The 57,671-nt window shown below is 69.7% G+C and carries 49 protein-coding genes (1 of these 49 running past the window's edge); 19 read left to right on the top strand and 30 right to left on the bottom strand.

All coding sequences use genetic code 11. The features are described 5' to 3' along the window. Nucleotide 1 precedes the first annotated feature (1 nt). Both katG and ASG69_RS10125 read right to left on the bottom strand, forming a co-directional pair. Entirely contained in the window at nt 2–2,182 is a 2,181-nt protein-coding gene (katG, locus tag ASG69_RS10120) for a catalase/peroxidase HPI (protein WP_027505407.1), read from the bottom strand. 92 nt (nt 2,183–2,274) lie between these two features. Next, the gene (locus ASG69_RS10125; protein ID WP_037185410.1) at nt 2,275–2,679 is read right to left on the bottom strand and encodes a Fur family transcriptional regulator; all 405 of its coding nucleotides are present in this window, start codon (nt 2,677–2,679) and stop codon (nt 2,275–2,277) included. 159 nt (nt 2,680–2,838) lie between these two features. Here ASG69_RS10125 and ASG69_RS10130 point away from each other — a divergent pair, with 159 nt between their 5' ends. After that, nucleotides 2,839–3,180: a nitroreductase/quinone reductase family protein gene (locus ASG69_RS10130; protein ID WP_056444488.1), complete on the top strand. Its 342-nt coding sequence runs from the start codon at nt 2,839–2,841 to the stop codon at nt 3,178–3,180. Here ASG69_RS10130 and ASG69_RS10135 read toward each other — a convergent pair whose 3' ends face one another. The 5 genes from ASG69_RS10135 to ASG69_RS10155 form a co-directional block, all read right to left on the bottom strand. Beyond that, nucleotides 3,181–3,516: a hypothetical protein gene (locus ASG69_RS10135; RefSeq protein WP_027505404.1), complete on the bottom strand. Its 336-nt coding sequence runs from the start codon at nt 3,514–3,516 to the stop codon at nt 3,181–3,183. A 346-nt stretch (nt 3,517–3,862) separates the two neighbouring features. Beyond that, entirely contained in the window at nt 3,863–4,063 is a 201-nt protein-coding gene (locus tag ASG69_RS10140; protein WP_027505403.1) for a hypothetical protein, read from the bottom strand. Nucleotides 4,064–4,068: 5 nt separating this feature from the next. Continuing rightward, nucleotides 4,069–4,692 (bottom strand): FKBP-type peptidyl-prolyl cis-trans isomerase, encoded by a 624-nt coding sequence (locus ASG69_RS10145; protein WP_155956988.1) that lies wholly within the window; start codon nt 4,690–4,692, stop codon nt 4,069–4,071. 15 nt (nt 4,693–4,707) lie between these two features. Further along, nucleotides 4,708–5,184, bottom strand: a complete 477-nt coding sequence (locus ASG69_RS10150) for an SRPBCC domain-containing protein (RefSeq protein ID WP_056444490.1) — start codon at nt 5,182–5,184, stop codon at nt 4,708–4,710. After that, nucleotides 5,181–5,525 carry an ArsR/SmtB family transcription factor gene (locus ASG69_RS10155; protein WP_056444493.1) on the bottom strand — a complete coding sequence of 115 codons (345 nt, stop codon included), beginning with the start codon at nt 5,523–5,525 and terminating at the stop codon, nt 5,181–5,183. The genes ASG69_RS10150 and ASG69_RS10155 overlap by 4 nt, the downstream gene beginning before the upstream one ends. Nucleotides 5,526–5,639: 114 nt before the next feature. Between ASG69_RS10155 and ASG69_RS10160 the strand changes: the two genes are divergently transcribed. Genes ASG69_RS10160 through ASG69_RS10170 form a run of 3 tightly spaced genes read left to right on the top strand, consistent with a single transcriptional unit; the run spans nt 5,640 to nt 7,867 of the window. Continuing rightward, complete coding sequence (locus ASG69_RS10160; protein WP_027505399.1) at nt 5,640–6,203, top strand: dihydrofolate reductase family protein; 564 nt, start codon at nt 5,640–5,642, stop codon at nt 6,201–6,203. A gap of 12 nt (nt 6,204–6,215) precedes the next feature. Continuing rightward, on the top strand, nt 6,216–6,680 hold the full coding sequence (locus ASG69_RS10165; RefSeq protein WP_082544462.1) for a dihydrofolate reductase family protein: 465 nt from the start codon (nt 6,216–6,218) through the stop codon (nt 6,678–6,680). Then, nucleotides 6,677–7,867, top strand: a complete 1,191-nt coding sequence (locus ASG69_RS10170; RefSeq protein ID WP_056444496.1) for an FAD-dependent monooxygenase — start codon at nt 6,677–6,679, stop codon at nt 7,865–7,867. Before ASG69_RS10165 ends, ASG69_RS10170 begins: the two co-directional genes overlap by 4 nt. Here ASG69_RS10170 and ASG69_RS10175 read toward each other — a convergent pair. From ASG69_RS10175 to ASG69_RS10185, 3 genes are read right to left on the bottom strand one after another with little or no spacing between them, the layout of a single operon-like run. After that, nucleotides 7,858–8,271 carry a VOC family protein gene (locus ASG69_RS10175; RefSeq protein ID WP_027505395.1) on the bottom strand — a complete coding sequence of 138 codons (414 nt, stop codon included), beginning with the start codon at nt 8,269–8,271 and terminating at the stop codon, nt 7,858–7,860. The genes ASG69_RS10170 and ASG69_RS10175 overlap by 10 nt on opposite strands. Nucleotides 8,272–8,281: 10 nt before the next feature. After that, nucleotides 8,282–8,725: a helix-turn-helix transcriptional regulator gene (locus tag ASG69_RS10180; RefSeq protein WP_056444499.1), complete on the bottom strand. Its 444-nt coding sequence runs from the start codon at nt 8,723–8,725 to the stop codon at nt 8,282–8,284. Between the two features lie 11 nt (nt 8,726–8,736). After that, nucleotides 8,737–9,315, bottom strand: a complete 579-nt coding sequence (locus ASG69_RS10185) for a TetR/AcrR family transcriptional regulator (protein ID WP_056445136.1) — start codon at nt 9,313–9,315, stop codon at nt 8,737–8,739. A 116-nt stretch (nt 9,316–9,431) separates the two neighbouring features. On the opposite strand from ASG69_RS10185, the gene ASG69_RS10190 reads away from it, so the two are divergent. The 5 genes from ASG69_RS10190 (at nt 9,432) to ASG69_RS10210 (ending at nt 15,191) form a co-directional block, all read left to right on the top strand. Further along, nucleotides 9,432–10,817 (top strand): cytochrome P450, encoded by a 1,386-nt coding sequence (locus tag ASG69_RS10190; RefSeq protein ID WP_056444502.1) that lies wholly within the window; start codon nt 9,432–9,434, stop codon nt 10,815–10,817. A gap of 25 nt (nt 10,818–10,842) precedes the next feature. Then, nucleotides 10,843–11,397: a TetR/AcrR family transcriptional regulator gene (locus tag ASG69_RS10195; RefSeq protein ID WP_027505391.1), complete on the top strand. Its 555-nt coding sequence runs from the start codon at nt 10,843–10,845 to the stop codon at nt 11,395–11,397. Nucleotides 11,398–11,488: 91 nt separating this feature from the next. Then, on the top strand, nt 11,489–12,769 hold the full coding sequence (locus ASG69_RS10200) for a lipase family protein (protein ID WP_056444505.1): 1,281 nt from the start codon (nt 11,489–11,491) through the stop codon (nt 12,767–12,769). Nucleotides 12,770–12,879: 110 nt separating this feature from the next. After that, the gene (locus ASG69_RS10205; protein WP_056444508.1) at nt 12,880–14,328 is read left to right on the top strand and encodes an aldehyde dehydrogenase family protein; all 1,449 of its coding nucleotides are present in this window, start codon (nt 12,880–12,882) and stop codon (nt 14,326–14,328) included. Beyond that, entirely contained in the window at nt 14,325–15,191 is an 867-nt protein-coding gene (locus tag ASG69_RS10210; RefSeq protein WP_051613236.1) for an oxygenase MpaB family protein, read from the top strand. Before ASG69_RS10205 ends, ASG69_RS10210 begins: the two co-directional genes overlap by 4 nt. A gap of 6 nt (nt 15,192–15,197) precedes the next feature. On the opposite strand, the gene ASG69_RS10215 is transcribed toward ASG69_RS10210, so the two are convergent. Next, nucleotides 15,198–15,566 (bottom strand): hypothetical protein, encoded by a 369-nt coding sequence (locus tag ASG69_RS10215; protein WP_056445139.1) that lies wholly within the window; start codon nt 15,564–15,566, stop codon nt 15,198–15,200. 142 nt (nt 15,567–15,708) lie between these two features. Between ASG69_RS10215 and ASG69_RS10220 the strand changes: the two genes are divergently transcribed. Continuing rightward, nucleotides 15,709–16,053: an RNA polymerase-binding protein RbpA gene (locus ASG69_RS10220; RefSeq protein WP_027505388.1), complete on the top strand. Its 345-nt coding sequence runs from the start codon at nt 15,709–15,711 to the stop codon at nt 16,051–16,053. 78 nt (nt 16,054–16,131) lie between these two features. Here ASG69_RS10220 and ASG69_RS10225 read toward each other — a convergent pair whose 3' ends face one another. From ASG69_RS10225 to ASG69_RS10250, 6 genes are all read right to left on the bottom strand, one after another. Beyond that, on the bottom strand, nt 16,132–29,658 hold the full coding sequence (locus tag ASG69_RS10225) for a non-ribosomal peptide synthetase (RefSeq protein ID WP_056444510.1): 13,527 nt from the start codon (nt 29,656–29,658) through the stop codon (nt 16,132–16,134). A 338-nt stretch (nt 29,659–29,996) separates the two neighbouring features. Further along, nucleotides 29,997–31,577 carry an apolipoprotein N-acyltransferase gene (lnt, locus tag ASG69_RS10230; RefSeq protein WP_056444513.1) on the bottom strand — a complete coding sequence of 527 codons (1,581 nt, stop codon included), beginning with the start codon at nt 31,575–31,577 and terminating at the stop codon, nt 29,997–29,999. Then, on the bottom strand, nt 31,574–33,163 hold the full coding sequence (locus ASG69_RS10235; protein ID WP_056444516.1) for an amidohydrolase: 1,590 nt from the start codon (nt 33,161–33,163) through the stop codon (nt 31,574–31,576). Before ASG69_RS10235 ends, lnt begins: the two co-directional genes overlap by 4 nt. A gap of 43 nt (nt 33,164–33,206) precedes the next feature. Continuing rightward, the gene (locus tag ASG69_RS10240; protein WP_056444519.1) at nt 33,207–33,743 is read right to left on the bottom strand and encodes an FxsA family protein; all 537 of its coding nucleotides are present in this window, start codon (nt 33,741–33,743) and stop codon (nt 33,207–33,209) included. A 77-nt stretch (nt 33,744–33,820) separates the two neighbouring features. Continuing rightward, nucleotides 33,821–34,483, bottom strand: a complete 663-nt coding sequence (locus tag ASG69_RS10245) for a response regulator (protein ID WP_056444522.1) — start codon at nt 34,481–34,483, stop codon at nt 33,821–33,823. Nucleotides 34,484–34,493: 10 nt separating this feature from the next. After that, nucleotides 34,494–35,699 (bottom strand): sensor histidine kinase, encoded by a 1,206-nt coding sequence (locus ASG69_RS10250; protein WP_056445142.1) that lies wholly within the window; start codon nt 35,697–35,699, stop codon nt 34,494–34,496. A 43-nt stretch (nt 35,700–35,742) separates the two neighbouring features. On the opposite strand from ASG69_RS10250, the gene ASG69_RS10255 reads away from it, so the two are divergent. Genes ASG69_RS10255 through ASG69_RS10265 form a run of 3 tightly spaced genes read left to right on the top strand, consistent with a single transcriptional unit; the run spans nt 35,743 to nt 39,438 of the window. Beyond that, on the top strand, nt 35,743–36,510 hold the full coding sequence (locus tag ASG69_RS10255; protein WP_056445145.1) for a TSUP family transporter: 768 nt from the start codon (nt 35,743–35,745) through the stop codon (nt 36,508–36,510). A 10-nt stretch (nt 36,511–36,520) separates the two neighbouring features. Then, nucleotides 36,521–38,047: a TldD/PmbA family protein gene (locus tag ASG69_RS10260; protein ID WP_056444525.1), complete on the top strand. Its 1,527-nt coding sequence runs from the start codon at nt 36,521–36,523 to the stop codon at nt 38,045–38,047. Then, nucleotides 38,044–39,438, top strand: coding sequence for a metallopeptidase TldD-related protein (locus ASG69_RS10265; RefSeq protein WP_056444528.1), 1,395 nt, complete (start codon nt 38,044–38,046; stop codon nt 39,436–39,438). Before ASG69_RS10260 ends, ASG69_RS10265 begins: the two co-directional genes overlap by 4 nt. An 8-nt stretch (nt 39,439–39,446) precedes the next feature. Here the strand turns inward: ASG69_RS10265 and ASG69_RS23315 are convergent, their stop codons facing one another. The 4 genes from ASG69_RS23315 to cobN all read right to left on the bottom strand — a co-directional run bounded on the left by ASG69_RS23315 (nt 39,447) and on the right by cobN (nt 45,084). Then, nucleotides 39,447–39,665: an HNH endonuclease signature motif containing protein gene (locus ASG69_RS23315; RefSeq protein WP_056444531.1), complete on the bottom strand. Its 219-nt coding sequence runs from the start codon at nt 39,663–39,665 to the stop codon at nt 39,447–39,449. Between the two features lie 195 nt (nt 39,666–39,860). Continuing rightward, complete coding sequence (locus ASG69_RS10275; protein WP_156380491.1) at nt 39,861–40,628, bottom strand: DUF222 domain-containing protein; 768 nt, start codon at nt 40,626–40,628, stop codon at nt 39,861–39,863. Nucleotides 40,629–41,048: 420 nt separating this feature from the next. Beyond that, nucleotides 41,049–41,429: a PPOX class F420-dependent oxidoreductase gene (locus ASG69_RS10285; protein WP_056444540.1), complete on the bottom strand. Its 381-nt coding sequence runs from the start codon at nt 41,427–41,429 to the stop codon at nt 41,049–41,051. 19 nt (nt 41,430–41,448) lie between these two features. Beyond that, on the bottom strand, nt 41,449–45,084 hold the full coding sequence (gene cobN, locus ASG69_RS10290; RefSeq protein WP_056444543.1) for a cobaltochelatase subunit CobN: 3,636 nt from the start codon (nt 45,082–45,084) through the stop codon (nt 41,449–41,451). Between the two features lie 162 nt (nt 45,085–45,246). Between cobN and cobG the strand changes: the two genes are divergently transcribed. Beyond that, entirely contained in the window at nt 45,247–46,380 is a 1,134-nt protein-coding gene (gene cobG, locus ASG69_RS10295) for a precorrin-3B synthase (RefSeq protein ID WP_056444546.1), read from the top strand. 15 nt (nt 46,381–46,395) lie between these two features. Here the strand turns inward: cobG and ASG69_RS23250 are convergent, their stop codons facing one another. After that, on the bottom strand, nt 46,396–46,524 hold the full coding sequence (locus ASG69_RS23250; RefSeq protein WP_261775611.1) for a hypothetical protein: 129 nt from the start codon (nt 46,522–46,524) through the stop codon (nt 46,396–46,398). A gap of 183 nt (nt 46,525–46,707) precedes the next feature. On the opposite strand from ASG69_RS23250, the gene ASG69_RS10300 reads away from it, so the two are divergent. Continuing rightward, complete coding sequence (locus tag ASG69_RS10300) at nt 46,708–47,334, top strand: precorrin-8X methylmutase (RefSeq protein WP_056444549.1); 627 nt, start codon at nt 46,708–46,710, stop codon at nt 47,332–47,334. Further along, entirely contained in the window at nt 47,331–48,857 is a 1,527-nt protein-coding gene (gene cobJ / locus ASG69_RS10305) for a precorrin-3B C(17)-methyltransferase (protein WP_056444552.1), read from the top strand. Before ASG69_RS10300 ends, cobJ begins: the two co-directional genes overlap by 4 nt. Here the strand turns inward: cobJ and ASG69_RS10310 are convergent. Genes ASG69_RS10310 through ASG69_RS10325 form a run of 4 tightly spaced genes read right to left on the bottom strand, consistent with a single transcriptional unit; the run spans nt 48,786 to nt 52,332 of the window. Then, the gene (locus ASG69_RS10310; RefSeq protein WP_056444555.1) at nt 48,786–49,583 is read right to left on the bottom strand and encodes a cobalt-precorrin-6A reductase; all 798 of its coding nucleotides are present in this window, start codon (nt 49,581–49,583) and stop codon (nt 48,786–48,788) included. The genes cobJ and ASG69_RS10310 overlap by 72 nt on opposite strands. 27 nt (nt 49,584–49,610) lie before the next feature. Further along, nucleotides 49,611–50,360, bottom strand: coding sequence for a precorrin-4 C(11)-methyltransferase (cobM, locus tag ASG69_RS10315; protein WP_027505376.1), 750 nt, complete (start codon nt 50,358–50,360; stop codon nt 49,611–49,613). Next, a complete protein-coding gene (locus tag ASG69_RS10320; RefSeq protein WP_056444558.1) occupies nt 50,357–51,553 on the bottom strand; it encodes a bifunctional cobalt-precorrin-7 (C(5))-methyltransferase/cobalt-precorrin-6B (C(15))-methyltransferase in 1,197 nt (398 codons plus the stop codon). The genes cobM and ASG69_RS10320 overlap by 4 nt, the downstream gene beginning before the upstream one ends. Further along, nucleotides 51,550–52,332, bottom strand: a complete 783-nt coding sequence (locus ASG69_RS10325; protein WP_235578915.1) for an SDR family NAD(P)-dependent oxidoreductase — start codon at nt 52,330–52,332, stop codon at nt 51,550–51,552. Before ASG69_RS10325 ends, ASG69_RS10320 begins: the two co-directional genes overlap by 4 nt. Before the next feature lie 32 nt (nt 52,333–52,364). Between ASG69_RS10325 and ASG69_RS10330 the strand changes: the two genes are divergently transcribed. Further along, the gene (locus ASG69_RS10330) at nt 52,365–52,766 is read left to right on the top strand and encodes a PPOX class F420-dependent oxidoreductase (protein ID WP_056444561.1); all 402 of its coding nucleotides are present in this window, start codon (nt 52,365–52,367) and stop codon (nt 52,764–52,766) included. Here ASG69_RS10330 and ASG69_RS10335 read toward each other — a convergent pair. Continuing rightward, nucleotides 52,729–53,301: a TetR/AcrR family transcriptional regulator gene (locus tag ASG69_RS10335; protein ID WP_321163706.1), complete on the bottom strand. Its 573-nt coding sequence runs from the start codon at nt 53,299–53,301 to the stop codon at nt 52,729–52,731. The genes ASG69_RS10330 and ASG69_RS10335 overlap by 38 nt on opposite strands. A 118-nt stretch (nt 53,302–53,419) precedes the next feature. On the opposite strand from ASG69_RS10335, the gene ASG69_RS10340 reads away from it, so the two are divergent. Beyond that, on the top strand, nt 53,420–54,259 hold the full coding sequence (locus ASG69_RS10340; protein WP_056444562.1) for an alpha/beta fold hydrolase: 840 nt from the start codon (nt 53,420–53,422) through the stop codon (nt 54,257–54,259). Between the two features lie 2 nt (nt 54,260–54,261). On the opposite strand, the gene ASG69_RS10345 is transcribed toward ASG69_RS10340, so the two are convergent. After that, nucleotides 54,262–55,020 carry a maleylpyruvate isomerase family mycothiol-dependent enzyme gene (locus ASG69_RS10345; RefSeq protein WP_056444564.1) on the bottom strand — a complete coding sequence of 253 codons (759 nt, stop codon included), beginning with the start codon at nt 55,018–55,020 and terminating at the stop codon, nt 54,262–54,264. After that, nucleotides 55,017–56,141, bottom strand: coding sequence for a M24 family metallopeptidase (locus tag ASG69_RS10350; RefSeq protein WP_056444568.1), 1,125 nt, complete (start codon nt 56,139–56,141; stop codon nt 55,017–55,019). The genes ASG69_RS10345 and ASG69_RS10350 overlap by 4 nt, the downstream gene beginning before the upstream one ends. 42 nt (nt 56,142–56,183) lie before the next feature. On the opposite strand from ASG69_RS10350, the gene ASG69_RS10355 reads away from it, so the two are divergent. Beyond that, nucleotides 56,184–57,146, top strand: a complete 963-nt coding sequence (locus ASG69_RS10355) for a 5'-3' exonuclease (RefSeq protein ID WP_027505368.1) — start codon at nt 56,184–56,186, stop codon at nt 57,144–57,146. 1 nt (nt 57,147) lies between these two features. Here the strand turns inward: ASG69_RS10355 and ASG69_RS10360 are convergent, their stop codons facing one another. Continuing rightward, nucleotides 57,148–57,671, bottom strand: partial view of a DUF4333 domain-containing protein gene (locus ASG69_RS10360; RefSeq protein ID WP_056445151.1) — the 3' portion only. Its footprint extends 172 nt past the window's final position; the window shows 524 of its 696 coding nt (coding positions 173–696); the start codon falls outside the window, past its right edge; it ends in the stop codon at nt 57,148–57,150.

Below are 57,671 nucleotides of genomic sequence, written 5' to 3' on the forward strand. Positions count from 1 at the left end.
ATCAGGCCAGTTCGAAGCGATCCAGCATCATGACCTTGTCCCACGCGGCGACGAAGTCCTGGACGAACTTGTCCTTCGCGTCGTCGCAGGCGTACACCTCGGCGATGGCACGGAGTTCGGAGTTCGAGCCGAACACCAGGTCGTTACGGGTGCCGGTCCACTTCGTCGCACCGGTGGCAGCATCCTTGGCCTCGTAGATGCCGTCCTCGGACGTGGGAACCCACTCGGTGCCCATGTCGAGGAGGTTCACGAAGAAGTCGTTGGACAGTGTGCCGACCTTGTCGGTCAGAACGCCGTGCGACGAGTTCTGGTAGTTGGCGCCGAGAACACGCAGACCACCGACGAGGACGGTCAGCTCGGGTGCGCTGAGCGACAACAGGTTCGCCCGGTCGACGAGGGAGTACTCCGCCGGCAGCTTCTGGCCCTTGCCGAGGAAGTTACGGAAGCCGTCGGCCTTCAGCTCGAGGTCCGAGAACGAATCGACGTCCGTCTGCTCCTGCGTGGTGTCCATGCGGCCCGGGGTGAACGGAACGCTGACGCCCGATGCCTTCTCGAGTGCCGCGACGCCGCCGAGGACGACGAGGTCGGCAAACGACACCGTTCCGGAGAACGACTCCTGGATGCCCTCGAGCACGCGGATGACCTGTGCCAACTCGTCAGGCTCGTTGACCTCCCAGCCCGCCTGCGGCTGCAGGCGCAGGCGACCGCCGTTGGCGCCGCCGCGCTTGTCGCTGACGCGGAAGGACGATGCTGCGGCCCACGCGGTCGAGATGAGCTGCTCGGTGCTCAGTCCGGAATCGAGGATGGTGGACTTGAGCTCGGCGATCTGTGCATCGTCGATCAGTTCGTGGTCGACGGCCGGGATCGGGTCCTGCCACAGCAGGGTCTCCGACGGCACCTCGGGTCCGAGGTACCGGCTGACCGGTCCCATGTCGCGGTGGGTCAGCTTGAACCACGCCTTCTGGAACTCTTCTGCGAGCTCCTCGGGGTGGTCGAGCCAGCGACGGGTGATCTGTTCGTAGATCGGGTCGACGCGCATCGCGATGTCCGAGGTCAGCATCGACGGGTGGCGACGCTTGGTCGGGTCCGCGGGATCCGGAACCAGGTCCGCGCCCTCACCGTTCTTCGGACGCCACTGATGTGCGCCGCCGGGGCTCTTGTAGAGCTCCCACTCGAAGCCGTAGAGCGTCTCGAGGAAGGTGTTGTCCCACTGCGTCGGGGTCGGGGTCCAGATGACCTCGAGGCCACTCGTGATCGCGTCCGCGCCGACACCACTCTGGAAGCTGTTCTTCCAGCCGAGACCCATCTGCTCGATCGGGGCGCCCTCGGGCTCGGCTCCGATGTGCGCATCGGGGTCGGCCGCACCGTGGGTCTTGCCGAAGGTGTGTCCGCCGACGGCCAGTGCTGCGGTCTCGACGTCGTTCATGGCCATGCGGCCGAAGGTCTCGCGGATGTCCAGTGCGGACTGCACGGGATCCGGGTTGCCGTTCGGGCCTTCGGGATTGACGTAGATCAGGCCCATCTGCACGGCTGCCAGCGGGTTCTCGAGGCTCGTTCGATCACCGTCGTAGCGCTCGTCGCCCAGCCAGGTCTGCTCGGGGCCCCAGTAGACGTCCTCGTCCGGCTCCCAGGCGTCGACGCGACCGCCGGCGTAGCCGTAGGTGGGCAGTCCCATGGACTCGATGGCGACGTTGCCTGTCAGGACGATGAGGTCGGCCCAGGAGAGCTTGCGGCCGTACTTCTGCTTCACGGGCCAGATCAGGCGACGGGCCTTGTCCAGGCTCGCGTTGTCCGGCCAGCTGTTCAGCGGTGCGAAGCGCTGCATGCCGGCTCCGGCTCCGCCGCGTCCGTCCTGCTTGCGGTACGTGCCGGCTGCGTGCCACGCCATACGGATGAAGAAGGGGCCGTAGTGGCCGAAGTCCGCGGGCCACCACGGCTGCGAGTTCGTCATGACCGCTTCGATGTCGCGCTTGACCTCGGCGAGATCGAGCGAGTTGAACTCGGCCGCATAGTCGTAGTCGGCGCCCATCGGATCGCCGACGGCGGGGTTCTTCTTCAGGATCTTGAGGTTCAGTGCCTTGGGCCACCACTCGTGGTTGGTGCCACCCTCGACCGGCATCGGCATCTTGTCGTGCATGACAGGGCAGCCGCCGGACGCGTCCTGCGGCTGGTCCTGGTTCATCTCTTTTTCGCGTGTTGTGTGGTCCTCGGACACGAGTTTCCCTCCAAGAGAAGATGAATGAACTGATTTCGCGGCGCCTTCGCGCCTCGAGATCAGGGGCTGACGCTGGTGGAGCAGTTCTCGCACAGGCCCCAGTAGATGACCTCTGCCTCGTCGACGACGAAACCATGGGCCTCCGACGGAGTGAGGCACGGAGCCTCGCCGACGGCGCATTCCACGTCGGCGATGGTGCCGCACGCGCGGCACACGACATGGTGGTGATTGTCGCCGATTCTGCTCTCGTACCGCGAGACCGAGCCGGACGGCTGGATGCGCCGTACCAGTCCCGCGGTGGTGAGAGCGTGGAGCACGTCGTACACGGCCTGGCGGGAGACATCGGGCAGGGTGGCCCGAACGGCTCCGTAGACGGTGTCGGTGTCGGCGTGCGGATGTTCGTGCACCGCGTCGAGCACCGCCAGACGGGGGCGGGTGACTCGGAGCGCGGCACCACGCAGCATCTCCGGGTAGTTCGACGATGGGCTCACGTCGAACAGTATGCACGACTTTTCTGGAATGAGTCAGGAAACGGGGCGCGAACACCGGTCGAACGGCGTGTCGTCCGGCCCCCGCGGGGGCATGATGCGAGGCGACATCCAACGCTCGCAGGGGGTACGAAGATGACCGCGTTCCAGACCGTCGCCAACGCCGCGAACCAGGTCGTTCGACCGCTGATGCGACTGCCTGTGCTGTCCGCCGTTCTCGGGCGTGGCCTGGCCACCATCACCTACACCGGCCGACGGTCGGGCCGGACCATCTCGCTGCCCGTCTCCTACCGGCGATCGGGCGACAGGGTCACCGTGATGGTCGCGGCACCGAGCCAGAAAGCCTGGTGGCGCAACTTCCATCCCGACCCCGCCCCGGTGACCGTCGACATCGCGGGGGACCAGCATCGGGGGAGCGCACAGGCGGTGGTCTCCGACAAGGGGGGCGTGCGTGTCGTGATCACCCTCGACAGCTGATCAACGGAGTACGACGAGCTGCTGGGTCGCGCGGGTCATCGCCACGTAGCGATCGACGGCGCTGTCCGCACTCGACCGGTCGACGAGATCGAACCCGAGGCCCTTCGCCGATCGTGCGCTCGACGATCGGATCCTCGCGGTGTCCGGTAGAGACGGCATCCCGATGACGCAGGCCACACCCTCACTCGTCGCGGCCCGCTCGTCCAGCACCGCCGCCAGGTCGTCGACGTCGGCGTGCCGGACGCCCACGCCGGTGGTGCGCACCGAGCGTGGCACGAGCGCGGCGCGCGCGCATCGCCGTCGCCCGTGGATCGCCGAGGCGGCGACGAGCGACATCGAGGACCGGGAGATCTGCTGTGGTCCAGGGGGACCCGACGTTCCTGCGGACCGCCGCCCTGTCATCGTCGTCGAGCCAGGGTGCGCAGTGGCGTAGGTACGCCGGCACAGTCCAGAGGTCGGCGACGAGATCGGGAGCATCGATCACCGTCCACGACGACTCCACTCGGTCGCAGAGCTCGTCGATTTCACGCAGCGACGACGCCAGCTCGCCGGCCGACACGTTCGCGACGAGGCGGTCGACGAGGATCTCGCCCAGAACCGCCCAGATCTCCTCTCGCGCATCGTTGTGCGGAGTCTCCGCCTGCGGTGCCGCAGTGCCGCGTCGATTCTGGCGAGGTTCCCCTCATCGCCGATCGTCGCGTGCCTCGGCCAACCGCCTGATCGCGGACGGCCCCACTCCGTGTAGCGCGGACAAAGTCGCGAGGTTCGCCGGGAGGTCGTGCACCGTGCGATACCCCGCGTCGATCAACGCACCGGTCGCCGGCCGGCCGATGCGGACACCGTCGAACAGCGGTCCGCGGTCGACCGGCACGTCCCTCGTCATGCTGCTCAGCTGACGCCGAGAACCTTGATCGCGAAGATCAGAGAATCGCCCTGCTGGATGCCCGCGCGCGGCTGACCGTTGGGGTAACCGTCCGCGGAGGTCACCGCGACGCCGATCGTCGATCCCACGGTCTGGCCGGCGATGGCCTTCTGGAAACCGGCCACGACACCGTCGAGGGGGAATTCGACCGGGGCGCCGCGCTCGTAGCTGCTGTCGAAGGTGGATCCGTCGCGTCCGTTGACGCCCATGTAGCAGACGGAGACGGTGGCGTCCGCCGCGACGACGGGGCCGTCGCCGGCCTGCAATGTCTGCACCTGCGTCTCCGCGACGCTGAAGGGTGCCTCGACGGTGACCAGGGGAGCGGCATCGTCGGTGGACCCGGTCACCGCGATGCTGCCCGTGTCACCGTCGAGGTCCCACTCGGCCGCGGCACCGGACTCGGGCGCCGCGGTGGGGCACGACTCGGCAGCTGCGGTCGACGACGACCCCGCGGACGAGGATGCGGCGCTGGAGGAGGTGGCGGCAGATGGCGTGTCGTTGTCGGAGCTGCATCCGGACAGCACCAGGACGAGCGACGCGGACGAGGCCAGCAGGACACCGAGGGTACGAGAGGAGTTCACGCCCGACACGCTACAGCCGCCCGACTACTCGACCAGCCGGGCGAGTGCTGCGGTGACCGAGCCCCACCCTTCCGCGAACCCGAGGCTCGCGTGACGATCGCGTGTCGTCGGATCTCCGTGGCGGACGACGGCTCGGTAAGCAGTGCCGCGCGGGTGGTCGGTCAGCGTGATCTCCGCTGACATCGCGACCGGCTGCGGCGACGCGGGGCGCCACCCGCTGTCGAGAGTGTTGGTGAACACCAGCCGGGTGTCGGGCTCGACGACGAGGAACACGGCGTCGGTGTGGGGCACGAATGTCGTTCCGTCGTCGCTCATCTCGGTGACGAACGCCCCGCCCGGTCGCACCTCCAGGTGGTCCACCCGAGTGACGGTGGGTGCCGGTGTCCACCACTGTGACAGCAACGACGAGTTCGTCCATGCCTCCCAGATGCGGTGACGAGGAGCCGCGATGACGCGATCGAGTACGAGGTCGAGGGCAGGATCGATCGGGAGCGCGGTCATGAGTCTTCTTCCGTCGGAGTCGGGGAGGTGACGAGTTGTTCGAGCCGATCCGTGCGGCTCTCCCAGAGGTGTCGTTGATCGTCGAGCCAGTCCTGGACGAGGTCGAGTCGTTCCCTGTGCAGAGTGCACGTCCGGACGCGTCCTACTTTGGCCGTGCGAATGAGCCCGCTCGACTCGAGACTGCGGACGTGTTTGAGGAAGGTGGGAAGCGCGATCGGGAACGGCGCCGCCAGTTCACCGACGCTTGCCGGACCGGCACCGAGACGCCGGACGACTGCTCGCCGCGTCGGATCTCCGAGGGCGGTGAGCACGGCGTCGAGTTCTGCCGTATGGTTAGCCATAAGGGTAAGTATTACAGGCGATCCGGGGTGTGGCGCAACCGATGACTTTCGACGTGTGCGTCGGTCAGAGTGTTCGTGGGCCGACCAGCGCCCACGGGGAACGAAGGAGTGCACATGCGCACGTTGATCGTCACCGCGTTCGTCTCGCTCGACGGCGTGATGGAGGCGCCTGGTGGAGAGGCCGGATACCGCAATGCGGGCTGGACCTTCACGGACGTCGAATTCGACGAGGCCGCGTACGAGATCAAGGGGCGGGAGCAGGGGGAGGCCGCCGCACTGCTGCTCGGTCGCCGATCCTACGAGGCGTTCGCGCCCGTGTGGCCCACGATGGAGGACTTCGCCGGATACAACGCCATGCCGCGGTACGTGGTCTCGACGACGCTCGACGATGATGATTCGCGTTGGCCTGCAACGGTTCTTCGATCACTCGACGACGTCGCCGCGCTGAAGGAGACCGAGGGCGGACCGATCCTCGTGCACGGGAGCGCGACGCTGGGACGTGCGTTGGCCGACGCCGGGCTGGTCGACAGATACCACCTGCTGGTGTTCCCGTTGCTGCTCGGCGCCGGACTGCGCCTGTTCAGCGACACGGACAAGGACACCACGGTGCTGACGCTCGTCGAGCACGAGGTCTACGGCAACGGTGTCCAGAAGCAGGTGTTCGATGTGCGCCGCTGACGGGGAAACGTCATGCGGACACTGAGATTCGCAATGAACGCGAGTGTGGACGGTTACGTCGCGGCGCCCGACGGCGACCTCGGCTGGAGCGTGCCGAGCGACGAGGCGTTCCAGTGGTGGTCCGACCGCGTCGACTCGACGGGCCTCACGCTCTACGGGCGGAGGCTGTGGGAGGCGATGAACGCGCACTGGCCGACGGCCGATCGGCGGCCAGGGGCGACGCCCGCGCACGTCGCGTACGCCCGTCGGTGGCGCGACATACCCAAGGTGGTGTTCTCGTCCACCCTGGACGCGGTGGAGGGCAACGCGCGGCTCGGGGGCGGGAGATTCGCAATAGTTGACATAATGTCGATTATCGGCACAATTTGGCATCACCTGGAACCCTGCCTGAGCGTCGCACGTCGACCGACGTACCGTCGGTCGACGAAGTCCTTCCTGTACCTCACAGGTAGTGAGCACGGAAGGCGAGGATCGTGACTGCAGAACGACGCGTACTGATCACCGGGGCCAGCATCGCCGGCCCGACCCTCGCGTACTGGCTCGCGAGGTCGGGTCGTGCCGTGACGGTCGTCGAGCGCGCTCCGTCGCCTCGGCTCGGCGGGCAGAACATCGACATTCGTGGTCCCGGCCGCGAGGTCGTACGCCGCATGGGTCTGGAGGACGCTCTCTTCGCCGCGACCACGACGGAACAGGGCACCCGGTTCGTCGATCGACGGGGCGCGACGATCGCGGCGTTCCCGGCCGGTACGGCGGACAGCGGAGGCGCGACGGCCGAGCTGGAGATCCTCCGCGGCGAACTCGCGCGCATCCTCGTCGACGCGTCGGGACCGGACGTCGAATACCGCTACGGCGACCGGGTCGTGGGCTGCGATCAGGACGCCCACGGTGTCGACGTGACGTTCGAGCACGGCGCTCCCGAGCGCTACGACCTCGTGGTGTTCGCCGACGGAGTGCGGTCCGGGAGCCGGGAGATCGTCTTTCCCGGCGAGGCCGTCACGCGAGATCTCGGGCTGTTCACCGCCTACGGGGTGCTCCCCCGCACCTCGGACGACGATGCATGGTGGCGCTGGTACAACGCGACCGGCGGACGTGTGGCCGGCTTGCGCCCGGACAACCAGGGCACCACGCGCTTCAGCCTGTCCTGGTTGTCGGGGCCGACCGGCCTCGAGCGGGCAGGGCAGTCGGAGGTCGTCGCCGCCCTTCGGACGACGTTCGCCGGCGCCGGCTGGGAGACTCCCCGCATCCTGGAGTCGCTCGATTCCGCCTCGGAGCTGTACGTCGACCGTCTCGCTCAGGTGCGCGCCCCACGGTGGTCGTCGGGCCGGGTCGCGATGGTGGGCGACGCGGCCTGGTGCGCGACTCCCGTGAGCGGGATGGGCACGACACTGGCCATCACCGGTGCCTACGTACTGGCCGCCGAACTCGCCCGCACCGATGATCACCGGGCCGCGTTCACGGCGTGGGACGCGCGGATGCGGCCCTTCGTCGACACGGTGCAGTCGCTGCCGCCGGGAACGCCGAGGCTGGCGCACCCGAAGACGGCAGTGGGGCTCGCGGTCTTCAACTCTGCTGTGCGACTGGCCGGTTCGGCGCCGGTGCGAGCGCTGGCCGGCAGGTTCGGCGGCTCGGACGACGCGAACCTCGATCTGAGCGACTACCGCTGACGCTGCTGGATGCGGATCAGGTTGCCCGCGGGATCACGCACCGCGCAGTCCCGGATCCCGTAGGGCTGGTCGGTCGGTTCCTGCACGATGTCGGCATCCGCGGCCTGGAGTGCATCGAAGGTCGCCTCGAGGTCGTCGCTCGCGAGCAGGATGCCGCCGTACGTGCCCTTGGCCATCATCTCGGTGATGGTGCGGCGCTCGTCCTCGGTGATGGCGGGGTCCACCGCGGGCGGTGTCAGAACGATGGCGGTGTCCGGCTGCCCGGGCGGGCCGACGGTGAGCCACCGCAGGTTCTCGTACCCGACGTCGAGGCGGACCTCGAAGCCGAGAAGGTCGCGGTAGAAGGCCAGTGCGGCCTCCGGATCGTCCTGCGGGAGGAAGCTGGAGGCGATGGTGAGTGTCATGGCGACGACACTAGGTTCGCCTTACGCGGTCCGCTTCTCGATTCCTGATCGGTCGGGTGACCACCTTCTCGACACACGACGGCGCGCCGACCTCCGTGGACTGGTTCTGCTGCCGATACGCGGACGGGGACAGTCCGGTCAGTTCGGAGAAACGGGTACTGAAGGTGCCCAGTGAGGAGCACCCCACCGTGAAGCAGATCTCCGTCACCGACCTCTCCGACCCCCGGAGCAGCGCCATGGCTCGTTCGATGCGCCGCGTCATCAGGTACGCGTAGGGCGACTCTCCGTACGCGGCGCGGAACTGCCGGCTCAGGTGCCCCGCGGACATGTGCGCGTCGCGCGCCAGGGTCTCGAGGTTCAGTGGCGTGGCGTACTCGCGGTCCATTCGATCCCGTACTCGACGGAGACGACGCAGATCGTCGAGGTGTCGCGAGTCCGCACCGGTGTCGGTCACGCGTCCTCCTCTCAGGAACGGCGCAGCAGTCCGTGCAGTGCGCGCATGCAGAGATCATGCACCTCGTCGGCCGAGATCGACTGCCGATCCACCCAGTCCACGCACACGGCGCGAACGAACGACACCCACCCGGCCACGGCCACCCGCGTCACCTCGTCCGCGCCGTCGTCGGGTCCCAGAGCCGCCAGGATCCGTTGCTGCTGCGTCTCGAACTCGGCCGTGAGGATCGCCTGGATACCGACGTCGCCCGACATCGTTCCTCGATTGATGGCCCGTAGTCCGTGAGCGTGATCGGTGGAGTATCGGATGTAGGCGCGCAGTCCGGCAGACACCTGGTGCTCGACGGGCAGCGTGGTGTCGGGAGCCGTGATCTCGACCATCCGAGCGGATTCGAGCCGGATGATGTCGGCGAAGAAATCCCTCTTGGACGAGAAGTAGTGATACATCAGCCCACGCGAGACGCCGGCCAGGTCGGCGACCTCCTCGATCCACACCTCGTCGTAGGGCCGTTCCGCGAACAGTCGTGACCCGATCTCGAGCAACTGGTGCCGACGCTGATCGGGTGACAGGCGTTTGCGGGGAGAGGTCATGACCTGCGCCATGTTACGGGACTGCTCGTGATACTTGACACGCGTTCAGTAGGGGGTACCGTCCGCTGTTGTATCCCGGTTCAGTACGCCGGCCACCCACGCGAAAGGGTCCGACCGTGGTCACCACGATCTCGTCCACTTCTCCGCTTCCCCATCCCCCTCGACGACTCCCGGTGCTGGGCGACGTGCTGGGCGTACACGCGAGCACCCCGGTGCAGGACTCGGTGGCGCTGGCCGCGCAGCTGGGCCCCATCTTCGAGCGGGTGGTCCTGGGGCGCCGGTTCGTGATCGTGTCGGGCGCCGATCTCGTGGAGGAACTCAGCGACGAGTCGCGGTTCGTCAAGCACGTGGCACCCGCGGTCGCCGGACTTCGCTCGATCGGCGGGGACGGACTGTTCACGGCGTACTCGCACGAACCGAACTGGCGCAAGGCCCACGATCTCCTCCGGCCGGCGTTCACGCAGTCGGCCATGCGGAGCTACCACGACATCATGGTGGACGTCGCCGGACAGCTGGTGTCGCACTGGTCGTCCCGTGATCGGGTCGACGTCTCCTCGGACATGACCAAGTTGACGCTTGAGACCATCGGCCGCACCGGGTTCAGCTACAGCTTCGACTCGTTCACCCGCGCCGAGACGCACCCGTTCGTCCGGGCCATGGTGCGGACCCTGCAGCACAACCAGCGCCGCGCACTGCTGCCGCTCCCCGTCGTCGGCGACCTGGTGTTCCGGCGTCGCGAACGGCGGAACAATGCCGACAAGGCCTTCATGGCCGAGCTGCTCGACGACATCGTGCGGGCCCGCCGGGACGGTGAGACGAGCGGCGACGGCGATCTGCTGGACATCATGCTCCAGGCGGCACGCGACGGTGATCCCAACGCGCTGGACGAGGTGAACATCCGGCATCAGATCGTCACCTTCCTCATCGCCGGACACGAGACGACCTCCGGCTCACTGTCGTTCGCCCTGTACTACCTGTCGAGGCATCCCGAGATGTGGGCTCGGGCGCGTGCGGAGGTGGACGAGGTGTGGGGTGCGGACACGCCGTCCTTCGAGCAGGTGGCGAAGTTGCGCTTCGTCCGACGGGTTCTCGACGAGGGACTGCGCCTGTGGCCGACGGCCCCCGGTTACGCGCGGGAGGCACGCCACGACACGACGGTCGGCGGGCGTCCCATGGCAGCGGGCGACTGGGCCCTGGTGCTCATCCCCGGTCTGCATCGCGATCCCGTCTGGGGGCCGGATCCCGAGGTGTTCGACCCGGACCGCTTCCTGTCGGCGAACGTGCGGGCCAGGCCGCCGCACGCCTACAAGCCGTTCGGCACGGGCGAGCGTGCCTGCATCGGGCGCCAGTTCGCTCTCCACGAGTCGCTGCTGGTGCTGGGCACGATCCTCCAGACCTTCGACGTCGCTCCCGATCCGGGCTACGAGCTCGCCATCGAGGAACGCCTCACCCTCATGCCGGCCGGGTTCGAGCTCGAGGTGGCTCGGCGCGACCGCAGCTGACGTGAGGATCCCGCACACTGGTCCCATGCGATCGAGCGGCAAGATCATGGAGGCCACCCTCGAGGTGATCGCGGAGCACGGTTTCGACGGCGTCACCATCGCGGGTGTGTCCGCCGCTGCCGGGGTCTCCCGACAGACCGTGTACTCCATCTTCGGCACGCGCGAGGTGTTGGTGACCCGCACGATGGAGCATTTGGCGGTCGAGGTCATGACCGAGATCCGGTCGCGCCTCGACGGCCCGGAGACCGTGCGCGACTACGTCGTGGAGATGGTGATCGGTGGTCGGCGGGCGGTGCGCGACATTCCCGCGATGGGAGCGCTGCTGCGGTTGAACGGCATCAACCCGGTGCTGCATCCCGATGTCGTCCAGCACGCCATTCCCGTCGTGCGAGATCTACTGTCCCCGCTGACCGCACTCGACCCTCGGGTCGCGGAGGTGTTGGACGACATCGTCCTCATCACCACTCGTCTCGGACTGTCCGTCGTGCTCTTCGACGATCCGTCCATCGCGGACGACGACGACCTCCGCGCCTTCCTCCTGCGGTGGCTCCCGGCGTCGATGACCGTGCCGCCGGAGTGACGAGCTTCACCTCGCGACCTTGACACCTGGTGCCGCAACTGTCTAACTTCAGGGCGCCTGCCGGGGGGTCCGCGCAGCGGGAAGGAAGTCGATGACACTGTCACGCAGTCTGATCGTCGGAGCGGTGCTCGTGGCGTTGGTCGGTGTCGCACCCGCACTCGCCGACGCAGCCCCCGGTGACGACTTCTACTCCCCACCGACGGACGTCGCGGGTGCGCCGGGCACGGTGCTCCGCACCGAGCCGATGTCGCTCTTTCTCGCTGCGCCGGGAGTGGACGGTCGCTACCCCGCCACCGCGCAGCGCGTCATGTACACCTCGCGGACCGAGAACGACGAGCCCGTCGCGGTGACCGGAACGTTCATCGACTCGGCCGTTCCCTGGCGCGGCGCCGGCCCCAGACCCACCGTCGTGGTCGCTCCGGGAACGGTGGGGCAGGGCGACCAGTGCGCGCCGTCGCGGGCGTTCCCGCTCGGGCTGAATCTGACGACGGACCCGCTGTCCCTCTCGGCGAACCAGGAACTCGTGTCGTCGACGCTCTGGGGGTCGATGGGCGCGCGCGTCTTCGTGACCGACTACATCGGTCTCGGCACGCCGGGGTTGCACACCTACGTCAACCGGCCGGAGGAGGCGCACGCGGTGCTCGACGGCGCGCGAGCGGCGAACGCGCTGACAGGCGACCCCGACTCCCCCATCGGTCTCTGGGGCTATTCGCAGGGCGGCGGCGCCACCGCCGCCGCGGCCGAGTCGGCGGCGAGTTACGCACCGGAACTGAACATCAAGGGCACCTGGGCGGGCGCACCGACGGCCGACCTGCTCGACGTGCTGAACACGGTGGACGGCACTCTCATCGGCGGCGTCATCGGGTACGCACTGAACGGAGTCCTCGAGCGGAACCCGTCGTTGCGGGCCCGCGTCGAGGAGCGCGTCTCCGATCACGGCAAGACGGTGCTGAACGACCTGTCGACCCAGTGCATCGCCGACACGATCCTGACGTATCCGTTCCTGCGCACCGAGACGCTGACGAAGGACGGTCGCTCGATGTCGGAGAACCTGAGATCTGTGCCCGAGGCCGGTCCCATCTTCGAGAAGCTGCGTACCGGCACCCTGCGGCCGTCGGCCCCGGTGTTGATCACCAGCGGCATCAACGACGACACGGTGCCGTACGGGCAGGCGCGGGAGTTGGCGGAGGAGTGGTGCGGCCAGGGTGCGTCGGTGACGTTCCGGTCGAACCCGCTGCCGCCGATCCTGCCGGGTGCGGTGCTGCCCAACCACTTCGGTCCGCAGATCATCGACGGCTACGGCGGTGCGGCCGCGGCGTACCTGATGGACAGGTTCGCCGACGTACCCACCGACGGGTGCGACATCGCCTGACGGTCGGTTCGGGTCACCGACCACGGTCGGCTCGGTCATTGTCGCGGACGGCGATCAGCCATAGTGTCACCGATCACAGTGGATCATTCGGCTGACTGAGGGGTACACACATGACGGTCCAGCACTCTCCGGAACGCACCGCGGCACCGACGCCGTCCGACGGAGAGGTGCACGCGGCCGTCGCCCGCGCGCGTGACGCGGCACTGTGGTGGGGCGCTCTCGATTTCACGGATCGCAAGGGGTGGCTGCTCGAGTTCCGATCCAGGATCGCCCGGACGTCGGGATCGCTCGTCGACACCGTGCGCGAGGAGACGGGCAAGCCGAAGGACGACGCTCTGCTCGAGGTCATGCTGGCGGTGGAGCATCTCACGTGGGCCGCGAAGAACGCGCGACGTGTCCTGCGGGAGCGGTCCGTCTTCCCGGGTCTGGTGAGCATCAATCACGCTGCCTCCGTGCGGTATCAACCGATGGGCGTCGTCGGCGTGATCGGCCCGTGGAACTATCCGGTCTACACACCGATGGGGTCGCTCGCGTACTCGATGGCCGCCGGCAACGCCGTCGTCTTCAAGCCCAGCGAGCTCACTCCCCGCACCGGCACCTGGCTGGCCGACGCCTGGGCGTCGCTGGCGGCGCCGCACCAGGTGCTCCAGACCGTCACCGGCGACGGTCGGGTCGGTGAGGCGCTGTGCCGCTCGGGAGTGGACAAGCTCGCCTTCACCGGGTCCACCGCGACGGCGAAGAAGGTCATGGCGGTGTGCGCGGAGACGCTCACGCCGATCGTGGTCGAGGGCGGCGGCAAGGACGCGCTCATCGTCGACGCCACCGCCGACCTCGAGGCCGCGGCGACCTTCGCCGCGTTCGGCGCCATGGGCAACGCGGGCCAGACCTGCGCGGGTGTGGAGCGCATCTACGTGGTCGAGGAGGTCGCCGATCGTTTCGTGGACATCCTGACCTCCCGTGTACGCGACCTCCGGGTCGGCGACGCGGACGATGCGCAGTACGGACGCATGACGTTGCCGAAGCAGGTCGACATCGTGCGGGACCAGGTCGAGGACGCCCTGGCGCGCGGTGGTCGCGCCGTCGTCGGCGGACTCGAATCCGTCCGGGCGCCGTACGTCGATCCCATCGTGCTGCTCGACGTGCCGGAGGACAGCTCGGCCGTCGCCGAGGAGACGTTCGGTCCGACCGTGGTGGTCAACCGCGTCCGTGATCTCGACGAGGGCATCGAGCGGGCCAACGCCTCGAAGTACGGGCTGGGCGCGTCGGTCTTCACCGCGTCGAAGGCCGCGGCCGAGCGGGCGGCGGACCGGCTCCGCGTCGGAGTGGTGACGGTCAACTCCGTGCTGGGCTTCGCAGCGGTGGGCGCGCTGCCGTTCGGCGGAGTCGGCGACTCGGGCTTCGGACGGATCCACGGCGCCGACGGGTTGCGGGAGTTCTCCCGGGTGAAGTCGGTGACGAAGCAACGCTTCGCCGCCCCGCTGGGCCTGGTGACGATGACGCGCAAGCGGCGCGACGTCGCGGTCGCGCGCCTGTTGCTGACCAAGGTCTACGGGCGATGACCACCCTCCCCCGGCCGCGCTTCGGGCGGTTCGGGTGGGTGCGGGTGATCGACGAGCTGGATCCGGTGGCGGACGCGGCCACCGTCCTCAAGATCACGGCGGGCTGCGAGTTTCCCTGGGACTATCAGCGCGCGTTGGAGTTCGCGCTGTTCCGCACCTACTGCGTGCCCACCATCTCGGCGTTGCTCCGCAGGACGGGAGAGTTCGAGCACCGCCCCCAGAAGCGGTACGACGACACCGCGCTGCTGATGTCGGAACTCGTGGAACACGGGTACGACTCCGAGCGCGGGCGCGCGTCGCTCCGCGCGGTCAACCGCATGCACGCGCGCTACGACATCTCGAACGACGACATGCTGTACGTGCTCTCCACCTTCGCGTTCGATCCGCTGGACTGGATCGACCGCTACGGGTGGCGGCGCCTGCATCCGCACGAACGGATCGCGAGCGTCGCGTTCTACCGCGAGGTCGGGATCCGGATGGGCATCCGGGACATTCCCGCGTCGACAGCCGACTTCCACGCCTTCAAGGTGCGGTACGAGCGCGAGCGGTTCGTCTACTCCGACGACAACAAGGCCATCGGCGAGTACACCCGCGACCTGCTGGCGTCGTGGTACCCGCGCCCGGTCCGCTCCGCGGTGCGCGGCGCCGTGCTGTCGATGATCGATCAGGACATGACCCGCGCCTTCGGGTTCGGCGACCCGGTCCCCGCCGTGCGCCCGGCGCTCGAGTCGGCGCTGCAGGCCCGAGGCCGCGTGGAGCGTCTGCTGCCCAAGCGGACGGCATCGCGGTCGGCGCAGGATCCGCGCAACCGGACGTACCCCGGGTATCCGCAGGGCTACCACCCGAGCGACCTGGGTGTCTGATCAGGATCAGCGCAGTCGTTCCGCGTCCTTTGCCAGGGTGACCAACCGGTCGCAGAGCTCGGCGAGTTCGGCCGCGTCGGCGCCCTCCGCGACGGCCGTGGCCACGTCCTCGGCGGCGCACCGGACTCCGAACGCGCGATCGGCGGCGGCACCGGCCTCGGCCTCCGTGAGCACCACGGCGTCGTCCGCGACGACGGTGTCCTTCAGCGACGTCCGCTGTTCGTAGGCGCGCTGACGGCAGGACTGACGGCAGTACCGTCGGCGCCGGCCCGCAGCGCCCTCGACCACCGGCCGACCGCACCACAGACACGTGCTCGGGCGCCGTGCGCGGGACCGACCGATCCCACCGTCCACAGTCCCGGATTCACCCCGCATCGACCCGACGATACCGACGTGCGCGGACCCTGCCGCATCACCGGTTAGAATGGGGTGTTCGCGTGCGGGAACGTTCCGCGCACCACGCGCGTTGAATTCGACGGACGCGACATGCGTACCACGATCGAGAGAGGACTCCACCATGGCAGATCGCGTTCTACGAGGTAGTCGACTCGGAGCGGTGAGCTACGAGACCGATCGCGACCACGACCTCGCGCCCCGGCGCATGGCTCGATACCGGACGGACAACGGCGAGGAGTTCGACGTTCCCTTCGCCGACGACGCCGAGCTGCCCGGCACCTGGCTCTGCCGCAACGGTCTCGAGGGCAGTCTGATCGAGGGCACCGCGCCCGAGGCCAAGAAGGTCAAGCCCCCGCGCACCCACTGGGACATGCTGCTCGAGCGGCGTTCGGTGGAGGAGCTCGAGGAACTGCTCAAGGAGCGGATGGATCTGCTCAAGGCGAAGCGTCGCGGCGCCGGAGTCTGACCGCCTCTCCCCTGTCGTCACAGAGGGCCCCGGAGCATCTGCTCCGGGGCCCTCGGTGTGTCTCGGGTCCGTCCGAGATCAGCGCAGGTGCTGCGCGACGATCGGTCCGATGATCGCGAGTGCCTGCGGATCGGTCATCGCGGAGTGTGCGACCGGCACCGCGTGATCGTGGATGGCACCGCGGACGTGTCGACGCCAGGCCGAGGCGGTCCGCCGTACGTCGTTCCGATTCACCTCGTCCTCGGTCGCCGTGAAGAACAGCACGTCGCAGTCCACGACGCCCGGTGAGTACCCGTGCGCCAGCGAGGTCCCGTTCACGTAGCCCGCGTACAGCCGCTCGAGGGTGCCGACGGTCATCGCCGCCATCGGACCACCCTCGGACCGCAGCGCGGCCGCAGCCTCCGCGACCGTCGGTTCCACGCCTGCCGGCAACTCGTGGCCGGTGAACTCCTCGATGAGATCCCGCACCGACGGTGTCGACTCGAGGTACTCGTCGGCGAGCACGTAGCTGTCGAGCATGGTCAGCGTCGCGACGCTCTCCCCCACCCGCTGCAGCTCGACGGTCATCGCGTGGGCGATGAGGCCGCCGAGCGACCAGCCCAGCAGGTGGTACGGACCGTGCGGCTGGATCGACCGGATCTCGCGAACGTAGTACCGGGCCAGCTCTTCGACCGTGTCGAACTCCTCGGTGCGTCCCGAGACGACGGGTGACTGCAGGCCGTACACCGGCTGATTCGAGTCGAGGTGGGCGAGCAGACCGCTGTAACTCCAGGACAGTCCGAACGCCGGATGGATGCAGAACACCGGTGACGCGGAACCCTGCGGGCGCAGCGGCAGCAGCATGTCCAGTGACGCCGTGGCCGTCGCCGCGACCTCGTCCGCCGACAGATGCGCGGTGTCGTCGATGCGCGCGGCGAGAGCTGCCGGCGTGGAGTCGGTGAACAACCATTGCATCGGAACCGTCGTGCCGAGGGTCTCCTCGAGTCGAGCGACCACGCGCGTCCCCACCAGCGATGTGCCGCCGAGTTCGAAGAAGCTGTCGTCGAGTCCGACTCCGGCCACCCCCAGGATCTCCTCGTAGACAGCGCAGACGGCGCGCTCGGTCGCGGTGCCCGGATCGCGATGCTCGCCGGTGACGGCGAACTCCGGAGCGGGCAGCGCTCGCCGATCGAGCTTGCCGACGGAGGTCAGCGGCAGCTCGTCCAGCAGCATGATCGACTGCGGCACCATGTAGCCGGGCAGTCGCTCCTGCAGATGGCGACGCAGCGACGCCGTGTCGACCGACGACTCCCGGTGCGGCAGGACGTAGGACACCAGCACGGTGTCCCCCGAGGGCAGGACGTGGCCCATCGTGGTCGCGAAGTCCACGCCGTCGTGCACGTCGAACGCGGCGTCGATCTCACCCAGCTCGATGCGGAACCCGCGGATCTTGACCTGATGATCGGTCCGGCCCACGTAGGACAGGGTCGGGTCGCCGTCGGCGGACTCGCGCCAGCGCACCAGGTCACCGGTGCGGTAGAGGCGCTCACCCGGCTTGCCGTGCGGATCGGCGACGAACCGCGACGACGTCAACGCCGTGCGCCCGAGATAGCCGCGAGCGAGTTCCGGTCCGGCAAGGTACAGCTCGCCGACGACGCCGAACGGCACCGGTTGCAGCTGGCGGTCGAGCACCTGCGCCGCGACACCGCGGATCGGTCCACCGATCGTGACCGGACCCTTGGGCACCATCGGCGCACTCATCGTCGTGACGATGGTCGTCTCCGTCGGCCCGTACACGTTGTACAGCGAGCGTCCCGGAGCCCAGCGCTCCACCAGTTCCGGTGGGCACGCCTCGCCGCCGACGAGAATGTGTCGCAACGACGTCGCGCTCGCCGGGTCCGCGGTCGACAACGCCGCGGTCGTGATGAAGGCGTGCGTGATGCGTTCCGATCCCAACAGGTCGCCCAGTTCGCGGCCGCCGTAGACCCCGGGCGGTGACACGACGAGTGTCGCGCCGGATCCGTACGCGAACAGCTGATCCATGACGGCGGCGTCGAAACTCGGTGTCGCGAAGTGCAGCACGCGCGCCGTCTCGTCGACCTCGAATCGATCGCGCAGCTCGCCGGCGAAGTTCGACAGGCCGGCGTGGGTGACGACGACGCCCTTCGGTGTCCCGGTCGACCCCGAGGTGTAGATGACGTACGCGGGGTGCACGAGAGCGATGGGTACGAGAAGCTCTGCGGGTGTGAGGGGTTCGTCGGACGTACGAGCCAGCTCGGCCCGGGTGTCCGCGTCGTCGAGCACGAGCCACCGTGTCGACGAGACTCCGTCCACGGCCGCCAGGTGCTCCGCGGTCGTCAGTCCCCACGTGGTCGCCGAGTCCGCCAGCATGTGACGGACGCGGTCGGCCGGGTAGTGCGGGTCGACCGGGACGAAGGCGCCGCCGGCCTTCGCGACGGCCAGGACCGCGACGAGGGAGTCGAAGGATCGCGTGAAGCCCAGGGCCACCAGTGATTCCGGTCCGACACCGCGCCGGACGAGAGCTCGGGCCAGCGTGGTCGAACGTCGGTCGAGCTCGCCGTAGGTGATGTGGGCGCCGAGGTACTCCGCCGCGATGCGGTCGGGAACCCGGCGTGCGGTCTGCTCGAACACCTCGGACAGGGTCAGCGACGGATCGGGATCAGTCTCGCCGCCGTGCACGGGCACCAGATGGGCTCGCTCCTGCGAGGTCAACATCTCGACGCTGCCGATGCTGCGGTCGGGTTCGGTGGCCAGGACGCCCAACACGCCCACCAGACGATCGAGCATGGTGCTCACGGTGGCGGCGTCGAACAGATCGGTCGCGTAGTCGGCGGTGACGGTCAGCCCCGCCGGCTCCCGGTCGTCGGTGCGCCGGTCGGTGACCGTGAACTGGATGTCGAACTTGGCGACGGCGACGTCCACCTCGGCCGCGTCGACGGTCACCTCGCCCATGCGGGCAGTCGTCGGAACGTCGTCCTGCAACGACAACATGATCTGGAACAACGGGTGATGGCTCGTGCTGCGCTGCGGGTGCAGCACGTCCACCAGACGTTCGAACGGAACGTCGGGGTGCGCGAACGCGTCCAGATCGACCGCGCGCACGTGCTGCAACGCCTCGGTCAGCGACGCGGTCGGCGAGACCCGCGTGCGCAGGACCAGCGTGTTGACGAACATTCCGACCAGCGCGTCCAGTGCCTGGTCGCCGCGGCCGGCGACCGCGGTACCGACGGACGTGTCGAAGCGGCCGGCGAGACGGCCGAGCACGACGGCGAGGGCGGTGTGGACGGCCATGAACAGCGTCGCGTTCTCCCGCCGCGCGAGGTCGACGAGCCGCCGGTGCGTGTCGACACCCACCGTGGTGGTGACCACCCCGCCCCGGTGAGACGGCACGCTCGGCCGCGGACGGTCGGTGGGGATGTCGATACGGTCGGGAGCGCCGATCAACGCCGCCGTCCAGTACGCCAGTTGCGTCGAGACGAGGCTCGACGGGTCGTCCTCGGAGCCGAGCCGGTCACGCTGCCACAGCGTGTAGTCCGCGTACTGCACCGGCAGTGGCTCCGTCGCGGGTGCCGTGCCGGTGGACCGCGCGGTGTAAGCGGTGAGCAGGTCGGCGGCGAGCGGCGCCAGCGACCAGCCGTCCGCGGCGATGTGGTGCAGCGTGACGACGAGGACGTGCTCGTCCCCGGCCGTCACCTCGAGCAGGTCCACCCGCAGGGGCGCCTGCGTGGTCACGTCGAACCCGCGAGCCGCGCTCGTGACGATCGCGGCCGTCACCGCGGAGGGCTCGGTCACGACGGGCTCCAGCGCCACCGGCACCTCGTCCGCAGGCAGGATCACCTGGTGCGGGCCCTCGGGCGAGTCCGGGTACACGGTCCGGAGCACCTCGTGGCGGTCGACGAGGTCGCGCAGCGCGGCCTCCAGGGCGGCGATGTCGAGCGGTCCCGTCAGGCGCACCGCGAAGGGCACGTTGTACGCCCCCGACGCCCGGTCGAACCTGTTGAGGAACCACAGGCGTTGCTGCGCCGAGGACAGCGGGATCCGGTCGGGTCGAGGCCGTGCCTCGAGAGCGGGGCCGGCGGACTCGGCCAGCCCGTCGACGTGCGCGGCGAGGGCTGCGACCGTCGGGTGCTCGAAGAGTGCGCGGACCGGAACCCGAACGCCGCGAGTGGAACCCAGGCGGGAGGCGACCTGTGTGGCCAGCAGGGAGTTGCCACCGAGTGCGAAGAAGCTGTCGTCGCGTCCGACCTCGACGTCGAGGTCCAGCACTGCCGCCACGATCTCGGCGACGGCCCGCTCGGTCTCGGAGGCCGGCGCGTCGTGAGTGCGGTCGACGGCCACGACGACCGGGGCGGGAAGCGCCCGCACGTCCAGCTTGCCGACGGGAGTGAGAGGGATGCGCTCGAGAACCGTCATCGATGCCGGCACCATGTGGCCGGGCAGGACGGAGCGGACGCCGCCCGTGACCGCGTCGACATCGATGTCGTGTCCGGTGGCGGCGACGACGTAGGACGCCAGCGAGGCGCGACCGGAGGCATCGGTGTGCACCAGAGTGTGCGCGAAGCCGACGGACGGGTCCCTCGTCAGTGCGGCGTCGATCTCACCGAGCTCGATGCGGAATCCGCGGATCTTGACCTGGGTGTCCGAGCGTCCGACGTAGTCGAGCCGGCCGTCCGCAGTCCACCGCACGACGTCGCCGGTGCGGTACATCCGCTCCCCCGCGGTGCCGTACGGATCGGCCACGAACCGGCCCGCCGTCAGTCCCGCGCGGTCGAGGTAGCCGCGAGCGACGCCGACACCCGACAGGTACAGCTCACCCGTGACGCCGACCGGCACCGGATGCAGACGCGCGTCGAGCACCACGGCGCGGACTCCGGCGATGGGCGTACCGATGGTGACCGGTTCGTCGGCACGCAGTTCCGCGATGGCGGCGACGATGGTCGCCTCCGTCGGACCGTACCCGTTGTACAGCGAACGTCCGACCGACCAGCGCCGCACCAGGTCCGCGGAGCACGTGTCGCCGCCCACCACCACGGTGGTGAGACTCGGCAGTGATCCGGCGGCGACGTCGACGGTCGCGAGCGCGGCCGGGGTGACGAAGGCGTGCGAAACCGACTCGCGGTCGATCAGTTCGGCCAGTTCCGCGCCGCCGTAGACGTCGCTCGGGGCGACGACGACGGTGGAGCCGGCGCCCATCGCCATCAGGATCTCGAGCACCGACGCGTCGAAGCTCGGCGAGGCGAAGTGCAGGGTCCGCGATGTTCCGGTGATGCCGAACGTCGTGCGCTGCACCTCTGCGAACGAGGAGAGTCCCGAGTGCGTCACGGCGACGCCCTTGGGCAGTCCCGTCGATCCGGAGGTGTAGATGACGTAGGCCGGATGGTCGACACGCAGCGTGGACGTCCGGTCACGGTCGGTGACGGGTTCCGTCGACCGGGTCGCGATGTCGGCGACGGTGGCCGGGTCGTCGAGCACGATCCAGTCGACGTCCCGTCCTGCCGCCGGGCGGTCGGCCACGGTGCAGACACCGAGGTCGGCCCCGCTGTCGGTGAGCATGTGGTCGATGCGGTCCGCCGGGTAGCGCGGATCGACGGGGACCCAGGCCGCGCCTGTCATCGCCACGGCGAGCATCGCCGCGACGGACTGCGCCGACCGGGTGAGCGCCAGGGCGACGACGCGCTCGGGTCCGGCTCCGCGTTCGAGCAGGACCCGGGCGAGACGGGTGGCGTCGGCATCGAGCTCGGCGTACGTGCGCGACCGCCGACCCGTGACGTCGACGCCGTGGGACGGATCATGCACCAGCGCAGTGGTGTTCGCGTTCTCCCGCGCGACGGCGGCCCACAGGTCGGGCAGCAGTACCGGTGCGCCTGGACGCTCGCCGGCCCGTGTCGTCAGCTCGCGGGACTCCTGATGGGACAGGAGTTCGATGTCGCCCACGGTCACCGACGGGTCTCGGGCCACCGTGGTGAGCACGGCGCTGACACGGTCCGCGAAGGCGGCGATGGTGCTCTCGTCGTAGAGATCGCGCGTGTAGGTGACGCGGAACCGCCACGACCGCTCGCCGTCGGCGTCGGTGCTCTCCGTGACGGCGAGCTCGACGTCGAACTTGCTGCGCTGCAGATCGATCTCCGACGCGGTGACGGTGAGACCGTCGAGTTCGCCGCTGGTGACACCGTCGGACTGGAAAGCCAGCACGACCTGCACGAGCGGGTGCCGGCCGGCCGTCCGCGACGGCGACAGAGCGTCGACCAGACGCTCGAACGGCAGGTCCGCGTGAGCGAACGCGTCGAGATCGGTGCTGCGGACCCGGCCGAGAAGGTCGGCGAAGGTGTCGGACGGCGCCACGTCGGAGCGCAGGACCAGGGTGCCGACGAACATGCCGACCAGCTCGTCCAGTGCGCGATCGCGTCGGCCGGCGATCGGGGTGCCGATCACCACGTCCCGGGTGTCGGCGAGCCGAGCGAGCGTGACCGCGAGCGCGGCGTGCATCGCCATGAACGTGGTGCCGCCCCGGCGCTCGGCGACGGCCGACAGTGCGGTCATCACGGCCGGATCGACGGCGAACTCGTGGACGCCGGCCCGGTGGGACGGCGCCGCCGGGCGGACGCGATCGCCGGGCAGGGTGCACTCGTCCGGAAGGTCGGCCAGAGTGTCGGTCCAGAAGGAGAGGTCGCGGTGTGCCCGGCTCTCCGGGTCGGCCTCGTCTCCGAGCACGGCTCGCTGCCACAGGGTGAAGTCGCTGTACTGCGCCGGAAGTGGGGTCCACTGCGGGGCAGCTCCGCGGGTGCGGGCAGCGTAGGCGACCATGACGTCGCGGGTCAGCGGTCCGAGGGACCACCCGTCCGCGGCGATGTGGTGTACGACGAGACCGAGCACGTGCTCCGTCTCGGAGATCGACAGAAGAGTGGTGCGCAGCGGGGTCTCGACCGTGAGATCGAACCCGCGACGGGCGAACCGGGTCAGCGCGTCCGCGACGTCGCCGCGGTCCACGACGGTCGTCGTGAGCGGTGCGGGTGCTGCCGGTGCGACGACCTGGTGCGGTCCGTGATCGCTCTCGGGGAACATGGTCCGCAGGCTCTCGTGCCGTTCCACCACGTCGGCCAACGCCAGTGCCATCGCGGGGGCGTCGAGGACGCCGTCCAGGTGCACCGAGAACGAGATGTTGTAGGCGTCGGAGGTCGGGTCGAAGCGGTTGAGGAACCACAGCCGTTGCTGCGGCGACGACAGCGGAATCCGGTCCGGACGGCTCGCCGCCGGGATCGCGACGAGCGGGATCCGCGACGCCGCACCGCTGTCGGCGTCGAGGTGAGCCGCGAGCGCCTCGACGGTCGGGGCCTCGAAGAGAGTGCGCACCTCCACCTCACGGCTCAGCGCGGCGCCGATCGCACTCGTGACACGGGTCGCCATCAACGAGTTGCCACCGGCGTCGAAGAAGCTGTCGTCCAGACCGACCCGGGGCACCGTCAGGACGTCCGCGAACACGCGGGCGACGGTCCACTCGGTCTCGGTGCGGGGCTCGCGGTACGCCGTCTCCGCCGTCTCCGGTGTGGGCATCGGCAGCGCGCGGCGATCGAGCTTGCCCGACGGGGTGAGGGGCACCTCGTCGAGCACGACCACCGCGGACGGCACCATGTACCCGGGCAGGGTGCGGCGGGCGTGCTCGAGCACCGGCTCGGTTCCGGCGGTGCCCGGCGCGAGCGTGAGGTGCGAGACCAGGCGGGCGTCGGCCCGGCCCGCGTTCTGCACGCTCGTGACGGAGAACGTGACCGACGGATGACGCTGGAGCACCGCGTCGATCTCGGCGAGTTCGATGCGGTGACCCCGCACCTTGACCTGGTCGTCGGCTCGGCCGCGGAACACCAGTTCGGTTCCCGCGGTGGTGGTCACGGCGGCGACGACGTCGCCGGTGCGGTACATACGGTCACCCGGGGTGCCGAACGGATCGGCGACGAAGCGGGTCGAGGTCAGCGGCAGGCGCCCGAGGTACCCGCGGGCCAGCGCCGGCCCGGACAGGTAGAGCTCGCCGGGAACTCCGGGGACCACCGGGCGCAGACGACGATCGAGCACCCGCACGTCGACACCCCGGCGCGGGGCACCGATGGTGACGGGCGAGCCGGGTGCCATCGGCGGTGTCAGGGTCGCGACGACGGTGGCCTCGGACGGCCCGTACAGGTTGAGCATGCGGCGGCCGGGCGCCCACCGTTCGACGAGGGCGGGACTGCAGACGTCGCCGCCGACCCCGACGAAGGTCAGAGCGTCGAGGTCCGCAGGGTCCACCGTCTCGAGAGCAGCAGGGGTGACGAAGGCGTGGGTCACCCGCTGATCACGCAGCAGTGCGGTGAGGCGGTCGCCGCCGTAGACGTCGGTACCGGCGACCACGACGGTCGCGCCCGCGGCGAATCCCATGAGCAGTTCCAGGATCGAGGCGTCGAAACTCGGCGAGGCGAAATGCAGTGTGCGCGATAGCGGTCCGACTCGGTAGGTCGCCACCTGCTCGCGGGCGAAGTCGGCGAGGCCGCGGTGCGGCACCACGACCGCCTTGGGGGTGCCCGTGGATCCGGACGTGAAGATGAGGTAGGCCGGGTTCTCCGGGCGCACCCGTACGGGCAGTGCCGCCGAGGACTCGTCGGATCGGTGATCGACGGTGACCCACCGGACCGCAACGGGCAGTGCGGCTCCCGCGGCAGCGATACCGAGGGACGCGGCGACGTCGGTGACCATGCGCTCGATGCGCTCCGCCGGGTAGCGCGGATCCACCGGGAGGAAGGCGGCGCCGGTCTTCGTCACGGCCCAGGTCGCGACGATCGAGTCGATCGAGCGCTCGAGGCACACGGGCACGATCGATTCCGGGCCGACCCCCTCGGCGATCAACGCGTGCGCCAGCAGGTCCGACGCGTCGTCGAGTTCGCCGTACGTGACGGAGCCGTCCGCCGTGACGACGGCGGTGGCGGACGGATCGCGCCGCGCGGCCGAGACGAGGATGTCGGCGAGCGACGAGGTGGGCCCGGCTGCCGCGCCCACGAGGACGGCAGGAGCGTCGGTGGACGTGGACAGGTCGATGTCGCCGATCGCTCGGGTGGGATCCACCGCGACCGATCGCATGACGGACACCAGTCGCTGCGCCATCGTCGCGGCTGTCGCGTCGTCGAACAGATCGCGGGCGTAGCCCAGGCGCGCATCGACCCCGTCGGGCCGACCGTCGACCGTGGTGCGCTCCGAGAGCTGCAGTGTGAGGTCGAACTTGGCTGTGCCGGATTCGATCTCGGCGACCTCGACATCCAGTCCGGCCATCTCGACGCGGACCGGCGCGAGGTTCTCGAAGGAGAGAACGACCTGGAACATCGGGTGGCGCGACGTCGAGCGTTCCGGTGCCACCGCGTCGACGACACGCTCGAACGGGACGTCCGCGCGGGCGAACGCCTCGAGGTCGTGATCGCGTACCTCGCGGAGGAGGTCGGTGAACGGGACGTGCGGCGCGGGCGTCGACCGCAGCACCAGTGTGTTGACGAACATGCCGACGAGTCCGTCGAGCGCGCGGTGGCCGCGACCGGCGATGGGCGACCCGATCGCGACGTCGTCCGAGTCCGCGAGCCGTCCCAGCAGCGCGGACAGTGCCGCGTGCAACACCATGAACAGGCTGGCCGAGGTGTCCGATGCGAGCACGAGGAGCTGCTGGTGCAGATCGGCGTCGATGTGGAAGTCGTGGGCACCGCCGCGGTGCGACGGTGCAGCGGGACGGGGGCGATCCGTCGGCAGCTCGAGCGTGTCGGGCAGGCCGTCCAACCGCGCGGTCCAGTAGTCGATCTGACTGCGCAGGATCGAGGTCGGATCGTTCTCGTCTCCGAGTGCGGCGTGCTGCCAGAGCGTGAAGTCCGCGTACTGCACGTCGAGCGGTGCCCACAGCGGCGCACTCCCCTGCGTCCGCGCAGCGTAGGCGGTCATGACATCGGTCGCGAGGGGGCCGAAGGAGAACCCGTCCGACGCGATGTGGTGCAGCACCACGGCCAGCGTGTGCGACGTCGGCGAGGTGCGGAACAGGCGGACACGGACCGGGTGCTCCCGCGTGACGTCGAATCCGTGAGACGCGAACTCCCGCACGGTGTCGGCCAGCGCCGAGTCGTCGGTGTCGATCGGCGCGAGGTCGTGGTGCGCGGGGTCCTGCACCACCTGGTGCGGACCGTCGGCGGAGTCGGGATACACGGTGCGCAGCGTCTCGTGGCGCTCCAGAACGTCGGCGAGCGCGACAGTCAGAACGCCCGCGTCGAGGTCGCCGTGCAGCGTGATGGCGAACGGCATGTTGTACGCCGGGGACGCCGAGTCGAACCGGTTCAGGAACCACAGTCGCTGTTGGGCGAGCGAGAGGGGAATGCGATCCGGGCGAGGTCCTGCGACCAGCGGCGGCCCGGTGGTGACCACGGGCGCATGGGCGACGCGATCCGCCAGACGTGCCACGGTCGGCGCCTCGAAGAGGTCCTTGATGCCCACGTCGGCACCGAGCTCAGCGCTGATGCGGGAGACCACGCGCGTGGCCAGCAGCGAGTTGCCGCCGATCTCGAAGAAGCTGTCGTGGACACCGGGAACGGGGACGTCCAGCACGTCGGCGATGGTCTCGGCGATGCGTCGCTCGACCTCTGTGCGCGGCGGGACCGAGGGCACGTCGGCCCGGCGGCGCACCGGTTCCGGCAGTGCCTTGCGGTCGACCTTGCCGTTGGCGCTCAACGGAAGTGCGTCGAGAACGATCACCAGCGACGGCACCATGTAGGACGGGAGGCGGTCGGCGACGGTCGCGGCGACAGCGCGGACCTCGACGCTCGCCGCGTCGGTGCCGGGCTCGGGTGCGACGTACGCGACGAGCGTGGTCTCGCCGCGCTCGTCGACGTGGGCCACGGCCACCGCGTGGTGCACGGCGGTATGTGCGACCAGAGCCGCCTCGACGTCGCCGAGCTCGATCCGCAGTCCGCGGATCTTGACCTGGAAGTCGGTGCGGCCCAGGTACTCGACGGCGCCGTCGGCCCGCCAACGCGCCAGGTCGCCGGTGCGGTACATGCGGGTGCCGTGCGCCGACAGCGGGTCGGCGACGAACCGGTCGGCGCTCAGATCGGGCCGACCGACGTAGCCACGGGCGAGCTGGTCGCCCGCGAGGTAGAGCTCGCCCGCCGTTCCCACCGGAACCGGCTCGAGCCGGGCGTCGAGGATCTGCAACGCGGTGTTCCACACCGGCCGTCCGATCGGCACCGTGACGGCGTCGGCGTCGGTCACTTTCCAGTAGGTGACGTCGACGGCGGCCTCGGTCGGCCCGTAGAGGTTGTGCAGCGCGGACCCGGTGAGCGAGCGGAATGCCGATGCCGTCTCCGCGGGCAGTGCCTCACCGCTGCAGAACACCTGACGCAGGTCACCGAGCCGGGCGTCGGACGCGCGCAGTTCAGCGACGAAGGCGCTGAGCATCGAGGGCACGAAATGTGCCGTGGTGACGCCTGATCCGGCGATGATCGAGGCGAGGTAGCGCGGATCGCGATGCCCGTCGGGCTCCGCGATCACCAGGCGGGCGCCGACCTGGAGCGGCCAGAAGAACTCCCACACCGAGACGTCGAACGTCGCCGGAGTCTTCTGCAACACGGCGTCGTCGGCGCCGAGGTAGTACTCGTTCTGCATCCACAGCAGTCGGTTGACGATCGCCTGGTGCGACACCCCGACACCCTTGGGGCGGCCCGTGGAACCCGACGTGAAGATCACGTACGCCAGCGAATCGGGTCGCAGAGTCGCCGTGCGCTCACTGTCGCCGACCGGCGTGTCGGCGAGGCCGGCGAGATCGAGCATGTCGACGTCGACGCGCGCAGCGGTGTCGGGCAGGACGACACCCTGCGTGGACACCGTCAGCACGCACGCGGGCCGGGCGGTGTCGAGGACGTGGCCGAGACGCTCGGCGGGATGATCGGGGTCGAGCGGTACGTAGGCGCCGCCGGCCTTCTCGATCGCGTACATCGCGACGACGAGGTCGAGCGAGCGCTGCATGGCCAGGCCCACGAGCACGTCGGGTCCGACGCCGCGGGCGATCAACGCCCGCGCCAGGCGGGACGAGCGACGATCGAGTTCCGCGTACGTCAGTGCGGTGCCGGCGAACTCCAGGGCCGTCGCGTCCGGGGTGCGCCGCACCTGTGCGTCGAACAGCGCGGGCAGCGTGGTCCGCGGAACGCTCACGGCTGTGTCGTTGAACTCGGTGACCACACGGTCGTACTCGTCGGGCAGCACGACGTCGAGACCGGAGACGCGAGTTCGTGCCCCGCGTCCCAGGAAGTTCTCGAAGAAGGCGAGGAACCGCCGATGATGGGCGGCGAGGGTGTCCTCGTCGTACAGCGACGGGTTGCCCTCGAAGTCGATGTTCAGCGAGTTGCCGCCGCTGTTGTAGACGTTGAAGGTGAAGTCCTCGATGGGACCGCTGGAGAGCAGGTGCAGCCGGCCCACCAGATCGCCCAGACCGACGGTCCAGTCGAACAGCATGATGTTCACCATGGGTCCGAAGAACCCGCGGTGCATGGTCGAGCTGCCGTGGTCGCGGCGGATGTCCTCGTGGCGGTATTTCTGGTGGCGCAGCGCACCGGTGATCTCGAGGGTCACCGACGACACCAGGTCGCCGATGTTCATGTCGGGCGAGATGTGCACGCGGATCGGTACGACGTTGGACACCATGCCGCCCGAGCGGCGCAGCGCCGCGGTGGTGCGGACGGACACCGGCAGACTCATGACGACGTCGGCGCGCCCGGTGACCCGGTGCAGGTAGGCGGCGAAGGACGCGGCCACGACGGCAGCGGCACTGGCGTCGAATCGCTCCTCCGCGGAGGTGAGCATGTCGCCGACGGTCTCGTCGGTGACACCGTTGAGTCGCAGGCGACTCGGCGCGGCCGGGGCGGTGCGATCGGCGAGGGAGAAGGTGTCCGGCAGACCCTGGAGCGTGTCCTGCCAGAAGGCGCGGTCGGTCTCGAACCTGGTGGAGGTGCGATACGCGCGTTCTGCCGCGTAGAGCGTGGCCAGGTCGCCGGCCTTGCTGTCCGGGGTGGGAACACCGGCCTGCTCGTTGGTGTACAGCTCGGCGACGCGCTTCATGGCGGTGACGGCGCCGTATCCGTCACCGGCGATGTGGTGCATGCGGGTGTACCAGAAGTAGCGGTGGTCCTCGACGCGGAAGACGACGTTGACGGTCAGCGGATCGCGGTCCAGATCGACCGGGGAGCGCATCTCCTTCTGCATCCAGGCCAGGGCCGCGGCGATCGGGTCCGCCTCGGACCGGACGTCGAGCCGAGTGGTGCGCACGGTGGCTGCCGGGTCGACGACCTGATACGGCTGACCGTCGATCTCCACGAGCCTGATCTCGCCGGATTGGAGTTCCGCGGCCGCGCGGGCACCCACGCGCTCGAGCAGGTCGATGTCGAGGTCACCCTGCACGTCGACGTACTGCGCGACGGTGAGGGGAACCTCGGGAGCGAGCTTCTGGGCGAACCACAGGCTGGCCTGCGCCGGGGAGAGCGGGAAGGGATCGGACGCTGTCCGGTTCACGGTAGGTGTCGTGTCGGCCGGTTCGGTGGTTCTCGGTGCGCTGTCCGACGTCGTCATCGTTCGCTCCTCCTCGTCGGTCCCGTGGCCGAGGAGCGGTCCTGCTCCCCGGGCTGTGCGAGACGACGCACACTTCCACCGAACGGACGCAGAGAGCATCGACGCCGCGGCCGATTCGGCCGCACGTCTGCGTGCTGTGTGTGACTTCCGGTGTCCCCGACCGTGGTCGCACTCTGTACTGAGCTGTATGTGGCATTCGCTCAACCACCCGCCGTGGATGGGTGAGACTTACCAACTTCTCGGTTTGCGGACCCGAAACGTTACGTCCATCGCGGTGACAGATCACGAAAAGTGCGGAAAGACCGCCCCGACCAGCGGACGCGGAGCCGTGTGCCCGGTCAGCGGGCCCGACGCCGTCGAACGTTCGGTATCGTGGCGCCGATCACACTCAGGACGCCGAGGGCCACGAACACGTACTCGACGGTGGATCCCAGCCGTGTCGCGAGTGTGGTGTCGGTGCGCAGACCCACCGTGGCGACCAGATGGTCGGCGTCGAAGAGAGCGGTTCGCGAGGTCACGGAACCATCGGGCGCGATGACGGCGCTGACCCCGCTGGTGGCAGCGACAACGACGGTCCTCGAGTGCTCCACCGCCCGGACTCGCGACATGGCCAGCTGCTGGTAGGTCATCTCCGTGTCGCCGAAGGTCGCGTTGTTGGTGGGCACCGCGAGAATCTGGGCGCCGGCGCGCACCGCCTCGGTGGGTGCGCGGTCGAAGGCCACCTCGTAGCAGGTCGCGACTCCCACGGCGAGGGCCCGCTGCTCGCGATCCGTGCCGGCGGGCACGTGCACGACGCCGTCACCGTCGCCGGGCACGAAGTTGCCCGCCGAGTCGGCGTACGAGGAGAACAACCGGAAGAAGCTGCGGTACGGCAGGTACTCCCCGAACGGTTGGACGATCTTCTTGTCGTGGCGCTCCCCCGGTCCGGCGGCTCCGTCCCAGGCGATGACCGAGTTGGTGGAGGTGCCGTCGGCATTCGACAGCACCGCGCCCACGAGAATCGGTGCGTCGATCCGCACGGAGGCGGCGGTGATCTCGGCCGCTGCGGTCGCGTCGCGGGTGGGATCGACGTCCGACGCGTTCTCCGGCCAGATGACGACGTCGGGCTTCGGGGTCCGCCCCGCCTCGACCTCCTCCGCCAGCCGGAGAGTCTCGTTCACGTGGTTGTCGAGCACCTGGCGGCGTTGCGCGTTGAAGTCGAGGCCGAGCCGGGGAACGCTGCCCTGGATGGCCGCGATGGTGATCGTGTCGTCGCCGTCCTGCGGACCCGCGAGCGTGGGGCGTACGGAGAGGGCGACGACCGGCGCCACGGCGGCGAGCGCGACCAGCCCGGCGACCGAAGTGACGGCGAAGCCGGTTCGCACCGTCCTGCACAGCAGCGTCAGGCACACACCGATCAGTGCCACCGCGGCGCTGAGCAGCGGGGCGCCGCCGAGTGCGGCCAGCGGAAGCAGGGGTGACTCGGACTGACCGAAGGCCAGACGGCCCCAGGGGAATCCGCCGAACGGGACCGTGCTGCGCAACCACTCCGTCAGTGACCACACCATGGTGATCCACACCGCGGCGAGCGGCAGGCGGGACACCACCACGGCGAGCAGTCCGAACAGACCGAGGAACAGTGACTCCGCGACGGCAAGCGCGATCCACGGCAGCGGTCCGACGTACACGCCGATCCACGGGAGCAGCGGCAGGAAGAAGCCGAGGCCGAAGGCGAACCCGTACAGGAAGCCGCCCTTCAGCGACAGGGCGCGCGCCGGATCGTCGACCCGCCGCTCGGTCAGGACGAACGTGACGAGCGCCAGGGCGACGGGCGCGAGAAACCACAGTGATCGCGGTGGGAACGACGCGAACAGGAGCGCGCCGGCGCCGGCCGAGAGAGCGAGCCGCGCGGGTGGGATCAGTCGAGCGGGAACGCTCACGCGCGGTACACCGTGGTGCCGCGGTGCACAGTCTCCAGGCACACCGGGTCCGGCGCCTCGGGATCGAGGCGAGGCAGGGCCGGAACTCGTGACCGCGGGTCGGTGGACCAGCGCTGCACCGAGTCCCGTGGTGCGCTCACGACCAGTTCCGCGGCGTCCCACACCGCATAGCTGGCCGGCGCGCCCGGCACCAGCGTGCCGGCCAGGCCGTCGCGCACTCCCCCGGCGCGCCAGGCGCCGCGCGTGGCCGCGGAGAACGCGGCGCGGGGCGAGACGGCACTGCCCGGTGTGCGGTGGTTGACCGCTCCGCGGACACCCCGCCAGGGCTCGAGCGGCGTGACGGGTGCGTCCGACCCGATGGCCAGCGACACCCCGGCGGACGCCATCATCGCCAGCGGGTTGAGTGCGCGAGCGCGCTCCGCGCCGAGTCGGGTGGCGTACAGGCCCTCCTCACCGCCCCAGTAGGTGTCGAACACCGGTTGCACGCTCGCGATGACACCCCACGCCGCGAGGGCGTCGGCCTGCTCGGACGACACCATCTCGATGTGCTCGAGGCGATGGCCGCGAGACGCCACGGCGGGGCCGCCGAGCTCGGCCACGACCCGTCCGAACGCCTCGACCACGGCAGTGGTGGCGGCGTCGCCGATGACGTGGAAGCCGGCCTGGATCCCGGCGCGGGTGCAGGCGGAGACGTGCGCCGCGATCGCGTCGACGTCGAGATACGAACGGCCGCAACCGGAGTGGTCGGCGTAGTGGTCGTGCAGCCAGGCGGTGTGCGAGCCGATCGAACCGTCGACGAAGAGGTCGCCGCCCAGGGCGTGCGCGCCGGTCGCGGCCAGGAGTGCCGTCGCCTCGTCCGGGGTCGAGACGGCTTCGCCCCAGTAGGCGCGCACCTCGACGCCGTGCTCGAGGGCGAGGAGTTCGGCCAGGTCGACGCGGCCGGAGATGTCGGGGCCGGCGCACTCGTGCACGGCGGCGACCCCGTGCGCGGCAGCATGATCGAGCGCGGCGACGCGGGCGCGGTGCCGGCCCGCGGGGCTCAGCAGGTCCAGCGCCCGGGTGCGCACGGCATGGTGCGCCTCCGCGATGAGCGGCCGTTGCGGATCTGCGGTGGCGACCACGTCTCCGGCGGCGCGACGCAGCACCGTCGAGCACGCCGCGGAGTGCGCGTCGATGCGCGAGAGGTACACGGCCCGTCCGGGTGCTGCGGCGTCGAGCTCCGCGGTGGTGGGGCCGCGCCCCTCCGGCCACGTCGACTCGTCCCAGTTCTGCCCCCAGATCAGGGTGCCCCCGTCCTCGGCCGCGTACGCCGCGAGAGCACGCAGGCACTCGTCGAGAGACCGAGCGCCGCTCAGATCGAGTCCGATGAGCGCCAGACCGGTGGCGGTGGTGTGGACGTGGGTGTCCACGAACGCGGGAGTCACGAACTCCCCGTTCAGTTCCACCACCTCGGCGTCGGGATGCAGCGCCCGCGCGGGGCGATCCTCACCGATCCAGACGACGGTGCCGTCGGTGACGGCCATGGCTGTCGCGTCGGGCGCGGACGGGCTGTAGATCCGTCCGCCGACCAGCAGATGCGTACTCACGCTCGCCAGTGTGCCCGGTGTCGGGCGGCCGGGGTGTCGGGGGTCAGCGCTCGTCGCGGCCGGTGGTGCCGTCGATCACACCGCGGGTGTCGCGAGGGGCCGAATTCCCGCGGTCCGGCATCACGTCGCCGTCGATGACCACGTGACCGGCCCCGAATCCCTGCGGCCCGAATCCCTGCGGCCCGAATCCACCGGGCGGGAACGTACGGCCCGAGGCCACGGCCGTCTCGACGCGCCGGGCGGCGGACCGCGCGATGACCGGACGAAGCAGCGCGCGGGTCAGCGGGATCATCAGCAGCAGGCCGAGGACGCTCGAGACGAGACCGGGGATCGTCAGCAGGACCGAGCCGAGGGCCACGAGCGCACCGTCCGCGACCGCGCCGCCGGGTGAGCGGCGTCCGGCGTTGGCCGAGCGCAGTTCCGAGAGCACGCGCCGCCCCTGGGAGCGGATCGCGACCATGCCCATTGCGGACAGTGCGATCACCACGAACACCGTCCACAGGATGCCGATCGCCGAGCCGAGCCACACGAGGGCGCTGATCTCGACGACGAGGTAGAGGAAGAAGTAGAGCAGTGGCATCGCGGGAGTCCTTTCGGCGACTGGTCGAACCCGTCTGCCGTGTCAACGCGCGACCGCCTCGTTTTTCTCCCGGCCGGTCAGGCGCCCGGAGTGACCAGTCCGAGCTCGTAGGCGAGCACGACGGCCTGGACGCGATCGCGTAGCCCGAGCTTGGTGAGCATGCGGCCGACGTGGGTCTTGACGGTCGCCTCGGACAGGAACAGCTCACCCGCGATCTCGGCGTTCGACTTGCCGGCGGCGATGAGCAGCAGCACCTCGCGCTCACGGTCGGTGAGCGACTCGACGGCTGCCGATCGTCCGGGAACATCGCGCGGTTGCCCGGCGACGATGCGGGAGAGCAGACGTCGGGTCACCCGCGGCGAGACGACGGCGTCCCCTGCCGCCACGCTGCGGATCGCGGACACGAGGTCCTCCGGAGGCGTGTCCTTGAGGAGGAATCCGCTGGCACCGGCACGCAGTGCGCCCAGGGCGTGTTCGTCCAGGTCGAAGGTCGTCATGACGATGACCCGCACCTCGGGTTGCGCCGCGATGATGCGTTCGGTGGCCGAGACACCGTCGATACCGGGCATGCGGACGTCCATCAGCACGACGTCCGGTTCGAGGCGCGCGGCCGCGGCGATCGCGGTGGCACCGTCGGGCACGTCGCCCACCACGTCGATGTCGGGCTGCGCGCCGAGAACCATCGACAGACCCATGCGCATCAGTTCCTGATCGTCGACCAGGAGCACCGAGATGGACACGGGAGACAACCTAGCGGTCCGGGTGGTCCTGGTCGACGCCCAGCGCGGCCTTCAGTTCGAGTGGCAGCGTCGCGGCCACGCGCCACCGGCCGTCCGGCAGCGGACCGGCGCGGAGCTCTCCGCCCAGCACGGCGACACGTTCGCGCATGCCGATGACGCCGAAGCCGCTGGTGGTGGGTGCGGCGTGGATGTCGACGGCCGCGCCGGTGTCGTCCGAGGAATTGATCACCGACACCGTCACCGCGGACGGTTCGCGGCGCACGGCCACCACGGCTCGGGGCCGCTCACCGCCGTGGCGCAGCACGTTGGTGAGCGATTCCTGCACCAGCCGGTGCACCCCGAGCGACACCGCCGGCGGCAGGTCGTCGAGTTCGCCCGTCTGCTCGATGGACACCCGCAGCCCGGCGGCGCGCATCAACTCCACGATCTTGGCGAGGGCCGCGGTGCCGTACTCGGGGTGGGACTCGGACGACTCGTCGGTCCGCAACAGCGACACCGTGCGTCGGAGTTCGGTGAGTGCGGTGCGGCCGGTCGCGGAGATGTTCGCGAGTGCCGCCGCGGCCCGCTCCGGGTCCGACCGCAGCGCGTAGGACGCCCCGTCCGCCTGCACGATCATGACGCTCACCGCGTGGGCCACCACGTCGTGCAGTTCGCGGGCGATGCGGGTGCGCTCGGCGGACACCGCCTCGACGGCGCGTCGGTCACGATCGGATTCGGCGACGGCGAGCCGTGCGCTGACCTCGGCGACGTAGGCCCGGCGAGTCCCGAGGAACTCCGCCGTGATGTAGGCCAGGGCGTAGAGGAGGACGAAGAAGATGGTGGAGGTCCAGTCGGACCCGAGCACGAGTCGCACGACGACGATGTCGGCCGCGAGGCCCAGCGCGAAGAGGAGGGTCGTGCGCCGGTCGGTGTACACGGCCAGCGTGTAGAGCATCACCACGAAGCCGAGCTGCCCGGGCGGCAGCGTGCGCGGTTCCTCCGATGCCCACACCATCAGAGTCGCGACCTGGCCGAGTGCGAGCGCCGTCCAGGCGGCGGCCACCGGGTAGCGGCGGCGCCAGGCGATCGGCGTGGACACGGCGACCGCCATCGCCACGTAGACGAGTGGCTGCTCCACGGCAGCGACGGCCGTGAGCTCGATGAGGAAGAGTGACACCGCCAGCGCACAGTCGACCGCGAACGGACGGTGGCGGAGCCATTCGCTGAATCGGCGCATCGTGGTCGAAGCGTAGCGCGGGAGCTGTGATCGAATGTCCGCCATGGGTGCTGGTGACTGGTCGGTGTTGCTGGCTGCCGCGCTGGCGGCGGGTTGGGTGGACGCCGTGGTCGGTGGCGGCGGGCTCATCCTGCTGCCCGCACTCCTGTTGGTCACGCCGGCGGCCACGACCCAGCAGACCGTGCTGGCCACCAACAAGCTGGCCTCCGTCGCCGGCACCACCGCCGCGGTGCTGACCTTCTCCCGCAAGGTCCCGATGAACTGGCGGCTCCTCGCACCCGCCGGAGTGGTGGCCGCGGTCGGCGCGGCGTTCGGCGCCGCCACCGTCAGCCTCATCGACAAGGACCTCTTCATCCCCATCGTGCTGGTGGTGCTGGTCGGCGTCGCGGTGCTGGTGACGCTGCGCCCCACCGTCGGCGTCGTGGTGGGTGATCCGCCGACGCGCCGCCGCATCACCATCGTGGTGGTGGTGGCCGCCGTCGCCATCGGGTTCTACGACGGCATCCTCGGTCCGGGCACCGGCACCTTCCTCATCATCACGTTCGCCACCCTGCTCGGCACCGAGTTCGTGCGCAGCGCGGCGATGGCGAAGGTGCTGAATCTGGGATCCAACATCGGCGCCCTCCTGTACTTCTCGGCGACCGACGACGTCCTGTGGTTGCTCGGCCTCGCCATGGCCGTCGCGAACGTCGCGGGCTCGCTGGTCGGCTCACGCATGGCGATCTCGCGGGGCGCCGGGTTCGTGCGCATCGTGTTGCTGGTGGTGGTGTTCGCGCTCGTCATCCGACTCGGGTGGCAACAGTTCGGCTAGCGTCACCGATGTGAGAGACGTCGACAGCGATTTCGTCGCCCTGCCACTGCACGCGCTCGCGGACGCGGCGCTGACAGCGGCACGTGCGTCCGGTGCCACGCATGCGGATCTGCGGGTGCATCGCTTGCGGACGCAGTCGCTCGCTCTCCGCGACGGCGAGGTGCAGTCGAGTGTCGAGGCGACGACGCTCGGCCTCGCGGTCCGGGTGATCGTCGACGGCACCTGGGGCTTCGCGTCCGGCGCGGTGCTGTCGGTGGACGAGGCCGTCTCCGTCACCTCGCGCGCCGTGCTCGTCGCGCAGGCGTTGCGCGACCTGAACCGGGATCCCGTCGTGCTCGCCTCCGAGCCGGTGTACGAGAACGTGTCGTGGGTGTCGGACTACGAGATCGATCCCTTCGACGTCCCCACCACCGACAAGGTCGATCTGCTGGGCGAGTACTCCGGCCGTCTGCTGGCCTCGGACGGCGTCGACCACGTGAGTGCCTCCGTGCTGCAGGTCAAGGAGCAGTCGTTCTACGCCGACCTCGCCGGGTCGCGCATCACGCAGCAACGGGTGCGACTCCACCCGCAGATCGACGCCGTGTCCGTCGATTCCGCGTCGGGTGGCTTCGATTCGATGCGCACCCTCGCTCCCCCGACGGGACGCGGCTGGGAGTACCTGACCTCCGACGGGACCGGCGCCGACGGACTGTGGGACTGGGACGACGAACTCTCGCGCATCCCCGACTGGCTCGCCGAGAAGACGAAGGCCCCCGGCGTGGAGCCGGGTCTCACCGATCTGGTGATCGACCCGACCAACCTGTGGCTCACCATCCACGAGTCCATCGGCCACGCCACGGAATACGACCGAGCCATCGGCTACGAGGCCGCCTACGCCGGAACGTCCTTCGCGACGCCCGACCAGCTCGGCACGCTGCGCTACGGCAGTGAGTCGATGCACGTGACCGCCGACCGCACCGAACGCCACGGGTTGTCCAGCATCGGGTGGGACGACGACGGCGTGGCCTCGCAGTCGTGGGATCTGGTGCGCGACGGGTTTCTCGTCGGCTACCAGCTCGACAGGGTGTTCGCCCCCCGCCTCGGGCTCGAGCGGTCGAACGGGTGCTCGTACGCGGACTCGCCCCACCACGTCCCGATCCAGCGAATGGCCAACGTCTCGCTGCAACCGGACCCGCACGTCGATCGCAGCGTGGACGATCTCATCGCCGACGTCGAGCACGGCGTCTACGTGGTGGGCGACAAGTCGTGGTCGATCGACATGCAGCGCTACAACTTCCAATTCACCGGCCAGCGCTTCTTCCGCATCGAGAACGGGGCTCTCGCGGGCCAGGTCCGGGACCTGGCGTACCAGGCGACGACCACCGATTTCTGGGGCTCGATGGAGGCGGTGGGCGGACCGTCCACGTGGCGTCTGGGCGGCGCTTTCAACTGCGGCAAGGCGCAGCCCGGTCAGGTGGCGGCAGTGTCGCACGGCTGCCCCGCTGCTCTCTTCCGTTCGGTCAACGTCCTCAATACACGAACGGAGGCGGGTCAGTGAGCGTCAGCACTCCCCTCGGCGGCCACGATCTGGTGGAGCGTGCGCTGTCGTACGCCACCGTCTCGGACACCGTCGTGATCGTCGCCGACATCTCGGAGGCATCCCTGCGGTGGGCCGGGAACTCGATGACCACCAACGGCGTGGGTGACTCGAGGTCCTGGACCGTCGTCTCGATCGTGCGGGACGGCACGGCGGCGCGGGTGGGAACGGTCTCGTCCACGAGCATGGATCCGGATGATGTCGCCGGCGTCGTGGCAGCCGCCGAGGACGCCGCTCGTGCGGCTCAGCCCGCCACCGATGCGATGCCCCTCGTCGAGGGCGCCCCGACGCCGGACTCCGGATGGGGCGACGTCCCGCTCCGCACGGGGATCGACGTGTTCGACTCCGTGGTACCCGGCCTGGCGCGGGGATTCGACGGAGCCGATGCGTTGTACGGCTTCGCGCATCACACGGTCCGTACCGTGTGGCTGGGCACGTCCACCGGGGTGCGGCGGCGCGTCGTCGAACCTGTCGGGTCGCTCGAGATCAACGGTAAGAGGGGTGGTCTCTCGGGCGGTGCCAGTGCCTGGGTGGGCACCGGTACCCGAGACTTCCGCGACATCGATCTGGATGCGTCCCTGGCCGAACTGACGCGCCGGCTCGACTGGTCCGCCCGGACCGTCGACCTTCCCGCGGGACGCTACGAGACGATCCTCCCACCGTCCGCGGTCGCCGATCTGATGATCGATCTGCTGTGGTCGATGGACGGCCGGGGCGCGCAGGAGGGCCGCACCGCCCTGTCCGCTCCGGGCGGCGGCACCCGCATCGGTGAGGTGCTCGGACACCTCGGTCTCACGCTGTACTCCGACCCGTCCGAGAACGGCCTCGAGTACGCCCCGTTCGTGGTCACCGGATCCTCGAGCGACGCGGTGTCGGTGTTCGACAACGGAATGGACGCCGGCCGCACCGACTGGATCCGCGACGGTGCAATCACCTCCCTTGCCTACCCGCGTTCCGCCGCAGCAGAATTCGGGACCACACCCACTGTGCCCGGCGACAACCTCGTCATGGTGGGCGGCGCCGGCGGTTCCGTCGACGACCTCGTCGCGCGCACCGAACGCGGACTCTTGTTGACGACCCTCTGGTACATCCGCGAGGTGGACCCGACGACCATGCTCCTCACCGGGTTGACGCGGGACGGCGTCTACCTGGTGGAGGACGGCCGAGTGACTGCTGCCGTGAACAACTTCCGGTTCAACGAGAGCCCGCTCGACATCCTGCGCCGCGCGACAGAGGCGGGTACGACCGTTCCCACCCTGCCGCGTGAGTGGTCGGACTGGTTCACCCGCGCAGCGATGCCCCCGATGCGGATCCCCGACTTCCACATGTCGTCCGTGAGCGCGGCCCAGTAGGAGGGGCCTCACTCGCCGGGTGCGGTGAAGTAGTCGGTGCCGTGCGAGTCGCGGACATGGACGATCCCGTCCCGGACCATGCGGTGGTGCCACTGCCGCCGAGTCTTCAGGCCGTGGTGCCGGCGGCACAGCGGCGTGAGGTTGCCGGTGACGGTCCAGCCGCCACTCTCCGGGTCGGTGTGGTCGAACGGGACGACATGGTCGAGATCGCAGTCCTCGCTGGGCACAGCACACCCCGGATGGATGCATGTCGGATATAGGGCTGTCACCAAAGCGGCGATCGCCTCGGACGGGCGGTAGGTCAACGCCCCGGCCGGGGGCACGCCGAATCCCTCATGTCCGTCGGGGTCGGCGACGGCACGGTCGAGTGCTGATGGTGGGAGCGTGCGGAGGTACTCGACCTGCTCCCGGAGTTTTCGGTTTTACGTGCCGCCCAGTTTACCCGTGGTCGGTGTCCAGCCTGCCGGCATGCGGCGAGTTCGGCGGACTTCCCGCCCGGCGGCGGGAACCGGCGAGCCCGGTGGTTCGGAGTCGGTCGGCGGGTCGTGCTCCGGGCATCGGCAGCTGCACGCCGCCCGCGGTTCCGCGACCTTCGCCGCGGTGATCATCGCCTGCCACGTCGCATCCCCGGCGATCGTGCGGGCCACATCGGCTGGGACCGGTCCCCAGCCGACGAGGTGGCCGGGTTCCCCCGCCAACCCTGCTGCGGTGGCAGCATCGAGGACGATCACGGCACGGGCCGGCGTACCCGAAACGGCCCCGGTCAAGAGCGCGTGCGCGGCGTCGAACAACCGAGCCGGCAACGACGTCGGATCGGTGACCCCGCGTGCGGCGGCAGCGGCGATGTTCCGCCACAGTGCGGCGACTTTGTCGGCCGGACCACGGATCTTCATCTCGGCCTGATCGCGCGGGAGCTTGCGCACCGTCGCCGACCGCTCCAATGCTGCCCGTTCACGGATGATGCGGTGCCAGTCGGCGTCGAAGTCGGCGAGGATCCGGTCGATCGCCGACGCGACCGCACCCGGCGTGCACCGGGCTGCGACAGCAATGACCCGCTGCAGTAATGCTTCGGTCGCATGATGGAACCCGGCCAGGGATCGGCAGACCGTGCGGACGCCGCGTACGCCAACCGGCCCGCATCGAACGCTTCCTGCACCGCAGGACGGGCGGTGCGAATCAAAAACAGCCACTCCGTGACAGTGCTGGTGGACACCGACAGCGCCGACGCGACCTCCGCGACCGCGCATGCTTCGGCGGCGTCGGCGTCGAATACCCCACCGGTCGCGAGCACGGCGGGGCGTCGGGACTCGGAGTGGATGTAGGAGCACGACGCGGCGACGGTGCGGGCGAACGAGGCCTGGGCGTCGACCTTCGCCGACACCAACACATCGATGGAAACTGTTGCGTCGTACACGAATTCACCCCCCGGTGATGCCCCGATCAGGCCGCCCCCCGACGACCTGACCAAACATTAACTCACTCCACCGACAGAAACTAGAACGTATGTTCGAACCTGGCCGTGCGGCGCCTCGCAACTCCTCCGGGAACATGGAGTGTCAGCGGGAGCGCCTGATCCGGCAGGCGTTCGGTGAGGTCTACTAGAACAGCCATCAAACGACGCGGAGCGCCAGACCGACGGTGCTGCTCTTGCCCTTGAAGAGCGAGCTCATCGTCACCACGATGCGGCCGGTGATGCCGTACTTCTCGATCACCACGTCGCGGGTACGCGCGGTGCCTGCGTCGTCCAGCACCTCGGCGACAGCGTCCATGGCCGGGCCCACGTTCTTTCCACTGCGATCGCAGGTGGCCAACGTGACGCGGGGAGTGTTGCGGATCCGCTTGACCTTCCACGACTCCCGCTGAGTCCACATGAGGAGCCGATCCCCGTCGAGGGCCGCCCAGATGGGTGTCGGCTTGGGGGTGCCGTCCTTGGTGAACGTGGTCAGGAGGACGTACTTCGCGGTGCCGACGTCACCGAACGGGTTGCTCATACGAGACAGGATAGGCCGGTCAGTCGCCCTCGAGCTCGCCTTCGCTCTCGAGGTAGGCCGCACGGAGGTCCGCGAGCACTGTCGGGTCCGGTTCCGCCCACATGCCGCGTTCCACGGCCTCGAGCAGTCGCTCGGAGATTCCGTGCAGCGCCCAGGGATTGGACGTCGACATGAACTTCCGATTGGTCTCGTCGAGGACGTACTCCTGCGTGAGCTTCTCGTACATCCAGTCCTGCACGACTCCCGTGGTGGCGTCGTACCCGAACAAGTAGTCGACCGTCGCGGCCATCTCGAATGCGCCCTTGTACCCGTGCCGCCGCATCGCGTCCATCCAGCGCGGGTTGACGACGCGCGCACGGAACACGCGGGACGTCTCCTCGTGCAGCGTGCGGGTGCGCACCGATTCCGGGCGGGTGCTGTCGCCGATGTACGCCTCGGGAGACGTTCCGGTGAGCGCACGCACGGTCGCCACCATGCCGCCGTGGTACTGGAAGTAGTCGTCGGAGTCGGCGATGTCGTGCTCGCGGGTGTCGGTGTTCTTCGCCGCCACCGCGATGCGCCGGTAGGACGAACGCATGTCGTCCGCTGCCGGGACGCCGTTCAGTCCGCGGCCGTACGCGAAGCCGCCCCACGTCGTGTAGACCTGCGCCAGATCCTCGTCACTGCGCCAGCTCTTGCTGTCGATCAACTGCAGCAGTCCGGCGCCGTACGTGCCGGGCTTGGATCCGAAGATGCGGGTGGTGGCTCGGCGGTCGTCGCCGTGCTCCGCGAGATCGGCCTGTGCGTGCGCACGCACATAGTTCTGCTCGTCGGTCTCGTCCAGGCCCGCGACCATGCGGACGGCGTCGTCCATCATCGCGAGCACGTGCGGGAATGCGTCGCGGAAGAAGCCGGAGATGCGGACCGTCACGTCGATACGCGGCCGTTTCAGCTCGTCCAGAGCGATCGGTTCGAGGTGCGTGACGCGGCGCGACGCCTCGTCCCACACGGGCAGCACGCCGAGCAGTGCGAACACCTCGGCCACGTCGTCACCCGAGGTACGCATGGCGCTGGTCCCCCACACCGACAACCCGACAGAGCGCGGGTACTCGCCGTGATCCTGCAGGTAGCGTGCCACGAGCGACTCGGCCATCGCCTGGCCGGTCTCCCACGCGAGCCGCGACGGCACCGCCTTGGGGTCGACCGAGTAGAAGTTGCGGCCGGTCGGCAGCACATTGATGAGTCCACGCAGCGGCGATCCGCTGGGACCGGCCGGGATGAATCCGCCGTTCAGCGCATGCAGTACACGGTCGATCTCCTGGTCGGTTCCGCGCAGACGGGGAACCACCTCGGTGGCCGCGAAGCGGAGGATCTCGGCGACGGTGTCGGGCAGTCCCGCGGTGATGCCGTCGACGGCGTCCACCGACCAGTCGGCGCGGTGCAGTGCCGCAACGAGACCACGTGCCTGCTCCTCGACGGCATCGACCGACGCACGGGCCTCGTCGCCGTCCTCGCTGAGACCCAACGCTTCTCGCAGACCCGGAACGGTGCGCTCCCCGCCCCACATCTGACGGGCCCGCAGCATGGCAAGCACGAGGTCGACCTCCGCCTCACCGCGCGGAGCCTGCCCGAGGACGTGGAGCCCGTCGCGGATCTGCACGTCCTTGATCTCGCACAGCCAGCCGTCGACGTGCAGCAGCATGTCGTCGAACACCTCTTCGTCGGGGCGTTCCTCCAGGCCGAGGTCCTTGTGCATCTGGGCCGCGGTCATGAGCGTCCAGATCTGCTGACGGATTGCCGGCAGCTTCGCCGGGTCCAGAGTCGAGATGTTGGAGTGCTCGTCGAGCAACTGCTCGAGGCGGGTGATGTCGCCGTAGCTCTCGGCGCGGGCCATCGGCGGGATGAGGTGGTCGACGAGAGTCGCGTGCGCGCGGCGCTTGGCCTGTGTCCCCTCGCCCGGGTCGTTGACCAGGAACGGGTAGATCAGTGGCAGATCGCCCAACGCGGCGTCGGTGCCGCACGAGGCGGACATGCCGAGAGTCTTGCCGGGCAACCACTCGAGGTTGCCGTGCTTGCCGAGGTGCACGACGGCGTCCGCGGCGAAACCGCCGTCCTCCTCCGGGGCCGCGAGCCAGCGGTAAGCGGCGAGGTAGTGGTGGCTGGGGGGAAGATCCGGATCGTGGTAGATCGCCACGGGGTTCTCGCCGAACCCGCGAGGCGGCTGCACCATGAGGACGACGTTGGAGAAACGCAGTGCGGCGATGACGATCTCGCCCTCCGGATCCGCCGAACGGTCGACGTACAGCTCGCCCGGTGCCTCGCCCCAGTGTTCGACGACGCCGGATCGCAGGTCCTCCGGCAGCGTGTCGAACCAGCGTCGGTAGCGCGCGGCCGAGATACGGATGGGGTTGCCCTCGAGTTGCTCGGCGGTGAGCCAGTCGGCGTCCTGCCCACCGGCGGCGATGAGCGCGTGGATGAGGGCGTCGCCGTCCTGCGCGGCGAGGCCGGGCACCGCGTCGTCACCGTCGACGGGTCCGATGTCGTAGCCCAACTCGCGCATCCGCGTCAGCAGACCGATCGCCGACGCCGGGGTGTCGAGTCCGACGGCGTTGCCGATGCGGGCGTGCTTGGTCGGGTACGCGGACAGCATCAGCGCAACGCGCTTGTCGGCTGCGGGAATTCGGCGCAGTCGAGCATGCCGGACCGCGATGCCGGCGACACGCGCACAGCGCTCGTGGTCGGGTACGTACGTGCTGAGGCCGTCGGCGTCGATCTCCTTGAACGAGAACGGCACCGTGATGATGCGACCGTCGAACTCGGGCACCGCGACCTGGGTCGCGACGTCCAGCGGGGACATGCCGTCGTCGTTCGCGTCCCACATCGCGCGGGAGCTGGTGAGGCACAGGCCCTGCAGGATCGGCACGTCGAGCGCGGCGAGCTCGGCGACGTCCCAGGCCTCGTCGTCGCCACCGGCGCCCACGTTGGCGGGACGGGTTCCGCCGGCCGCGAGCACGGTGACCACCATGGAGTCGGCTTCGCGCAACGCCTCGAGCAGTTCGGGTTCCGCGCTGCGCAGCGACGCACAGTAGATCGGGAGCGCGCGAGCGCCCTTCGCCTCGATGGCGTCGCACAGGGCATGGATGTAGTCGACGTTGCCCGCGAGGTGCTGGGCTCGGTAGTACAGGACGGCGATCGTGGGCTCTGCCCCCGTGCGCCTTTCGCGTACCTCTGGATGCGCAAAAGGCGCACGGGTGCGCAGCACACCCCAGGTGGGGAGATGGGCGGGCGGGGCGAACCCGTGGCCCGTCAGCAGCACCGTGTCGGACAGGAAATAGGCGAGCTGCTCGAGGTTGTCCGCGCCACCCTCGGCCAGGTACTGGTGCGCCTGCGCAGCGACATTCGCGGGAACCGTCGACAGTTCCATCAACTCGGCATCAGGAGCCTGCTCGCCGCCCAGCATGACCACCGGAACGGGGCCGCGGAGCACCGCGTCGATACCGCTCTCCCACATCCGGCGCCCGCCGAGAATGCGCACGACCACCAGGTCGACACCGTCCATGAGCGTCGGCAGATCGGCGTCGACGAGGATGCGGGACGGGTTGGCCCAGCGGTACTCGGCGCCGGAGGCACGTGCGCTCAGCAGGTCGGTGTCGGATGTCGAGAGCAGCAAGATCACGGTGGTGGAGCCTTCCCTGGGGTTTTCGCGCCCCGTCGGCGTCGGTGTGCACCCCAGGTCTGACTTCTCCGGAGACGCTGGAGTCACAGTGGCGCGACCGCGCCGGAGTCTCACCGGCTTCCGGGGTGCTTCGCGATGATCGTACGTCGTAGCCTGGACTGCATGAGTGATGCCGGGGACAGGAGCAGACGGGACGCCTGCCCCGGGGCGCTCCAACTGCACGAGGCGAAGGACGGCTTGCTGGCTCGGGTGCGTCTGCCCGGCGGCGCGCTCAGCGCCGAGCAGATGGGTGTGCTCGCGGCGGCATCGACAGACTTGTCCGACGGTGAGTTGGTGCTCACCTCCCGGGGGAACGTCCAGCTCCGCGCGGTACGCGATCCCGACGACCTGGCCGACCGACTCGCGGCCGCGGGACTTCTGCCGTCGGAGACCCACGAGCGGGTCCGCAACATCCTGGCGTCGCCACTCTCGGGTCGTCTCGGCGGAACGGCCGACGTCCGCGACCTGGTGTCCTCGCTGGACACCTCGCTCACGGGTGATCCTGAGCTGGCCGACCTGCCGGGTCGGGTGCTCTTCTCGGTCGACGACGGCCGCGGCGATGTGACGGGTTTCGGCGCCGACATCGGCGTCCACGCCGTCGACGAGGACTCCTTCGCCCTCATCCTCGGGGGCGCCGACAGCGGCGTCCGGGTCCCGCGGGCCGACGCGGTCGCGGTGATGCTCGACGCGGCACGCGGGTTCCGCCGCGAGCGGCAGGGGCACTGGCGCATCGCGGAGATGCCGAACGGCGTGGAGGCTGTGCTCGGTCACGTCGATCACGCTGTCGGCGACCACCCTCGGGTCGCCGTCGAGACGTCGGTGGAGCCGCCGATCGGATGGTTCGTGCAGGACGACGCCACCGTCGCGCTCGGTGCCGCACTCGCCCACGGCGTGCTGCCGGCCCGCACCGCCCTCTTCCTCGCGGCGGTCGAGAAGCCGATCCACGTCACGCCGTGGCGCGGCATCGTGCTCCTCGATCTCGACGAGGGCGTCGCCGAGCAGGTCGTGCGTGTGTTGGCCCCGATGGGCCTGATCTTCGACGCGGAGTCACCGTGGGTGCGGGCCAGCTCGTGCGTCGGCTCTCCCGGCTGCGCGAAGTCGCACTCCGACGTGCGCGCCGATCTCGACGCCGCCGTGGAGAACGGCGAGGTGGGCGACGGCCGGGAGCACTGGGTCGGGTGTGAGCGCCGATGTGGCCGACCCCGCGGTGAGGTCACCGACGTGGTCGCGACCGAGAGCGGTTACCAGCGCTCCTGAGCCGCCTGCATCCGATCAGGAGCCCGGTGCGGTCACGATCAGGTAGTACAGCGTGGCACCGATAGCCAGTATCTGTTGGCCCGGGAAGGCGTAGTTGTCGACCAGCCAGTGGCCGGCGAGGTCGAACAGATCGCTCGGAAACATGGTTCGGCTCCGTTCTCGTCGACGACCCCGCGGTCGTTCGTCTCGGCAACGTTACGGACGATGCAGCGCGACCGGAACAGACCGAGCGTCACGATTCGGTGTCGATCCGTGGTGCCTCTCCCCCGTGCCGCGGCGCCGGACCCTGGCCGACCGCGGCGCGTCATCGCTCCCTATCGTGGAGCCATGCACGACTACATTCGCGACGGCGACGAGATCTACCGGCGCTCCTTCGCGACCATTCGCGAAGAAGCCGATCTGTCGGCCTTCTCCGACGATGTGGCCCAGGTCGTCGTGCGCATGATCCATGCCTGCGGCGAGGTGAATCTCGCACAGTCGATCGCGTCCACACCCGACGTCGTGGCCAAGGGTCGCGCGGCACTCCGCGCCGGGGCCCCGGTGCTGTGCGACGCGACGATGGTCGCGTCCGGCATCACCCGTCGACGGCTTCCAGCCGACAACGAGGTGATCTGCACCCTCAACGCACCGGACGTCCCGGAGATGGCGCGCGAGCGCGGCACCACCAGAACGGCCGCAGCGGTAGATCTGTGGGTCGACCACCTCGACGGCGCCGTCGTCGCGATCGGCAACGCACCCACCGCACTGTTCCGGCTCATGGAGTTGATCCAGCAGGGCGCTCCGCGCCCGTCCGCGATCCTGGGTGGGCCCGTGGGCTTCATCGGCGCCGCGGAGTCGAAGGACGATCTCGTCGCCTCCGGTCTCGGCCTCGACCACCTGCTCGTCCTCGGCCGCCGCGGTGGCAGCGCCATCGCCGCAGCCGCCGTCAATGCCATTGCGACGGAACGCGAATGAGCGGCAAGCTCTGGGGTGTCGGTATCGGCCCGGGTGATCCGGAGCTGGTGACGGTCAAAGCCGCGCGGGTCATCACCGCCGCCGACGTCGTCGCCTTCCACAGCGCCCGGCACGGCAAGAGCATCTCGCGCCGCACCGCGGAGCCGTACCTGCGAGAGGGGCAGATCGAGGAACACCTGGTCTACCCGGTGACCACCGAGGGCACCGACCATCCCGGCGGGTACGACGGCGCGCTCGCGGACTTCTACGTCGAAGCGTCCGAACGTCTAGCGGCGCACCTCGAGGCCGGGCGCTCGGTCGCGCTGCTCGCCGCCGGCGACCCGATGTTCTACAGCTCGTATCAGCACATGCACGTTCGTCTCGCGCACCGCTTCGACACCGAGGTGATCCCCGGCGTCACGTCGGTCAGTGCGGCGTCCGCGGCGGTCGGGGAACCGCTAGTCGAGGGTGACGAGGTCCTGACCATCCTGCCGGGGACCCTGCCCCGCGCTGAACTCACGCGGCGACTCGAGGACACCGACTCCGCCGCGATCCTCAAGCTGGGCCGCACGTATCCCGCTGTGCGCGAAGCCTTGCGCGACAGCGGCATGATCGACCGCGCCCGCTACGTCGAGCGCGCGAGCACCACCGGCGAACGCGTTCTCGCCGCCGACGATGCGACGGACGTTCCGTACTTCTCCATCGCCGTGGTCTCGAGCCCGTCCTACGTGGTCAGCGAACCCGCTGCGTCGGGCGAGGTGGTGGTCGTCGGATTGGGGCCGGGCTCCGCCGAGTGGACCACGCCGGAGGTGCGCGGCGAGCTGCTCCGCGCCACCGATCTCGTGGGCTACACCACCTACATCGACCGGGTGCCCGTTCGAGCCGGCCAGCGTCGACACGCGAGTGACAACCGAGTCGAATCGGAACGGGCCGAGATGGCACTCGATCTCGCGTCTCGCGGCGGTCGGGTCGTCGTCGTGTCCTCCGGCGATCCCGGCGTGTTCGCCATGGCCGCAGCGGTTCTCGAGGTGGCGGCGCAGGACCGATGGCGCCACGTTCCCGTGCGCGTCTGCCCCGGGGTCACGGCCGCCAACGCGGTCGCGAGCCGCGTCGGCGCTCCCCTGGGCCACGACTATGCCGTTCTGTCCCTGTCCGATCGCCTCAAGCCGTGGGACGTGGTCGAGCGCCGCATCCGCGCGATCGCGGCGGCCGACATGGCGTTCGCCGTCTACAACCCGGCCTCGCGCTCGCGGACCTGGCAGGTGGAGGCGCTGAAGACGCTCGTGCTCGAGCACCGTGGCCCGGACACTCCCGTCGTCGTGGGCCGCGACGTCTCGGGACCCGAGGAATCGGTGACCGTCGTCCGGCTCGGGGATCTCGACCCGGCCACGATCGACATGCGCTGTCTGCTCATCGTCGGAGCGTCCACCACGACGGTCGATCACACCGCGGACGGCCCGCGGGTGTTCACGTCACGGCGTTACGACACCGTCGATCCCATCGCCCGCGTCGGGAGCGGCGCGGGGAGTGCGTCGCTTCAGTAACCAGGTCACGCACTTGTCGGCAGTCGGCACCACGGGCACGTCGTCCTGAACGGGCGGCCGTTCCACCATGACGACGGGGATGCCGCGCTCGCGGGCGGCCTGAAGCTTGGCCGACGTGAGCTTGCCGCCGCTGTTCTTGCTCACCACCACGTCGATGCGGTGCTCGTCCAACAGCTCGCGCTCGCCCTCGAGGTCGAACGGCCCGCGTGACTCCAGAATGCTCGAGTGCGCGGGGACCTCACCCTCGGGCGGATCGATGCACCGCACGATGAAGTGCCGGTCGTCCAGGGACGCGAAGTGGTGCACGCCCTGTCGGCCGATGGTGAGCAGGACGCGGGCGAGAGCGGGTCGGTCGGCGAGTGCCTGCGCTGCCGCCTCCATCGACGGCACCGTGATCCAGTCGTCCTCGGCCAGCGGACTCCACGGCGCGCGACGCACCAGCACCAGCGGCACGTCGGCCGCCGTGCAGACCTCGACCGCGTGCGCCGTCATCGTCGCGGCGTAGGGATGCGTGGCGTCGACGACGTGCGTCACCTCGTGCTCCGTGATCCACTCGCGCAGACCGTCCACCCCACCGAAGCCGCCGATCCGCACCTCCCCCACCGGGAGCACGGGATCGGCCACTCGGCCGGCGAGCGAGGAGGTCACGGTGGTGCCGTGCAGTCCGTCCAGCTTGATCGCGAGCTGACGTGCTTCGGACGTGCCACCGAGAACCAGAACATGCATTGGGGCGACCTTACCGGCCCCGGACGGTCAGTGATCGAGCCGTCGCCGGGCCGCCGAGTACAGGAAGCTGTCCGGGAAGCCCTCGGCCGACAAGACGCGGCCCACGACCACGACCGCCGTCTTGACGATGCCCGCCGCCACCGTCGCGTCCGCGAGATCGGCCAGGGTGCCCCGCACAATGACCTCGTCCGCGCGGCTGGCGAAGGCCACCACCGCTGCGGGACAGTCGGATCCGTAGTGCGGCACGAGTTGCTCGGTGATGCTGTGGATCTGGCGCGCACCGAGATGAATGACCAGTGTCGCCCCGCTCCGTGCCAACGTGGGCAGATCCTCGCCGTCGGGCATGGCCGTCGACAACGTCGACACCCGCGTCAGCACCACGCTCTGCGAGATCCCGGGCACGGTGAGTTCGCGACCCAGCGCGGCCGCAGCTGCGGCGAACGCCGGAACGCCCGGCACGATCTCGTAGTCCACACCCGCCGCGTCGAGTCGTCGCGACTGCTCGGCGACGGCGCTGTACAGCGACGGATCGCCGGAGTGCACGCGGGCGACATCGAGGCCGTCACGCGAGGCGGTGACGAGTTCGTCGACGATCGCGTCGAGCGTCATGCGAGCGGTGTTCACGACGCGGGCGTCTGCCGGGCACGTGTCGAGCAGTTCGCGTGGCACCAACGACCCGGCGTACAGGCAGACCGGGCTCGACGCGATGATGCGGGCTGCGCGGACGGTCACGAGATCGGCCGCACCGGGTCCCGCGCCGACGAATCTGACGGTCACGCTGTCTCCTTCTTCACGACGCTCCACTGCGTCACCGGCATCTGCGGACGCCACCCGGTGAATCCGCCGAGCGGTTCGCCGCGATGCACCTGCAGTCGTCGCAGCAGACCACCGTGCCGCTGATACCACTGCAGGAGAAGCGATTCCGACTCGGCGGTGACGGCATTGGCCACCAGCCGCCCACCCTCGGGCAGGGCGTCCCAGCAGGCGTCCATGACTCCGGGTTGGGTCGCGCCGCCCCCGACGAACACGGCGTCGGGTTCGGGCGCACCGGACAAGGAATCGGGTGCCGCGCCGCGGACGACGAGCGACGGAACGCCCAGGGCGACAGCATTGGTCCGGATAGTGGCGGATCTGGACTCGACGCGCTCGAACGCGATCGCGGAACATGCCGGATGCGTGCGCATCCATTCGATCGCGATGCTTCCCGACCCGCCGCCGACGTCCCACAGACGTTCACCCGGTGAGGGCGCGAGGGCGCTGAGAGTCAGCGCCCTGACCTCGCGTTTGGTCAGCTGACCGTCGCCGACGTAGAGCGCGTCGTCGAGTCCGGGTGCGCGCGAGACGGTGTGGCCCCGCACCTCGAGCGCGACGACGTTCAGTGAGTCGACGTCGCGCGCGTGCACCCAGTCGGTGACGGGCAGCGCACGCACCCGCTCGCGCGGTCCCCCGAGTTGCTCGAGCACTGACATGGCACTGGAGCCGAGGTCACGGCTCAGCAGCAGAGTCGCGAGTTCGGCTGCGGTGCTCTCGTTCTCGGCGAGCACGAGGACGCGGCGTCGGTGTGTCAAGGCGGGCAGTACGGTCTCGATCGGCCTGTTCACCAGGGACACCACCTCGACGTCGTGGAGCGCCCAGCCGAGACGGGCGCACGCGAGCGACGCCGACGACGGGTGCGGAAGGACGCGCACCGCATCGGCACCGAGGAGCCGCGTCAACGTCACGCCGATCCCGTGGAACATCGGGTCACCGCTCGCGAGCACGCATCGCCGCGTACCGGCATGCTCGTCCAGGAGACCGGTCAGTGCAGGCAGCATCGGGGTGGGCCACGCGATTCGCCGAGCCGCGGTGCCCGGTACCGCGTCGAGTTGACGCTCGGAGCCGAACAGGACGTCCGCGGATTCGACGGCGTCACGGGAGGTCGGCGACAGCCCGGCCCACCCGTCGGCGCCCACGCCCACGACGTCGATCATCGCGGCATCCGGCGCCAGATCGGACGTGGGAGGACGCGCATCAGGGCGACGAGTAGGCGCAGACGGCCGGGCACCCACACGACGTCGGTCCGCGAGCTCAACGCGCGGACCACCGCGTCGGCCACCTGGCCGGGTGTGCTCGACATCGGTGCGGGAAACATCCCCTCGGTCATCCGGCCGATGACGAAACCCGGTCGGATCAGCAGCAACCGCACACCGGTCCCGTGCAGCGCGTCGGCGAGACCGGACGCGAATCCGTCCAGTCCGGCCTTCGCCGACCCGTAGACGTAGTTCGCCTTGCGGACCCGAGCGCCGGCGACGGAAGAGAAGACGACGAGCCGGCCGGATCCCTGCTCGCGCAGCGCCGTCGAGAGATGTGTCAGCATGCTGACCTGCGCCACGTAGTCCGTGTGGACGACGGCCACCGCGTGCGCCGCATCCGTCTCGGCGCGCGTCTGATCGCCGAGGATGCCGAAGGCCAGGACCGCCGTGTCGATCGGCCCGTGAGCCAGAACCGACGTCACGAGACCGTCGTGCGACGCCAGGTCGTCTGCGTCGAACTCGAGCGTCGTCACCCGACTCGCGCCGGCCGCGCGCACTCGATCCGACTCGGCGACCAGATCGTCGGACCGACGGGCGGCGAGGACGACGTGGCGGCCGCGCGCGAGGCGCTCCGCGATCTCGAGACCGATGTCGCTGCGACCACCGAGGAGCAGCAGGATGCCGGTGCTCGACTGGTCGGGTGTGGTCAGGTCACGGCCGGCCGGTGGGTGGGTCACGGCGTCCAGTGTCCTCGATTATCGTGGCGGTCATGCCCGCCACCCCCTCCTCGCTGAACGCCGACGCCGGAACCTTCCTCACCGAGCGTCATCTGGCAACGCTGGCCACGAAGCGTCAGGACGGCACACCGCACGTGGTGGCGGTGGGATTCACGTGGGATCCGGAGGCAGGTCTGGCGCGAGTGATCACGCGGGACGGATCGCAGAAGGTGCGCAACGCCGAGCGCGGCGGCTACGGCGCCGTGACTCAGGTCGACGGGGCGCGATGGCTGACCCTCGAGGGGCCGGCGCGCATCCTGCGCGAACCCGACGCCGTGCGTGATGCGGAGAACCGTTACGCCCAGCGCTACCGGACGCCGCGGGAGAACCCGGAGCGCGTGGTCATCGAGATCACCGTCACCCGGGTGATGGGCTCCCAGTCGTTGCGGGACTGAGCAATCGGGCGGCGGCCTCCCTGGCCGCCCGCGCGGTCTCGCTCGACCGCGTGATGGCCGCGGTGGTCTGAGCACCCTCCGCCAACAGCGCGATCTGCAGTCCCACGGTGGGCGACGCCCCGGCCGCGACGGCCAGCGTCGTGACATGGTCGATGAACGTCAGCTTGTGGGCGCGCGCGGCATCGGACACCGCGGGCATCGTGGCGCCGAGTTCCCCGAACGAGTTGATGAACGCGCACCCGCGGAAGTCGTCCTCGAGGAACCAGTCGTGCAGGAAGTCGAAGATCGACAACAGCTTGTCCCGCGGTGACTCGTGTGCGCTCTCGGCCTCGTCGATCCGGCTGTTCCACATCGTCGTCCGGCCGTCGAGCACCGCGGTGACGATCGCGGACTTGGACGGGAACTCCGCGTAGAGCCGTTTGAGCGGAACGCCCGCCTCGGTGCGCAGTTCGTCCATACCGACGGCCTGCACCCCCTTGGCATAGAACAGCGTGTCTGCCGCCGAGAGGATCCTGGCGCGATGATCGGTCTCCACGAACCCTCCTGTCGTCATGAGCACTTGCGGCGAGAACCAACGTTCTCTACTGTAGCCGACACGAGCGAGAACGCTCGTTCTCCACGAGAGACATTCCCGTCGAAAGGTCGCGCACGCCATGGGACACATCACTGTCGGACACGAGAACAGCACCCCGGTCGACGTCTACTACGAGGATCACGGCAGTGGACAGCCCGTCGTCCTCATTCACGGATATCCGCTCGACGGACACTCGTGGGAGCGCCAGACCGCGGCTCTGCTCGACGCCGGCCACCGCGTCGTGACGTACGACCGTCGAGGCTTCGGACAGTCGAGCAAGCCCACGTCCGGGTACGACTACGACACCTTCGCCTCGGACCTGAACGAGGTGCTCGAAGCGCTGGATCTGCGCGACGTGATTCTCGTCGGATTCTCCATGGGTACCGGTGAACTGGCGCGGTATGCCTCGCGATACGGGACCGACCGTGTGGCGAAATTCGCCTTCCTCGCGTCGCTCGAGCCGTTCCTCCTGCAGACCGACGACAACCCGACGGGTGTGCCGCAGTCGGTGTTCGACAGCATCGAAGCCGCCGCACGCGGAGACCGCTTCGCCTGGTTCGACGCGTTCTACAAGGACTTCTACAACCTGGACGACACGCTCGGCACGCGCATCAGCGAGGCCGCCGTCCGCAACAGCTGGAATGTCGCGGCGGCGAGTGCGCCGATCGCCGCGTACGCGGTGGTTCCGACGTGGCTCACCGACTTCCGCGCGGACGTACAAACCGTCCGGGAGTCGGGCAAGCCCACGCTGATCCTGCACGGCACCGCGGACAACATCCTGCCGATCGATTCGACGGGTCGCCCGTTCCACGACGCCTTCCCCGAGGCCACCTACATCGAGGTGGAGGGCGCGCCCCACGGTCTCCTGTGGACCCACTACCAGGAGGTCAACACGGCGCTGCTCGACTTCCTCGAGTGACGTCAGAAGCGGGACGCGTCGAGCAGTGACTCCGCGACCGAAGTGTCACCGAAGACGGTGAGCACGTCGAGTGGTCGACGACGGCAGAGCACCAGCAGCAGGTGCTCTGCCGTACCCCGCAGTGCCACATCGGCTTTCCCGTGCCCGCGCGCACTGGCGAGGACGTCGGCCCCGAGCGTGAACGTCCACTCCAGGTCGTCCACGTCCGTTCCGTGCACGTGCACGGTGCGCCCGATCGACTCGGGCGTCAGACGGTCGAGGAGCAGTCGGTGCGGATACTGCACCTCCGTCAGCTCGGCCACGGCGTCCGCGGCGGCGTCGGGATCGAGCGCCTCGGGCGCCACTCCCCCGGCGGCGCGCACGGCGTCGGCGGCGTCGATGCGATGCACGGCGACCTCGTGTGCCTGCCGTCGGAGCCACCACGCGGCCGTGCGCGCGCCGACGAACGTCTCCACGACCGCCTCGGGATCCGTCGACTCGAACGTGGCGACCATCGCCTCCAGCGACGATCGGTACGCGGGGAGACTGTCCGGGCCCTTGGGTAACGATTCGACCTGCTGCTTCGCCACCGCGCCCGTGTCCGCACCCGGGCCCGCCAGGATCACCGCGTTCGCCCACCGGTGGACCTTGCCCGTGTGTCGGACCACGTGCTCGAGCGTCCATCCCGGCACGGTGGGTACCGGCGCCGTCAGCGCATCGACAGGCATCGACGCGAGGCGGTCGCCCTCGCGTCGCAGTGTGGCGAGGAGGTCGAGGCTCATCGCACCGGAAGCACGGTCAGGCCGTGCGGCCGCGTGTTGACCGACTCGCACCCCTCCGGAGTCACGATGACGATGTCCTCGATGCGGGCGCCCCACTCGCCGGTGAAGTACACCCCCGGCTCGATGCTGAACGCCATCCCCACCTCGAGCGGAATGTCGTTGCCCGCCACGATGTACGGCTCCTCGTGCACCGAGAGGCCGATGCCGTGCCCGGTGCGGTGCACGAAGACGTCGCCGTAGCCGGCGTCGACCAGGATGTCGCGTGCGGCGGCGTCGATCGCCTCCGCGGTGACTCCGGGACGTACTGCATCGACAGCTGCCTGCTGCGCGCGCTCGAGGACCGCCACGGTCGCAGCGACCGAGTCCGACGGCTCACCGATGCTGTAGGTCCGGGTGGAGTCCGAGTTGTAGCCCGGCTCGACGGGGCCACCGATGTCGATGACGACGACGTCGCCCTCCTCGATGACGCGCTCGGACACCTCGTGGTGCGGGTCGGCGCCGTGCGGGCCCGAGCCGACGATGACGAACGCCGCCTCCGTGTGCCCCTCCTCGAGAATCGCGGCCGAGATGTCGGCAGCGACCTGAGCCTCGGTGCGCCCGGCCGCGAGGAACTCGCCCATGCGCGCGTGGACGCGGTCGATGGCGGCGCCCGCCGTGCGCAACGCGCCGATCTCCGCGTCGTCCTTGGTCATCCGGAGCTCGCGCAGGACCGCCGTCGCCAGGACGGGCATCGCGCCGAGCGCCTCGGTCAGCGGAACGAGATGCAGGGCGGGCATGGCGTCGGTGACAGCGGTCCGGGCCGGGCCGGGAAGCAGCGCCGCGACTGCCTGATGCGGATTCACGCCGTCGACCCAGTCCCGCAGCTCGATTCCCAGGTCGGCCGCGGCCGAGTCCTTCAACGCCGCCAATTCGATGCGAGGCACCACCACCGACGCGGCCGTGCCGTCCGCCGGGACGACGAGGCAGGTCAGACGCTCGAACGACCCGGCGCGCGAGCCGAGCAGATAGCGCAGGTCGGGTCCGGGCGTGATCAACAGCGCGTCGAGACCGGCCTCGGCGGCGAGAGCCGCCGCTCGGTCGAGGCGGGTGCGATACACGGAGGAGGGAAACCGAGACGTCATGACGCCAGGCTATCGACTCCGGTGCCGCCTACATGCGGCAGGATGTGGCGCATGACGGCCGAGAGCAGAGACACGGTACTTCTCCTCGATGCGGCGAGCCTGTGGTTCCGGGCCTTCCACGCGTTGCCCGAATCGATCACGGCGCCCGACGGTCGGCCGGTGAACGCGGTGCGTGGTTTCACCGACATGGTCGCGTCCCTCATCACGCGGACGGGTGCGTCCCGACTGGCCGTCTGCCTCGACCTCGACTGGCGTCCCACCTTCCGGGTCGATCTGGTGCCGTCCTACAAGGCGCATCGGGTGCTCACCGAGTCCGCTGCGGGCCCGGACGCGGAGGAGGCACCCGACGCACTGGGTCCGCAGGTGAACCTGATCCTGGAGATCCTCGAGGCCGCGGGCATCGCGACGGCCGGAGCGGAGGGTCTCGAGGCGGACGACGTGTTGGGAACCCTCGCCGCCACCGAGCGCGACGGCACCGTGGTGGTGGTCAGCGGAGACCGCGACCTGTTGCAGGTCGTCTCCGACGATCCGGTTCCGGTGCGTGTGCTCTACGCGGGACGCGGACTGGCGAAAGCCGAGCTGTTCGGCCCGGCAGAAGTGGCCGAGAAGTACGGGGTGCCCGCGGACCGACCCGGGCCGGGCTACGCGGAACTCGCACTGCTGCGCGGTGATTCGTCCGACGGACTGCCCGGGGTGAAGGGCGTCGGGGAGAAGACCGCGGCGTCCCTCATGCAGAAGTTCGGCTCCCTCGAGGCGTTGCTCGCCGCCGCCGACTCGGGCGACCCCGAGATGTCGGCCGGGGTGCGCGCGAAGATCCAGAGCTCCCGCGACTACATCGACGCTGCACTCCCGGTGGTACGGGTGGTGACCGATGCGGACATCATCTGGTCGCGCCCCGACGTGCTGCCGCACGAGCCCGTCGATCCGGAACGCCTCGCGGCGCTCGCCGAGGAACTCGGCGTGCAGAACTCCGTCGGCCGCCTTCTCACCGCGATGGCGCGGTGAGCTACTGGGGCCGGCCGACCTCGTAGGTGCCCTGGTCGTCCTTGACGGTCACCGTCACCGAGCGCGCCTCACCGTCCACCGTCAGGTCGCAGGAGAAGGTCGTGTTCGCCTCCACCTTCTGGCCCGACGGGCAGGACACCGCGGAGACGTCGATCGCGCCGTAGGACTCCGTCACGATCTTGGCCACCCCGCTTTGCACCGCGGAGTTGTCCAGGGTGTCGCCGCCCAGCGACGTGGCCGCATAGATCCCACCCGCCACGACGATCGCGGCGATGACGACGCCGCCCACGATGAACGGCACCTTCGACTGCTTCTGCGCCGGCGCGGCGTTCCACTGCTGGTTGCCCTGCGGGTAACCCGGCTGTCCGTAGGGCTGCTGGCCGTACTGGGGCTGCTGGCCGTAGGGCTGTTGGCCGTAAGGCTGCTGGCCGTACTGGGGCTGCTGGCCGTAAGGCTGTTGGCCGTACTGGGGCTGCTGGCCGTAAGGCTGCTGCCCGTACTGGGGTTGCTGACCGTAGGCCTGCT

The organism is Rhodococcus sp. Leaf225, assembly GCF_001426145.1.
Lineage (GTDB): Bacteria > Actinomycetota > Actinomycetes > Mycobacteriales > Mycobacteriaceae > Rhodococcoides.

Bases quoted from the DNA above. Each gene is read 5' to 3' on its own strand.
- katG (WP_027505407.1), bottom strand. From the start codon at position 2,182: ATGAACCAGGACCAGCCGCAGGACGCGTCCGGCGGCTGCCCTGTCATG.
- ASG69_RS10125 (WP_037185410.1), bottom strand. From the start codon at position 2,679: ATGCTGCGTGGTGCCGCGCTCCGAGTCACCCGCCCCCGTCTGGCGGTG.
- ASG69_RS10130 (WP_056444488.1), top strand. From the start codon at position 2,839: ATGACCGCGTTCCAGACCGTCGCCAACGCCGCGAACCAGGTCGTTCGA.
- ASG69_RS10135 (WP_027505404.1), bottom strand. From the start codon at position 3,516: ATGTCGCTCGTCGCCGCCTCGGCGATCCACGGGCGACGGCGATGCGCG.
- ASG69_RS10140 (WP_027505403.1), bottom strand. From the start codon at position 4,063: ATGACGAGGGACGTGCCGGTCGACCGCGGACCGCTGTTCGACGGTGTC.
- ASG69_RS10150 (WP_056444490.1), bottom strand. From the start codon at position 5,184: ATGACCGCGCTCCCGATCGATCCTGCCCTCGACCTCGTACTCGATCGC.
- ASG69_RS10155 (WP_056444493.1), bottom strand. From the start codon at position 5,525: ATGGCTAACCATACGGCAGAACTCGACGCCGTGCTCACCGCCCTCGGA.
- ASG69_RS10160 (WP_027505399.1), top strand. From the start codon at position 5,640: ATGCGCACGTTGATCGTCACCGCGTTCGTCTCGCTCGACGGCGTGATG.
- ASG69_RS10165 (WP_082544462.1), top strand. From the start codon at position 6,216: ATGCGGACACTGAGATTCGCAATGAACGCGAGTGTGGACGGTTACGTC.
- ASG69_RS10175 (WP_027505395.1), bottom strand. From the start codon at position 8,271: ATGACACTCACCATCGCCTCCAGCTTCCTCCCGCAGGACGATCCGGAG.
- ASG69_RS10185 (WP_056445136.1), bottom strand. From the start codon at position 9,315: ATGACCTCTCCCCGCAAACGCCTGTCACCCGATCAGCGTCGGCACCAG.
- ASG69_RS10195 (WP_027505391.1), top strand. From the start codon at position 10,843: ATGCGATCGAGCGGCAAGATCATGGAGGCCACCCTCGAGGTGATCGCG.
- ASG69_RS10200 (WP_056444505.1), top strand. From the start codon at position 11,489: ATGACACTGTCACGCAGTCTGATCGTCGGAGCGGTGCTCGTGGCGTTG.
- ASG69_RS10205 (WP_056444508.1), top strand. From the start codon at position 12,880: ATGACGGTCCAGCACTCTCCGGAACGCACCGCGGCACCGACGCCGTCC.
- ASG69_RS10210 (WP_051613236.1), top strand. From the start codon at position 14,325: ATGACCACCCTCCCCCGGCCGCGCTTCGGGCGGTTCGGGTGGGTGCGG.
- ASG69_RS10215 (WP_056445139.1), bottom strand. From the start codon at position 15,566: ATGCGGGGTGAATCCGGGACTGTGGACGGTGGGATCGGTCGGTCCCGC.
- ASG69_RS10220 (WP_027505388.1), top strand. From the start codon at position 15,709: ATGGCAGATCGCGTTCTACGAGGTAGTCGACTCGGAGCGGTGAGCTAC.
- ASG69_RS10225 (WP_056444510.1), bottom strand. From the start codon at position 29,658: ATGACGACGTCGGACAGCGCACCGAGAACCACCGAACCGGCCGACACG.
- ASG69_RS10240 (WP_056444519.1), bottom strand. From the start codon at position 33,743: ATGCCACTGCTCTACTTCTTCCTCTACCTCGTCGTCGAGATCAGCGCC.
- ASG69_RS10250 (WP_056445142.1), bottom strand. From the start codon at position 35,699: ATGCGCCGATTCAGCGAATGGCTCCGCCACCGTCCGTTCGCGGTCGAC.
- ASG69_RS10255 (WP_056445145.1), top strand. From the start codon at position 35,743: ATGGGTGCTGGTGACTGGTCGGTGTTGCTGGCTGCCGCGCTGGCGGCG.
- ASG69_RS10285 (WP_056444540.1), bottom strand. From the start codon at position 41,429: ATGAGCAACCCGTTCGGTGACGTCGGCACCGCGAAGTACGTCCTCCTG.
- cobG (WP_056444546.1), top strand. From the start codon at position 45,247: ATGAGTGATGCCGGGGACAGGAGCAGACGGGACGCCTGCCCCGGGGCG.
- ASG69_RS23250 (WP_261775611.1), bottom strand. From the start codon at position 46,524: ATGTTTCCGAGCGATCTGTTCGACCTCGCCGGCCACTGGCTGGTCGAC.
- ASG69_RS10300 (WP_056444549.1), top strand. From the start codon at position 46,708: ATGCACGACTACATTCGCGACGGCGACGAGATCTACCGGCGCTCCTTC.
- cobJ (WP_056444552.1), top strand. From the start codon at position 47,331: ATGAGCGGCAAGCTCTGGGGTGTCGGTATCGGCCCGGGTGATCCGGAG.
- ASG69_RS10310 (WP_056444555.1), bottom strand. From the start codon at position 49,583: ATGCATGTTCTGGTTCTCGGTGGCACGTCCGAAGCACGTCAGCTCGCG.
- ASG69_RS10320 (WP_056444558.1), bottom strand. From the start codon at position 51,553: ATGATCGACGTCGTGGGCGTGGGCGCCGACGGGTGGGCCGGGCTGTCG.
- ASG69_RS10330 (WP_056444561.1), top strand. From the start codon at position 52,365: ATGCCCGCCACCCCCTCCTCGCTGAACGCCGACGCCGGAACCTTCCTC.
- ASG69_RS10340 (WP_056444562.1), top strand. From the start codon at position 53,420: ATGGGACACATCACTGTCGGACACGAGAACAGCACCCCGGTCGACGTC.
- ASG69_RS10345 (WP_056444564.1), bottom strand. From the start codon at position 55,020: ATGAGCCTCGACCTCCTCGCCACACTGCGACGCGAGGGCGACCGCCTC.
- ASG69_RS10350 (WP_056444568.1), bottom strand. From the start codon at position 56,141: ATGACGTCTCGGTTTCCCTCCTCCGTGTATCGCACCCGCCTCGACCGA.
- ASG69_RS10355 (WP_027505368.1), top strand. From the start codon at position 56,184: ATGTGGCGCATGACGGCCGAGAGCAGAGACACGGTACTTCTCCTCGAT.